The sequence below is a fragment of the Nitrosospira briensis C-128 genome, from assembly GCF_000619905.2.
Taxonomy (GTDB): domain Bacteria; phylum Pseudomonadota; class Gammaproteobacteria; order Burkholderiales; family Nitrosomonadaceae; genus Nitrosospira; species Nitrosospira briensis.
Genome location: NZ_CP012371.1, coordinates 3,053,060 through 3,110,730, shown reverse-complemented (window position 1 = coordinate 3,110,730; position 57,671 = coordinate 3,053,060). Strand labels below are relative to the sequence as shown.

Annotated in this window: 43 protein-coding genes (2 of these 43 running past the window's edge); 23 read left to right on the top strand and 20 right to left on the bottom strand. The window is 53.3% G+C overall.

All coding sequences use genetic code 11. From position 1 onward, the window contains the following. Positions 1-116, bottom strand: the 5' portion of a protein-coding gene (locus tag F822_RS14205) for a monovalent cation/H+ antiporter subunit A (RefSeq protein ID WP_025040062.1). Its footprint begins 2,833 nt before the window's first position; 116 of the gene's 2,949 nt are visible here — the first part of the coding sequence; it begins with the start codon at positions 114-116; its stop codon lies off the left edge, out of view. 493 nt (positions 117-609) lie between these two features. Here F822_RS14205 and F822_RS14200 point away from each other — a divergent pair, with 493 nt between their 5' ends. Next, the gene (locus tag F822_RS14200) at positions 610-1,041 is read left to right on the top strand and encodes a hypothetical protein (protein WP_197272837.1); all 432 of its coding nucleotides are present in this window, start codon (positions 610-612) and stop codon (positions 1,039-1,041) included. A gap of 32 nt (positions 1,042-1,073) precedes the next feature. Continuing rightward, positions 1,074-1,946 (top strand): hypothetical protein, encoded by an 873-nt coding sequence (locus tag F822_RS14195; RefSeq protein ID WP_025040064.1) that lies wholly within the window; start codon positions 1,074-1,076, stop codon positions 1,944-1,946. Positions 1,947-2,124: 178 nt separating this feature from the next. Here F822_RS14195 and F822_RS15015 read toward each other — a convergent pair whose 3' ends face one another. Then, a complete protein-coding gene (locus tag F822_RS15015) occupies positions 2,125-2,382 on the bottom strand; it encodes a helix-turn-helix domain-containing protein (RefSeq protein WP_036574749.1) in 258 nt (85 codons plus the stop codon). 261 nt (positions 2,383-2,643) lie between these two features. Between F822_RS15015 and F822_RS14190 the strand changes: the two genes are divergently transcribed. From F822_RS14190 to F822_RS14180, 3 genes are all read left to right on the top strand, one after another. Continuing rightward, on the top strand, positions 2,644-2,970 hold the full coding sequence (locus F822_RS14190) for a hypothetical protein (RefSeq protein WP_025040065.1): 327 nt from the start codon (positions 2,644-2,646) through the stop codon (positions 2,968-2,970). An 84-nt stretch (positions 2,971-3,054) separates the two neighbouring features. Continuing rightward, positions 3,055-6,594 (top strand): hypothetical protein, encoded by a 3,540-nt coding sequence (locus F822_RS14185; RefSeq protein WP_025040066.1) that lies wholly within the window; start codon positions 3,055-3,057, stop codon positions 6,592-6,594. 24 nt (positions 6,595-6,618) lie between these two features. After that, the gene (locus F822_RS14180) at positions 6,619-7,941 is read left to right on the top strand and encodes a PLL family lectin (RefSeq protein WP_025040067.1); all 1,323 of its coding nucleotides are present in this window, start codon (positions 6,619-6,621) and stop codon (positions 7,939-7,941) included. A gap of 55 nt (positions 7,942-7,996) precedes the next feature. On the opposite strand, the gene F822_RS14175 is transcribed toward F822_RS14180, so the two are convergent. Further along, positions 7,997-9,535: a tetratricopeptide repeat protein gene (locus F822_RS14175; protein ID WP_156304438.1), complete on the bottom strand. Its 1,539-nt coding sequence runs from the start codon at positions 9,533-9,535 to the stop codon at positions 7,997-7,999. A 410-nt stretch (positions 9,536-9,945) separates the two neighbouring features. On the opposite strand from F822_RS14175, the gene F822_RS14170 reads away from it, so the two are divergent. Continuing rightward, positions 9,946-10,971 (top strand): hypothetical protein, encoded by a 1,026-nt coding sequence (locus F822_RS14170; RefSeq protein WP_156304437.1) that lies wholly within the window; start codon positions 9,946-9,948, stop codon positions 10,969-10,971. Between the two features lie 208 nt (positions 10,972-11,179). Here F822_RS14170 and murI read toward each other — a convergent pair whose 3' ends face one another. The 3 genes from murI to F822_RS15500 all read right to left on the bottom strand — a co-directional run bounded on the left by murI (position 11,180) and on the right by F822_RS15500 (position 13,163). Continuing rightward, a complete protein-coding gene (gene murI, locus F822_RS14165; RefSeq protein WP_051536579.1) occupies positions 11,180-11,983 on the bottom strand; it encodes a glutamate racemase in 804 nt (267 codons plus the stop codon). Between the two features lie 209 nt (positions 11,984-12,192). Further along, on the bottom strand, positions 12,193-12,816 hold the full coding sequence (locus F822_RS14160) for a hypothetical protein (RefSeq protein ID WP_025040071.1): 624 nt from the start codon (positions 12,814-12,816) through the stop codon (positions 12,193-12,195). Between the two features lie 149 nt (positions 12,817-12,965). Further along, positions 12,966-13,163, bottom strand: a complete 198-nt coding sequence (locus F822_RS15500; protein WP_156304436.1) for a hypothetical protein — start codon at positions 13,161-13,163, stop codon at positions 12,966-12,968. Between the two features lie 228 nt (positions 13,164-13,391). On the opposite strand from F822_RS15500, the gene F822_RS14150 reads away from it, so the two are divergent. Beyond that, entirely contained in the window at positions 13,392-13,715 is a 324-nt protein-coding gene (locus F822_RS14150) for a hypothetical protein (protein WP_025040073.1), read from the top strand. Between the two features lie 121 nt (positions 13,716-13,836). On the opposite strand, the gene F822_RS14145 is transcribed toward F822_RS14150, so the two are convergent. Both F822_RS14145 and F822_RS14140 read right to left on the bottom strand, forming a co-directional pair. Continuing rightward, positions 13,837-15,522: a phospholipase D-like domain-containing protein gene (locus F822_RS14145; RefSeq protein WP_025040074.1), complete on the bottom strand. Its 1,686-nt coding sequence runs from the start codon at positions 15,520-15,522 to the stop codon at positions 13,837-13,839. A gap of 175 nt (positions 15,523-15,697) precedes the next feature. After that, positions 15,698-16,750, bottom strand: coding sequence for a DUF2278 family protein (locus F822_RS14140; RefSeq protein WP_025040075.1), 1,053 nt, complete (start codon positions 16,748-16,750; stop codon positions 15,698-15,700). A 395-nt stretch (positions 16,751-17,145) separates the two neighbouring features. Here F822_RS14140 and F822_RS14135 point away from each other — a divergent pair, with 395 nt between their 5' ends. Both F822_RS14135 and F822_RS14130 read left to right on the top strand, forming a co-directional pair. Next, a complete protein-coding gene (locus tag F822_RS14135; protein WP_025040076.1) occupies positions 17,146-19,497 on the top strand; it encodes a S8 family peptidase in 2,352 nt (783 codons plus the stop codon). Between the two features lie 194 nt (positions 19,498-19,691). Then, positions 19,692-20,156, top strand: a complete 465-nt coding sequence (locus F822_RS14130; RefSeq protein WP_025040077.1) for a ferritin-like domain-containing protein — start codon at positions 19,692-19,694, stop codon at positions 20,154-20,156. Positions 20,157-20,158: 2 nt separating this feature from the next. Here the strand turns inward: F822_RS14130 and F822_RS14125 are convergent, their stop codons facing one another. From F822_RS14125 to F822_RS14115, 3 genes are all read right to left on the bottom strand, one after another. Beyond that, positions 20,159-20,719 carry a lipocalin family protein gene (locus tag F822_RS14125; protein ID WP_025040078.1) on the bottom strand — a complete coding sequence of 187 codons (561 nt, stop codon included), beginning with the start codon at positions 20,717-20,719 and terminating at the stop codon, positions 20,159-20,161. A 16-nt stretch (positions 20,720-20,735) separates the two neighbouring features. Next, positions 20,736-22,139: a hypothetical protein gene (locus F822_RS14120; protein ID WP_025040079.1), complete on the bottom strand. Its 1,404-nt coding sequence runs from the start codon at positions 22,137-22,139 to the stop codon at positions 20,736-20,738. 387 nt (positions 22,140-22,526) lie between these two features. Continuing rightward, positions 22,527-22,775, bottom strand: coding sequence for a hypothetical protein (locus F822_RS14115; RefSeq protein ID WP_025040080.1), 249 nt, complete (start codon positions 22,773-22,775; stop codon positions 22,527-22,529). 259 nt (positions 22,776-23,034) lie between these two features. Here F822_RS14115 and F822_RS14105 point away from each other — a divergent pair, with 259 nt between their 5' ends. Both F822_RS14105 and F822_RS14100 read left to right on the top strand, forming a co-directional pair. After that, the gene (locus F822_RS14105; protein WP_156304435.1) at positions 23,035-23,541 is read left to right on the top strand and encodes a hypothetical protein; all 507 of its coding nucleotides are present in this window, start codon (positions 23,035-23,037) and stop codon (positions 23,539-23,541) included. A 281-nt stretch (positions 23,542-23,822) separates the two neighbouring features. Continuing rightward, entirely contained in the window at positions 23,823-24,839 is a 1,017-nt protein-coding gene (locus F822_RS14100; RefSeq protein WP_025040083.1) for a tetratricopeptide repeat protein, read from the top strand. A 430-nt stretch (positions 24,840-25,269) separates the two neighbouring features. On the opposite strand, the gene F822_RS14095 is transcribed toward F822_RS14100, so the two are convergent. The 3 genes from F822_RS14095 to F822_RS14085 all read right to left on the bottom strand — a co-directional run bounded on the left by F822_RS14095 (position 25,270) and on the right by F822_RS14085 (position 26,443). Continuing rightward, a complete protein-coding gene (locus F822_RS14095; RefSeq protein ID WP_025040084.1) occupies positions 25,270-25,668 on the bottom strand; it encodes a YybH family protein in 399 nt (132 codons plus the stop codon). A 12-nt stretch (positions 25,669-25,680) separates the two neighbouring features. After that, positions 25,681-25,959 (bottom strand): hypothetical protein, encoded by a 279-nt coding sequence (locus F822_RS14090; protein ID WP_197272836.1) that lies wholly within the window; start codon positions 25,957-25,959, stop codon positions 25,681-25,683. A gap of 184 nt (positions 25,960-26,143) precedes the next feature. After that, positions 26,144-26,443 carry a hypothetical protein gene (locus tag F822_RS14085; RefSeq protein WP_025040086.1) on the bottom strand — a complete coding sequence of 100 codons (300 nt, stop codon included), beginning with the start codon at positions 26,441-26,443 and terminating at the stop codon, positions 26,144-26,146. A gap of 499 nt (positions 26,444-26,942) precedes the next feature. On the opposite strand from F822_RS14085, the gene F822_RS14080 reads away from it, so the two are divergent. After that, positions 26,943-28,598, top strand: a complete 1,656-nt coding sequence (locus tag F822_RS14080) for an FAD-binding oxidoreductase (RefSeq protein ID WP_025040087.1) — start codon at positions 26,943-26,945, stop codon at positions 28,596-28,598. Between the two features lie 327 nt (positions 28,599-28,925). Further along, positions 28,926-29,708, top strand: coding sequence for an MlaA family lipoprotein (locus tag F822_RS14075; RefSeq protein ID WP_025040088.1), 783 nt, complete (start codon positions 28,926-28,928; stop codon positions 29,706-29,708). 73 nt (positions 29,709-29,781) lie between these two features. Here F822_RS14075 and F822_RS14070 read toward each other — a convergent pair whose 3' ends face one another. Then, the gene (locus F822_RS14070) at positions 29,782-33,294 is read right to left on the bottom strand and encodes a YhaN family protein (protein ID WP_025040089.1); all 3,513 of its coding nucleotides are present in this window, start codon (positions 33,292-33,294) and stop codon (positions 29,782-29,784) included. Beyond that, positions 33,291-34,589 (bottom strand): metallophosphoesterase family protein, encoded by a 1,299-nt coding sequence (locus F822_RS14065; protein ID WP_025040090.1) that lies wholly within the window; start codon positions 34,587-34,589, stop codon positions 33,291-33,293. Before F822_RS14065 ends, F822_RS14070 begins: the two co-directional genes overlap by 4 nt. A 463-nt stretch (positions 34,590-35,052) precedes the next feature. Between F822_RS14065 and F822_RS14060 the strand changes: the two genes are divergently transcribed. After that, complete coding sequence (locus tag F822_RS14060) at positions 35,053-35,412, top strand: hypothetical protein (protein WP_025040091.1); 360 nt, start codon at positions 35,053-35,055, stop codon at positions 35,410-35,412. Between the two features lie 2 nt (positions 35,413-35,414). Next, positions 35,415-35,825, top strand: coding sequence for a hypothetical protein (locus F822_RS14055; RefSeq protein WP_025040092.1), 411 nt, complete (start codon positions 35,415-35,417; stop codon positions 35,823-35,825). A gap of 204 nt (positions 35,826-36,029) precedes the next feature. On the opposite strand, the gene F822_RS14050 is transcribed toward F822_RS14055, so the two are convergent. Beyond that, on the bottom strand, positions 36,030-37,994 hold the full coding sequence (locus F822_RS14050; protein WP_025040093.1) for an ATP-dependent nuclease: 1,965 nt from the start codon (positions 37,992-37,994) through the stop codon (positions 36,030-36,032). Between the two features lie 291 nt (positions 37,995-38,285). Between F822_RS14050 and F822_RS14045 the strand changes: the two genes are divergently transcribed. From F822_RS14045 to F822_RS14030, 4 genes are all read left to right on the top strand, one after another. Continuing rightward, positions 38,286-39,323 carry a methyltransferase gene (locus F822_RS14045; protein ID WP_025040094.1) on the top strand — a complete coding sequence of 346 codons (1,038 nt, stop codon included), beginning with the start codon at positions 38,286-38,288 and terminating at the stop codon, positions 39,321-39,323. A gap of 139 nt (positions 39,324-39,462) precedes the next feature. Beyond that, on the top strand, positions 39,463-40,188 hold the full coding sequence (locus tag F822_RS14040; protein ID WP_025040095.1) for a DUF4198 domain-containing protein: 726 nt from the start codon (positions 39,463-39,465) through the stop codon (positions 40,186-40,188). A 303-nt stretch (positions 40,189-40,491) separates the two neighbouring features. Then, positions 40,492-41,523, top strand: a complete 1,032-nt coding sequence (locus F822_RS14035; RefSeq protein WP_025040096.1) for a hypothetical protein — start codon at positions 40,492-40,494, stop codon at positions 41,521-41,523. A gap of 394 nt (positions 41,524-41,917) precedes the next feature. Beyond that, positions 41,918-42,364, top strand: coding sequence for a cupin domain-containing protein (locus tag F822_RS14030; RefSeq protein WP_197272835.1), 447 nt, complete (start codon positions 41,918-41,920; stop codon positions 42,362-42,364). A gap of 324 nt (positions 42,365-42,688) precedes the next feature. Here the strand turns inward: F822_RS14030 and F822_RS14025 are convergent, their stop codons facing one another. The 3 genes from F822_RS14025 to F822_RS14015 are packed head-to-tail and all read right to left on the bottom strand — an operon-like array spanning position 42,689 to position 48,818. Continuing rightward, on the bottom strand, positions 42,689-44,191 hold the full coding sequence (locus F822_RS14025; protein ID WP_025040098.1) for an efflux transporter outer membrane subunit: 1,503 nt from the start codon (positions 44,189-44,191) through the stop codon (positions 42,689-42,691). 1 nt (position 44,192) lies between these two features. Continuing rightward, positions 44,193-47,414 carry an efflux RND transporter permease subunit gene (locus F822_RS14020; protein WP_025040099.1) on the bottom strand — a complete coding sequence of 1,074 codons (3,222 nt, stop codon included), beginning with the start codon at positions 47,412-47,414 and terminating at the stop codon, positions 44,193-44,195. Positions 47,415-47,426: 12 nt separating this feature from the next. Further along, a complete protein-coding gene (locus tag F822_RS14015; protein WP_082204658.1) occupies positions 47,427-48,818 on the bottom strand; it encodes an efflux RND transporter periplasmic adaptor subunit in 1,392 nt (463 codons plus the stop codon). Between the two features lie 1,156 nt (positions 48,819-49,974). On the opposite strand from F822_RS14015, the gene F822_RS15820 reads away from it, so the two are divergent. The 4 genes from F822_RS15820 to F822_RS13980 all read left to right on the top strand — a co-directional run. After that, a complete protein-coding gene (locus F822_RS15820; RefSeq protein ID WP_231623526.1) occupies positions 49,975-52,599 on the top strand; it encodes an alpha/beta fold hydrolase in 2,625 nt (874 codons plus the stop codon). 136 nt (positions 52,600-52,735) lie between these two features. Next, positions 52,736-53,182 (top strand): VOC family protein, encoded by a 447-nt coding sequence (locus F822_RS13990; protein ID WP_025040103.1) that lies wholly within the window; start codon positions 52,736-52,738, stop codon positions 53,180-53,182. 363 nt (positions 53,183-53,545) lie between these two features. After that, positions 53,546-54,745, top strand: coding sequence for a cupin-like domain-containing protein (locus tag F822_RS13985; protein ID WP_025040104.1), 1,200 nt, complete (start codon positions 53,546-53,548; stop codon positions 54,743-54,745). A 316-nt stretch (positions 54,746-55,061) separates the two neighbouring features. Continuing rightward, positions 55,062-57,671: the 5' portion of an MMPL family transporter gene (locus F822_RS13980; protein ID WP_025040105.1), read on the top strand. The gene runs 78 nt beyond the window's last position; only the first 2,610 of its 2,688 coding nucleotides appear in the window; it begins with the start codon at positions 55,062-55,064; its stop codon lies off the right edge, out of view.

Sequence of the window (57,671 nt, the reverse complement as noted above, 5' to 3'; positions counted from 1 at the left end):
CAAGCCAGCGCAACCGCACCTGCGAGCCAAACCGCCGCATTACGTGCGTGAGATGGCAGGACCGCCGCACAGAGGCTGCCCGCAAATGGCAGGATGACAATCCAGATGGGTGACATGAGTATTGTTATTGTTCCCAGGAATAATGGTGCAAACCCGAGGACAGGCGGTCAGCTGTGTTGGACGTTGCCCGCGCAGCACCTGAACCATCCACCTCGAAAAAGAGCCGAAGTTTCCCGCGCCTGCGATTTTAAATGTGATGGCTCTCTGGATTGGCAGCTAAATAGAGATTATCGCTGTTAGTGAATCAGCGGCGCCGCATTCCAGGCAACGAATAGGGTGTTTTCCCCGGATTTTACCGCAGACTGACCGTTAACTTACTATTGATCGTAGGGGTTTAGGTGGTTACGGCGCCACCCATGGCGGCCCAGCTATCTTCCCTTGCGCGAAGTTCCCACGAATATACGTGAAGGAAAAGAAATTATTTTTTTATCTTTATGGACCGTTAAGTCTTTTTGACCTTCCGCTTTAGCTTCTGATCAATCGGAAGATGTCGATATCAGTATTGATCATAAAAGACTTACCTCGTCACATCTTCACCTTGAAGCCACCATGTATCCAAGAGGAAAATTTATGAAACACTCGCATAAAATCGCTGCTGCTGCCGTCGCTCTGATTACTTCTCCTGCGCCTGTCTACGCAAACTATTATTTGAATAATGTCATTAACAACACAGGCAATGCGATAACGGTATCGTCAATTGTCGATGCCGGCAAATCGATCACGCGTGCCGGTCTCGGTCGCAATGGCTTCAAAATGGCTATCGGAGTACCAAAAAGCGGCGTAGTCGTCATTTATGAGGACGGCACATCTTGCCCTGGATTTCCGTGGGCCGCAAAAATAGAGTATGCCGGGCTGAAATGGGGCTTTGGTTATAATGGCGATGGAATAATCAATCTAACCCTCAATGCCGACAATTCCCTCACCGTTGGTGGAACCGGAACTCCGGGCGGCAATGGGCGTGTATTCCCAGGCGGATGCTGACCAAAAATTGAAACTGACATGGATTTCACAACATGAAAAATAAAATTCTTGGATTCACATACAGTCTCGCTATGCTGGCAGTTGCTTGTGTTATGTGGATGCAGGGTGCAGAACCGCTCACACTCGCATCCGCCTTCGCCACCGAGATGGGAAAGGCACAATGCGGCCAGTCGGGCCAGCGCATTTGTGGAAAACAAGACTGCACAATCAAAGCCGGTTGGGCCATCGTTGTTTATCCATATGAATCCTGCCCTGATACCTGCATAGAAGGGTTGATGCCTAGCGGCGGCATTTGCAGCGTGCCTGCCGGGAGCTGCGATATCAATTGCAAAATGACCAAGGTCATGGCTAAGCTGGGCGCTCCCTCAGGGCTTCAACAAGGGAAGACCATGTATTGCTTCGATATCCCCTACGATCCTTACGGAGGACGCAAGGTATCGCGCGTGGTCCTTGGCTTACCCATCGCCGACAAGTCGGTGACCATCGATATCGGCGGCGAAGGACGTTATATCGACGAAGACGGGCGGGAATGGGGCAACGACCAGGCAATCAATCTGAATTGCAGCTTGAATCGCACTACGTATGGCGACACAAAGAAACCGATACCCAATCTGGTCTTCGGTTTTGTTCAGACCATGCCTTTCGTGGATAAGTTTGCTGACACCATCCTGATCAATAACGCGCCAATCGTGATAAGCGAAATTGAACGGGTCATCCGCCCAGGCGGTCAAATCAAGATTATTTATACCAGCGAAAGCACGAGTAAAGTTGAAACCATAATCTCCCACATGTGCCTGTCGCCGGCAGTGTCAACAGTAGGATATTACAACAACATTCAATTAGACGTGCCTTCAGACTTCGACTACACCAGGCCGAAGAACTGTCCGCGACGCGACGAGTTGTGAGCACAGGAAAAAGATAATGAATCTCTGGTTTTGCATGCGAAACGCATGCAAAACTTCTTTTTCTTCCAAGAAAATAGCCACATATCGCCCGTGCTCTAACGTCTAGCAGGTCAGCCCTGTATCTCGACTGAAATTATTTTTGATAAAAGATACGGAATATTAGTTAATAATGGTCTAGTTATTTCAGGATTAGGCCGTACTGAAAAATTAGCGCAAAGCTATGCTTGTCTATATGGGAGTAATGGAAAAGACCGCCTGCACGTAATTCGCTCACAGACCGGCCAATTCTACGGCGAAGGAGAGTGCGCAAGGTTACCCTATTTGCATAACCGACCTGATTGGCAACCAGATCAATGCTGTCACTGCTTGTTCGCAGTAAGTGCACCGCGCGTTCAACGCGCAGATACTGAAAATAGGAGAGTGGCGTCTTGCCCAATAGGAATCCTTACAGGAATCCTTACGGTACCCAAGATTGATGCGAACAGGGAAAAGCGTAACCACTTCAATGCAGGAATTCATGCATCAGATGTCAGTGCGCTTCATTTCAAAAATAGTTTTGCAAGAAGCTCATCAATGTTGTATTTATCCACAAACAGATTACCTTATAATCGGTTGCCCTACCCCACCCTGTGTGTGCAAGGAATTTTTCCCGCCCGCACACTCCCACAAGCCAGTCAACCCAGAATGGAGTTATCAAATGCCCATTAGTGCTACCGTCAACGCCGTATTCACTATCGATAGTAAAGCCTACACGGCGTCCATTAATATCCCCGATTCCACCCCCACCGCGATCGCGCCTTTCCATTTCAGCGTTACCTCGCAGGCGCCCGCCTCCGGTGGCACCACACCGCCACCGCAGACGCTGCTGCAGGTAGCCGTCGGCGCCGCCAATCAGGTGTATGTTGCGGTCTCGCCGCCTATGGATGTCATTTCGGGTGCCGTCGGCAGCGATATCGTCCAGGACCTGAATATGGTTGTCTCGGAAGGAAAGTACGACGTCGCCACCGGCCAATTTAAGGGCTAATCAACATTTAAATCTGTGGGCGAGGAGGCTGTTACCACTTCGTCCACGTCGGAGAGCACGTATCGCGGAGAGGGTCTTACATCCATGGACATCCGCATCTCGGCTCTTTTTGCCTGGTCGGAAATCTTTGGCGGCAAATTCAAGAACCAGAGCAAGTGTGAATTGGATTTGTCGCAGCAGTACAGCTTGATTTATGCCGATCTGGCTGCGGACAGCAATGGGGGGCTTGATGTTTTTTTGCTGTTGAACGAGGCGTTCAAGACTCAACTGCCGCCCGGAAAAATCCTGGTGCAGAATGCCGGCTTTTTCACGTTCAGCCAGTCGGGTCAGGGCGCGCCACCTGGCACCACGCTGGCCAGCATTTTCCCCCAATCACCGATTCCTCCAACCGTAGCTGCAGCAACCAGGATCATGAATGGCAGCTGTGGCTTCTGGTTCACGGTGCAGATCAAAAACATCGACCTGTTTAACAGCCTGATCCAGATCGGTTACGACACATCGGGGGGGGCCGGCGACGAGCTGTCGCTGTCAGCGGTATTGGACAAAGGCATCCAGGCCGGCACCGCCGTGAGCACGGCGGCATACACGGCTTTACTGCCCAGTTTCAAGCTGTTCAATACCTTCGGCTTTGAAAAAATCTCCATCAACTACCAGTTCATTACTGCCACGCACCTCAGCATCAACGGCAATCTGACGGCGGACTTATTCGGCAAGCAATACGTCTTCTCTGGCGCACTGGTATCGAATGGCGACGACAAAACCGTAACAGCTTGCCTGCAAGCAGCACAGCTGGACGCGAACATCCCCTCGCTGTTCGGTGGGGCCATGACGGGCATTTCCTTTTCAAACCTCGTGTTCGGCATCTACGCCAAACTTGGTCCGTCGGGACAAAACAACTTTCAGGTGCAGGGTTCGGTAAAGGTGGGCTCGGCCCAGCTTACTGGGCAGATTTATCTGCAAGGCAGCGTGCCCGAGGTCGCTAGCATCAAGGTTGACCAGGTCCTGTCGATTGGCGACGTGTTCAACCAGTGCATCGGCGGCTCCGTCTGGCCCACTTCCCTGATCAACATCACCTTTAAGGCGGGCAGCGAGCTCTACTACTGCAAGACAACGGGCACGGGGCCGCTCAGCCTCGACACCTTCGCCTGCCCCGGCTCCCGAAGCACCGCGTCTCCCGGCGCAGGGACTAGTGCCGCGCCGACGAGCAGCATCCAGTATTCACCCGGGTTTAACATCCAGGCCGTCTTTGACCTGACGCTGATCGCAACCATCGAAGTCAACGGCAACATCCAGATCGAAGATAAAGGCGTCAACGCCTCGATCACACTGGCCGATCCCATCGACATCTATATTCTGACCATCGCAGCGCAGAGTGCGATCACTGCTACCGGCGGGCCGACACTGACAATATCGACAGTCGGCCCCCATCCCTCAATGGCTTTTGCCGGCAGTCTGTGGTTTATGCAGGAGTCTTTCGGCAATCTGATCGTGTCGGCAACCAAGGATACGGCCGGCAACCTGCAAATTGACGTATCGCTGACCTCCCCGTCCGGCTACTCGCCCTTCCTGCCAAAAAACTTCCCGCTGGAGGTGCGCTACAGCAAGGACGGTGGGTTTCAAGTCCGCAACTGGCCGCAGTTTGATTACCTCAGCGAAGCCATTGATTTCATCAAGACCGTGCAGCAATTGTCGAGCGAACGCAGGGCGGGCTGCGGCAAGTTGGTGGATTTCACCTTCAGCAAGCTACTGACATCAAGCTTCAATATCGGCTTGTCGTTCGCCACGGAGAGCAGCGGGCTGAGCCTGCACATTAACGGCAGCTATACCTTGTCGTTCGCCGGCGCACCGCTCACCGGGGCATCGATCGCTTTTCCCAGCATGGTATCGATCCCCTTGCCCAGTTCCACCAAACTGTCGGACCTGGGCAAATATATCGATCGGGCTCTTGCGGGAGCGGCAGCGTCGTTCGTCCAGGGGCTCCTCAATAACGGCGCGGCGATTGCCACACTGATCGCCCTCACGGCCGGCAAGGATGCCGCCTCCTATGCAGCCACACTGGCCTGCCAAAACCTGGTTGACAGCGCGGTGGCCGATGCGGTGGCCGAAAGCGCAGCCACAGCGGCCGAGGCTGCCGAAGCTGCTGCTGCCGCCGGCAATGCTGCCGCCGCAGCGGCGGCAGCAGCAGCAGGCATAGCCGCCGTTCTCGCTGCCTTCGGTGGCACGGGCACCGGTACTGGAACCGGCACGGGCACCGGCACCGGTACTGGTACTGGAACCGGCACGGGCACCGGCAGCACGCAGAACCCGCCCACCAACCCCACCGTGAGCTGCGCCAACAATGTGGTGACCTTGAAGTGGGGCACCGGCGAAGGTAACACCGGCTATAACGCCCAGTTGCTCGATAGCGCCGCGAAAGTACTGCTCAATCAGCCAGGCGATTTCGCGGCACGCTCGGCCGCCTTCACCTTTGACTCCAGCTGGCAGTCCGGCAGCTACACCGCCCAAGTCCAGGGGATCCAGGGATCAATGGGCACCGCCTGGGTCGACGCGCCGTTCCAGCGCCTGCCGGCACCGACAGACTTGACCGCCCAACCCGACAGCAGCATCACCCCGCCTGATGCCGGGGTGACATTGAGCTGGTCAGGCGTAGAAGGTGCTCTTTGCTACGTGCTCTCGAATACGCATACGGGCAACGCCTGGAAACCGGAACAGCCAATCCAGATGACCGTGACGGGACAGCCACCACCAACACAGTGCAGCATACCGTTCAGCAAGGATGCGCCCGTCGGCGATTTCAGCCTCACCCTGATCGCCCAAGGCGGTGCCACTACTCTGCCCAGTCCGACCAGTGTGCCGCTGACCCTGACCCGCTTTGGCGCCCCCCAAAACCTCCAAGCGACAGCCACGGGAAGCATGGTGACCCTCAGCTGGCAGCCGGTGACAGGCGCCCCCAACTACCAGGGGCTCGTCACCGGTCCGGACAGCCGGCTCCAGGTGAGCCCGCTGACCCCGAGCCCAGACGGCAGCAACCTTCTTGCGTCACTTCAACTCGGGAACGTCCCGGGCACGACGCTCATCTACCATCTGGCCGTACAGGCCTTGCCTGCTTCGGGCCAGTCGAATGTCATTGCCGGGCCTCCGTCCATCTCGGTGAGTGTGACCATACTAGCGTATGCAACTGCCGGTGAGATGGCGAAATCCCTCCACAACGAACAGGTCGATGGCGCCAGTTGCGGCCAACAATTGCTGCAGGCCTTCCCGACCAGCACGCTCGACACCATGGCCGCTGCCATGGCGCAAGCCGGGTATGCGTCCGCCGAGACCGCCAAAGGCCTGCTCGCGGCCTGGCCACAAACCCCGCCAGCAGCACTTTCTGCGGCCTTGGTCCAGGCCTATCCGAGCTTGGCAGAGACCGCCCTGAGCCTGCATGACCAGGGCGTAGCGGCGGCCGCGTGCGGCCCGATCTTGCTCAAGGCCTTCCCGAGTCTCAGCGTCAACGACTTGGCCACTGCCATGGCACAAGCCGGGTATATGGCTAATGACACCGCCAATGGCTTGCAGGCCGCCTTCCCTGCACTTTCCCCACTACAGATGTCCATCGCGCTGAAGCGCGCCTATCCCTGATGCATACTTGAAAGGAATGAAACCATGACACTTAATGTACAACGGTTAGTCAATCTCTTGCTGCCCCTGCAGCAACAGGGCATGTCGCCGCAGCAGTCGGCACAGTCGGTGATGTCAACAGCGGCGCCAAGCATCACCGCGATGGTCGACTCCCATGAAATGCGCCTTCAACAAAGCGCATTCATGGCACAAGCCCTGGTCATTGTGTTTGAGTCACTAACCCCCGCCGATCTCGCCACCATTCTTCATTGCAACTACCCTGACCTCTCCGCGGTCGACGTCGGTAAAATTATTCTCGAGCCCAATGTGTTTCCAAACACCATCCAGGCGGTGATGCAAAGCGCGTTGATCACTGCGGGATTTGACCCAGACACGGTGGTAAATGCTATCAAGATCCTCTACCCCGCCCCGCCTGCGCTCGTTCGCTTCGCCGCCATCGCGACATCGATGCAGGCCGGCAATCGGGGTATCGAGTTCTGGTCGTCGGGTACCAGCGGCCAGGTCTGGACGTTGTACCAGTGCACGCCAGGTGCGGACTGGAGCAACTGGGAGGGACCCGGCTTCAAGGGGCAGCCAAGGGCACTGCGTCAGCTTGCTGCCGCGCTGCAGAACAATGGTAATGCGATGTTAGCTGCGCTGGACGACGACGGCGGCGTCTGGACATGCGGCCAAGGTAGCCCCGGCGGTGACTGGAACGGCTGGAATGGACCCAATGTGGGCGGCCAGCCTAGATCCTTTCAGAACCTTGTGGCATCGCAACAGGGCGGCAGTCGGGGCGTCGAACTATGGGCGTCGGGTGACGACGGTCAGGTCTGGACGTTGTATCAGCTAACGGCCGGGAGATCCTGGAGCCATTGGGAGGGGCCAGGCTTCAAGGGGCAGCCGACACCGATGTTCAAGCTGGCCGCCGCCCAGCAAAACAACGGCAACGTGATGTTCTGGGGCCTCGACGGCACAGGTCTGCTGTGGGGCATCAGCCAGAATTCTCCCGGCGGCGACTGGGGCGCGTGGCAAGGTCCCGGCGTTGGCGGCCAGCCTGAACCCTTTATTGATATCGCTGCATCGGAGCAAAAGGGGGTACGCGGGCTGGAGGTCTGGGGAGTCAGCGCAAGCGGCCAGATATGGACGCTGTATCAGCTCACCGCAGGCGGCCCGTGGAGCCGTTGGGAAGGCCCGGGCTTCAAAGACCAGCCTGTTCCCATGAGCAAGGTTGCGGCGGCCTTGCAGAATACGGGCAATGTGCTGCTATGGGGTGTCGACAACGCTGATCAGCTCTGGCGGATCGAGCAAGGCTCGCCCGGAGGCGATTGGGGCGGCTGGGTCCAATCCAGCATGCCGCCGAGCTGAGCGCTGCAAGAAGTGGGAATGATGGCCACCGATGCCGGTACGCCTTGTGACCCACTCACTCTTTTTTTGCGGCCTCCCTTTCGCCATAAAGCATGGTTATATTAACTCTTTTATTAATGTATCCAGGGCGAAATTCGAGAGGCGCCGTTGCATGAAAAAGATCTGAATTAAATATGATCGCCCTGTTGCAGCGATAGGGTATGACTATACACTTGGCATCAGATGATTTCAGAAAAGTGGATATTTTATCTCCTTGCCGGTTGTAAGCATCAAAATCCCAATCTATTGGCGCCTCTATATCATAAATAATGAGTCCACCAGACTCACTATTCTGATTGGCTCCATCCGGAGTAATCCAAAAATTCACATTCACGGCAGCAAAATCAGCATGAGGATGTGTTGAGGGTTGGTTATGCCGGTATTTATAGGCCCACATTTGCAGCAAAGGATGCTTCTTTCCAATCACATTCGGAAAAACAAACTGCATTTCTTCAGCAATCTGGAGCAGCAGCGGACAGTTGAATCCCTCCCTGAAGAAGGCGCCCAAACGGTCGTGCGAGTAGCTGTTGCTATGCCAAACTGTGGATTCTAGGCAAAATTTCTGTAGTTCTGAAAGCGCTTCATCAGACAGGAAATCATCAATAATAACGATGCCTAATTTACTTTTCAGATATTTCTGCTCTGCATGCATGCTCGATTCAGAAACGGCTACTGCATTTCCAGGAAATTTGCTCGCCGGATAATGATGAATAATGCGGCCATAGGTATTTTTTATTTCTGGCGCGTTATATATGCTTTCCTGCAATGCGGTGTTATTTTCATCAAGGCGATTAATCGCCACTGAATAGTAATTTATAATGTCATCGAATTCCTGGTCGAGCAGACCTTTATCGCGCAAATACTGATATTGCTCAAGATCATGCTGCAACTTGCCCCTTGACAGCTTTGGTGTTGGCAATGCCACGTCTGGCGGGACCGCAGTGGCATGTGCAAGCATTGGATGGTAAACGCTGGCTTTTGTTACCGCTGCATAGCAGGTAGCCCATTGCCCGGCATCAGAGAAATCATTAACTCTGAGTGCCGTACTGATCAGGTTATCCAAGACCTGGTGATCTTCCGGATATATATTGGCCAGAAACAACCACATTGACCTCGCTTCTGCAAATTTCCCAATAAAAAAATAGAGGTTAGCAAGAAGATAGGCGAGATTCGCTTGCGCCAACTCTTGCGTGGCATCAATCTGCAGAGCCCTGTTGTAGCAGACCAAAGCCTCCTCATTTCTGCCTTGTGCCTGCAAAACCCAACCAAGATTGTTGTGCGGCATCGGCCACTCGGGCGCTAACGCAATGGCAGCCCTGAAGCATGCCTCAGCATCAATATGCTGACGAGACAGGCACATTTGGTGCCCCTGCTCAATCTGTCCAAGAGCGCCACTGGGCGTATGGTGCGCACTTAAATCACATCCAGCACCCGCATCTGTTCCATATCGGGCCTGACCAGTTTTTTGGACTTTAACAATGCGCCCAACATCATGATTTCCTGCAGGCGCTTTTCCCGTTTCAGAATGACCTCTCATAGACACTTCAGTGACCAAAATCTCAAACTCCTTAATGAGGGCCAGAAAACTTTCTAACCCTCCATCTTAACTGAGTTCTTGACTTTGTATGCAGGCCTATGATGGGTGAACTTAAACAAATGACAGAAATGTCCCATAGGATTTTGAGCGGCGGTTCGGCCTGAACTTCTGCCGAGTTGCCCCTTCATGCCCTCTGCCGCCCAACCGTAATCATGCCGCCGTATAGGCTTTGGCGGTCTTCATCCCGATTCGCGTTTTAAGGCACGTTAAGCCGCTGATGGTCACCCCGAATTGGCGTCCGCTATATACTCCAATTCTTACTTTAACGCCTCTGGAGCTTCTTGATGGTTTTCAGATATGGAATCCTTCTGGCAACCGCAGCAATCATTTTGCTATATGGGCTCCTGAGACCCCAGCATAACTGGGACATGATTGCATACGTCGCCGCATCGTATTCCAAAGATGGCTATCGCGGCGCAGACTTAACCAGGGAAACTTACGAAGAAATCAGGAAAGAGGTTCGCAGTAAAACATTCTCACAACTCACGACAGGAAAATACAGGGAAACGGTATTTGCAGACCCATCTTCGCTGGAACAGCAAATACCTTTCTTTTCCATAAGGGTTGGGTACATCGAACTGATTAGATTACTCAAAAATATCGGGTTAAGTTACGCGAAGGCAACGTATGTAATTAGCGCAATTTTCGCGTCATTGTCCGTATTCGTGCTGGGGCTGATTATCCTGAAGACGGCTGTGCCGATAGGCATTCTGCCAGTAGTCGTCGCGGTGGCGGGATATACGGAATTGGCAGCCCTCTCCACACCCGACGCCATGGCGTGTTTTTTTTCCCTTATTGGAATATACAGCCTAATGACAGGAGGAAGACTGGTTTTCCTGATTGCGGCGTTTCTTCCTTTAATAAGAACTGATTTTATGGTTTTATCAGGTCTCCTGATGGGTTATACCTATCTGCATGGCAACAGGTTTATTTCACTATTTTCCATTCTGTCTTCTGTTTCTTTTTATATTTTAATTAATAAGTTACATGATAATTATGGGTACCTGGCTCTTTTTAATTTCACATTCGTCGGCTCGCTTACACCCTATCCCGCAGATATCGTGATTTCTCACAAAGCCGGTGACTACCTGATACCTTATGCGTTATTGCTGGAGAATCTTATTTTTCATTCACATTCAGTGATATATGTATTATCGGCTTACTTGCTATGGCTGAAGCGGGATCAGATTAAAGTCGACGTTAATTTTTATTGCCTACTTGGGATACCTTTTGTTTTTAATATAACGCATATGCTTTTATTTCCCACGACCCATTATCGTTTCCTTGTTTTTTCCATTTCTTTAATTCTCGTTTGGAGCTTGAGTCTTTTAGGGAAACCGGATAGACACGAGAAAATAGGCAGGCTCATGGCGAATTCCAGTTTAGGGCAATAACGTTTCTGAAAAAGCGTCGCTATGGAAAGAAGTAGCTCGACCGATTTCAAACTCGAGCAGCTACAGGTAGCCGCTTTCCTTCTGGTGCCGAAACGCCAGAATATAGACCTTATCTTTAGCCGAGTCATGATGGTACAGCGCCACATAACCGGAATTTCCGAATTCCATGGTCAACTCGCGCCGCCCCACATATCCGGGACCGGTCTGCCTAAAATGCCACGGTCACATCGACCAGTTCTATATCGGCAGCCACCAATCTTTTATCGAAGAATTTGGAAGCATTGACAGCAAAGCGCACAGGATCGTCAGTTGCCAGTATTTTAATTTGACCCCCTGTTCCCGTAATTCCCGAAAGTTGCCTGGCAGCCGCTTTACCGCTGTTGATGAGAGTGACAGATGGCCCAAGAATGTCCCGGAAGAGAGCTTCAAAAACAGGAAAATGAGTGCACCCCATAATCAACGTATCCGGAGCCTCGGCTGTGTCGAATATGGGATCAAGATACTGGCGGATTGTAGCTGTGGCAATCGGACCTGAAGACCAGCCCTCCTCCGCAAGAGCAACCAGCATCTGACAGGCTTGGGACGATACTTTTATATGAGGATTGATTTTCTTCAGTTTCTTTTCGTATATTCCGCTCAGGATCGTGCCGAAGGTAGCGATAACGCCGACATGCTGATTCCTTGTTGCCTGAACCGCCGCTGCCGCAGCTGGCTCAATCATGCCGATCACCGGCAGCGGAGCCGCCAGCGCGCGTACTACATCCAACGCATGAGTCGAAGCGGTATTACAGGCGATCACGATGGCTTTTGGATTATAGTTCAGCAGAATTCTGCACAAGCTTTGGCTATAACGCTGCACGGTTTCAGGACTTTTGGTTCCATAAGGAAGGCGAGCCGTATCCCCCAGATAGACATAAGATTCTTGCGGGTAACGCTTTTTCAGCGCCTGAAGAACGCTTAATCCTCCGATACCGGAATCGAATACAGCTACGGGGGAAAATATTTCTGACACTATGGAAATCAGCTCCTCACTTCTGCCAATCCTCGATAGCAACCTGCCATGGCTGCGGCGCGAGGGGTACCCCTAGAGGCAAGGTTAAGAAAATACTCACATTCGTTGAGTTTGTCGTCTGTGTCTGGAATGGCAGACATATCAACTTGCGAGCAAGCCGCCGAGATCAGTCATTCCCGCATATAAGATGTGCCGGTCGCGCATGCGCGTTAATATTTAGCTGCATTACCTTGATGACCATAAGGATTCTTTCGTAAATGATGCAATAATTCAGTGGCCATTGATTCTAACTCTACATGTGACTCCTTGAGTCCCAGGGCATACCTAATCAAAGCTTGATGACGAGCATTTGCATTTAATTTGTGTGCAGGACTATGCGTTTCTTGGAATAAGAAGCAGTCATGTTCCCACTGTTGCAAAAGATCATTATTCAAACGTATTGAATCAATCATACTTCGTGCTTTTGTATATGTCGCTATTACTTGCTTTCTTAACACGTGATTTTTGATTTTCCCAATGGATAACGCGTGGGTATTGTAAATAGTGAAATACTCTTGGGTCAGCGGCCAGTGTATAAGCATCGGTTCATCATTAGGTAAGGCTACGATACTGGCACCCGCTCCTGCTTGATAAACCCCCCAAAGAGTTTCGATTTCATCATGGAAGGCTTGAAGTAGCCCGAGAACATGCTCGGCGTCTCGCTGAGCTGCATCCTTTTTCTGAAACCAGCGTGCCAAGCACGCCCCCGCCAGCGTAAGTGCACCTCCTATAAGCGTTGAAATTACGTTTCCTGTTAGCGTTAAATTTAGCGCACTCCCATCAATATTAATCACAAAGCCTCCAAATAATAGAGTCTACGGACATCTATGGAACTGCCTTGAGCGAATCTTTCGCCCGTTTTTTCATAGCGCCGTCACGGAACCATGCGACTGCTTTTGCACGGACCGGGGCTTCAAAGTGATTCTGCATCAATACCGGCGTCTCAAACGTTGGCAGGCTCATCACTTCTTGCGACAGTACCCAGGGATATCCCTTCTTTCGCTTCACTCATGTTGCGCGTGATGTTTCTTTCGCCAGACGAATACGTCAGTTTTTCCGAGCCCGGTTGCCAATCAAAAAACCAAAGCCTGCCTGATTCCGGGCTATTTTGCACAGGGCCAACTAAGGTTTCCGGGTTCAATTTGGATCCACCCAAGATTGACCGTCTTGTGCTGCAATACCGGACCAATTCTATTTGTTGCTAACAGCAAGCGTGCACGCACATCCCGCGCACATCCTTTAACCTTTTATAAAACAGGGTTAAGAGCGGTACCGCACAGATCGCTTTCTGATTCGCGCCCATCATTCCAATCTATTTTTGTAAATAGAATGTTCTGGTGAGTATGTTTCTTTGAAATAGGAGGTCACAATGGAAAAGAAATTATTCATGTCAGTTGTTCTGCCCGCTGCAATGGTATTCGCAACCTCGGCTTTTGCCGGAGAAGAGGAGAGAATTCATTGGACGGATGTACCGCCTGCAGTTCAGAAAACGATAACCGATCACGCAGGCGGCGGAAAAATCGAGGAAATTGAGAAGGAAACGCAAACACAGCACGCTCGAGTCCTTCATTTCGACAGCGACAAAATTGTTACCGTTTATGAAGCCGAGGTAGAAAAACCAGACGGCAAGGAGATAGAGATCAGGGTCAGCGAAGATGGCAAGCTCATCAAGATAAAACAACTGTGTATATAAGGAAGAGCGAAAGACTATAAAAAACGATGGAATACCGAATATGGGAAACGGACTGCTCCAGGTAGTGATGTCATACGTATAAATCGGGATCGGGATGGCAAGAGTTTTCGGGTTGTCGCGGTTAGGAGGTTGTCCAGTATCGAATCTCCTGAGCTTTGGATTGCAACTCATCTTTTAGCCATTGGTCATCGTCGTGGAGAGAACTCCAGGGTACCTTCCCCTGCGCGAGCATCTCACGGATATACGATCGGAAGCGGTAATGCTGATATACCGACATGACATGAGTCGCATAGGCTATAGCGAGTTTCTTATGGCCACGCACGATTACCAGATTTTCATCGTTTTTCTTGCTTGCCGGCTCAGAGAAATTATGGCTTCCCGTCACAACCACGGGATGCTCGGATAGCGGGTCGATCACGAGTATTTTGGAGTGCACGATCGCGTGGCCGATTTGCTGGAAAGTTTTGCGAGTGACTTCTGCGATCCAGGGACCCAATGCCACGCCTATTCCTTGCGGTTGAAGCACCGTATACCGGTCAGGTTTGAATTTTCTATCACTACTGACAAGGCTGATATCCAGCACGTTCTTGTCGCCATCATCCTTGCCCAGCGTGCTGACTACCCCACGCACATACATTTTTTTTTCGTTGGCCCGCTGACCGGCCAACATATGCAGTCCGGCTTTTCCGGGCGTGAACATGAGAAAGAGGATCGAATCGTTCGCCGAGTTGATGATCTCCCGGAGCGCGTCCATGTCGCGGCCATTCGATGTACGCGTGAACCAGACTGTGACTTTCGCTGCTCCGATAGAAAAAGAGTGAGGCTTGTCGTTGGCTTCGATCAGCGTCGCGGGAAACCCGGCCGGGACGGTATCGGGAGGCGAGGCATTCTTCAGACGATCCCACTGCTGGCGATACAATCGCGCAATAGCCTCATCTTCGATAAGCAATCCATTGTTGACCTGGGTACAGAGCCCGGTCGTGCCCCAGTTGGTGCTTCCGGTCCAGACCGCCCTGGGTCCCGCCGCATCCGATAAAACCAGGAATTTGTTGTGACCGAGCCCTTTCGACTTGAGCAGCCGATCGATAATCGAAACGCCGTTATCGTGCAAGTGCAAACGTGCAGCCTTGTTTCCATCGCCGGACGCATCCGACCCATTGGCGAGAATGACATGCAGCCGCGATGCGAGTGCGATCATCGCATTCTCGAGCTTGCTGTCTCCCAGCTCATATAGCGCTGCGTGAAGCTCGGCATCGCCTTGCGTATCTTCTAGAAGCTCCATGAGCCTGGTGCCGAGATCACCTTCAAGGAAAGCACGAAATTCCGGATCGACACTTTCTTGAAGTTGCTTCTTGAACTTTGCCGGCGTGAGGTGATTTTTTTCCAGATACCGTGCGACGAATTGGGAAAGCACAAGACCTCGATTAAAGAAACACGAGAATCCATCACCAGCATCGGTAGTAAGTTTCGCCCACCTCGACCAGTCGCTCGCCTCGCCTTTTTTTAAAGGAGGTCCACTGCCATCTTCGATCATTGCCGTCACCCGGTAACGAACTTCGGCCCCTACGTCAATGGCATGGTCTGTCCAGTTGAACCGCTGAAACGGCCATTTGCTGGATGGCTCGTGGTCACCGGATTTGGGTTTGTCCTTTTTGAACCCAATGCGGTTCTCGACAATTTCGACCTTTTCTTTTCCCAGCGTCTTACGCGCTCGCTCCAGCATGAAACCACGACACCCCGGTATAAACCCAGCCGGCGCCCAGGCTACGAACGCATCATCGCTATTTGTATAAACTGCAACCTTCATGTCTGCCCTCTATCTTGATCTCATCGGCTATCTTGCTGATTCCTCACAAGTCGTTCTCCGCAGTTCTCTCCATTGCGACAAGTCATGATCACATCGTGAACTGGTTACCCGGTTTAATCGAAACCGCAACCGCGCTTGGGCTAAGCGTGCAATCCTGGTCCATATGCCGGCCCGTTCAGAACTTCACCGTCCAACCCGGATTTCGTGCCTGCTCCCTGGTGTAGGCCACCCCATCCACGCGCAAACCATCGCCGTTCAATATCGTGATGATTCCACCCTTGTTGGGCAGAACAACAGGCGGTTCAAGTTGCACACGCAATGTCTCCCCAGCCGTAATGGACCCTTTTAGCGCCATCCTGTTTTTGTCGCGATCCGCAATGTTCCAGCCATCAAGCGAGATTGTCTGATTGGTGGTGTTCAGGAGCGTTACAAATTCGATCTCAGGCGACCGGCTGCTATTGACGAGCGCTGCGACAATTCGGATCGCCCCGTCCGGCATCTCCGGGGTGGGTTGTCCCCCTGGAACGAACGGGCGAGACACTACGTTCTCGTCTGATGGGGGACCACTGGTTTCGGTATGAATCTGATGCCCAGTCTTGTCATCGGTATGCCAGGTCTGGGACTGGAACTTCAAAAACACACCGACCCATTGACTGGTCCGGGGAAAATGAAATAACAAGGCACCATCCTGGTATACCCCGTCATCGCCCTTGAAACGCCCTGCGTTACCCTGATTCATATGGATATCATGAACGCCATTGCCGGGAATAAAGCCAAATATCTTATCGGTTTTGTTATTTTCAGGTCCCCACCGCTGACCAAAAGCATAAACAAGCGCGTCCTCGTCCGCCATTGCACGCTGTACGAACTGATCGATTTTCTCATTCAAATCGTTATCCGGACCGGGTGCGCTGAGAGGGAGCACACGCATATCGCGCGGATCAAACAGGTTGCCGCGTATAAAGTCGAGTGCGGCCCCACCCGGCCTGGATTGAAGAGGAAGCCAGCCGAGAGGCTTGTCGATCAACTCTGCCAGGAGCGGATGGTCGAACCTTGAATCCACAAGAAATTCCAGCTCGGACGGGGCGAGTTGCGAGGTAACATTCACCGCGATGCGATAATGGGTCGTATCGTCCACGATATGGATCTGGTAATGCGGATTGGCGCCCGAGGCGAGTTGGCGGTTCACCGGCCGGCCCTTCAGTACTCCATATGCGTTTAGTGGCATGCTTTCCCCCTCTTTAAAAATTCGCATCGCTACGCAAAGAATTGCTGTGCTCCACTATCAACATAGATCATGTTGCCTCGATGTCAATCCTGATGGTGGAAACGAATCGCCTCAAAAACTAACTGAAGCGGTATCTCGGGAAGATGCTGGACGAGTTCTGCTCGGTATGGGGTTGTCGGCATAAGTAGGCCATCCCGGCATCCGGCTATCGGGTCGCAAGCCCGCATTCAAAACAGATGATCGGGGCCCGCCCTATCCGGGCAAACCAGCTGTTTTCATCCTTGAGAGTATTTATCTGCTTACTGCCGCTTCTGTGAAAGGGCCACTGCTCAGCTTGAATATTTCGTATTCCATGCTATTCGTTAGATGTAACGACTGATCCGGGGAAGAACATCATGGCTACCAATGAGAACGAAAGCGCCACAACGCCCGGCATGGAACGAGCGCAGCCCGGGCCCGGCTATCACCGCCGCGTAATTGTCAAATTCAAGGATCACGTCCAGCTTCCCCGCGAAGATACCGCGCGAATGGTGGAATCGCTCGGTGTCGGCCCGTGGAATGCGCTGGCGGCACAGTTTGAAGGCATCACACTTGAACCTCTCCTGTCGTTTGAACCCGATCGGTTCGCCGCGTTGGGGGAACGCGCCAGGGCGTTGAATTCAGCCTTTCGTGCGCCTAATCTGAACGCCTATTTCGCGGTCAACCTGCCGCCTGTCACGAATGCCGAAGAACTGGTGAAGCATCTCTCCCAGTGGGAATCCGTGGCCATGGCTTACGTCGAGCCGCCGCCTGTCGAGCCGCCATTCGTCAATGCCGCGGATGACCCGCGCAGCGCTAATCAAGGCTATCTCGACCCTGCGCCCGACGGCATCGATGCGGAGTATGCCTGGAACTTTCCTGGCGGCGATGGTGCTGGTCAGGCACTGGTCGATATGGAGTGGGGTTGGACTTTTGATCATGAAGATCTCGCCGCGCACGGTATCACGCTGATCTCGGGCCTGAATCACTCCTATTATTTTCACGGCAGCGGCGTGCTCGGGGAAATCGCCGCGGTAGACAATGCCGTGGGTTGCGTAGGCATCACGCCCGCGCTGGCATCTGTCCGCTGCGTGGGCCAGCATCTGCCGGGAGGCGGTTATAGTACGGCCCAACCGATACTCGATGCGATTGGCGTCATGCGCTTTGGCGACGTGTTGCTGCTTGAAGCACAGACGAATCTGTTCGGTTACAGCCTGGTACCCGTCGAGATCGAACCGGCCGTTTTCGACGTGATCCTCCTCGCGACCTCGCTTGGCATCGTGGTGGTCGAGGCAGCCGGCAACGGCGGCGTCGACCTGGATACGGTGGTGAATCCCGGTGGCCAGCAGATATTCAACCGCGCCAGCCCGGATTTTCTGGATTCAGGCGCCATCATGGTGGGCGCGGCAAGTTCCACCGCCCCACACGTGCGCCTCGGCTTTTCATGCCATGGCAGCCGTATCGACTGCTATGGATGGGGCGAGAACGTGGACACCCTTTCTTCCGATTCCACCAATACGGCGACAAACCTCTATACGACCGGCTTCAATGGCACATCCAGCGCTACCCCCATCGTCACGGGTGCAGCACTCGCGGTGCAGGGCCTGGTGGAAGCGGCCTCGGGCGACCGCCTTGCCCCGTGGCAACTGCGCATGATTCTGTCCGATGCCACATATGGAACCTTGTCTGCGAATCCGGCTGTGGACCGCATCGGGGTGATGCCCAATCTACGCGCGATCATTGATGGGACAGTACTCAACCTCGCTCCCGACATCTATCTGAGGGATTTCATCGGCGACAACGGCGACCCCCACCTGGGCGCGATCTCGTCCAGTCCGGATATCATTCTGCGGCAGACGGCTATCGCCGATCCCCAAGCTGCTTTCGGCGCCGGTAGCGGAACCGAGAACGACATGACCCTGGGTTATGAAGCGGAAGCGGGGCAGGATAATTTCGTTTATGTACGTGTGCGCAACCGGGGCGGCTCGGCTGCGGCCGATGTGGCGGCTACTGTCTATTGGGCACCCCCCTCCACGCTTCTCGCGCCGGACCTCTGGACGCTGCTGGGATCGACCACCCTGGCAAACGTACCGACCGGCGACCTGCTGACGGTTTCGAATGGCATTACCTGGCCATCCGAAGCGATACCGGCAACCGGGCATTATTGCTTCGTCGGCATTCTCGACGCACCACGCGACCCTGGCCCCATACCCGCCGATTTTCTGGACTGGGACAATTTCACCACCTTCATCCGCAACAATAATAATGTGACCTGGCGCAACTTCAACGTGGTCAATAATGTGCCACCCCCTCGGTCGGAACCGCGGGACTATGTCGCCCTGCCCTTTATCGCGGCAGGTGCACCGGATAAAGCACGGCGCATGCATCTTGAAATCGTACCGCGGCTTCCCGCCGGGGCCGAGATCGTACTCGAACTATCGCCGGAATTCGCCGAAAGGCTGCGCGTGCGCCCGCATTCCATGCCATTCGCGCCGCTCGACTCAAAAAATCACCCGCGCGTAGTCCACGTCCCTCTCAACCATTGCAGCCGCCTGAGGCTTCCTGAGGTTGTCTTCCGCGCAAAGGCGCGAATTCCTTTGCGACTACTGGTAAAAATACCGGAAGCAATGCGCAAGCATGAGTTCGAGCTTTTTGCGCAACAGATTCATGAAGGAGAAGAAGTTGGGCGAGTGACCTGGCGGCTGGTACCGCAAAGGCAGCCGCAATAGCGACCAACCGGAGTGTCGGGATAGCGGCTCAACGGAATGGTTTCTTTTTTCATTTAAGCTGAGCGAAAGACCAATGAAAGCCGGTATCGGCCTCAACCTTTATAGCAGAATGTGTGCCAACGTACAGACCCTGACCCCCAGTCCTTCTATCGTTTGGCGTTTAGGACTGCGAACTATTTCCCGGAGAACATGAAATGGACAACGATAAAATTGTAAGCGTGCTGAACGACTTGATTGAAATCTCGCGCGACGGCGCAAATGGCTTCAGGACCTGCGCGGAGGATACGCATGACGCCGCGCTGCAGTCATATTTTGAAAACCGGGCGCAGAGTTGCGCGCAGGCCGTCAACAAGTTGAGTACCGAGGTCAGGCGGTATGGCGGTGACCCCGATACCGGCGGGACGGTAACAGGCACATTGCATCGCGCCTGGGTTGACCTCAAGACGTCTTTGACCAGCAATGATAATCTGGCGGTGCTTGAAGAATGCGAACGCGGTGAAGCGGCTGCCGTGGTGGCCTATGAGAATGCGCTAAGGGAAGAATTACCGGGCAATCTGCGTGCCCTCCTTGACCAGCAATACGAGGGCGCAAAACGTAACCATGACAGAGTGCGCCAACTGCGCGACACCGCCAGGCATGGCAACGCCAGCCCGATCTGAAATCATTGCGGCATTGAAGAGATTGATCGGCTTTGGTCTACATAGATAAGCTTGTCGATATCGTACCCAAGCTTATCCGCTTCGCTTATGAATCGGGTCAACACTTCATCCGAAGCGCGTGGAGTACGCGAAAGCAACCATAGATAGTTCTTGTCCGGCCCTGTGACAAAGGAATACTGGTAGTCGGTATCCAGATCGAAAACTACGTACGAACCGTAGAATGGTCCAAAAAAAGATACTTTCAAATAGCCCGTGTCGGGGCTTCCCACAGGATAAGCCTTCCCTTCGGCAGTGCGCCATTTGTCTTTCAAGGCGTCGTATCCTCGGTTCACCACCTTGATACCACCATCATCACGCAAGCTGTAAGTCGCGGTAATATCGCTCAACCCTTTTTCGGAAGAATGCTCCAGGCGTGCAATCTCATACCATTTACCCAGATACTTCTGCGTATCGAAGCTGGTGACCGGTGCAACATCCTGTGGGAGCCTCACTTGAGGGACTCCGGCACACCCGGTCAATGCGACCATGGTCATCAGGGAGAATGAAAACAGTAATGTACGCATTCCGAACCCCTCCAAGCTACTTAGAAATCCGATGCAACGTCAATGCGGGACCACCCTTTGTTTCAAGCGTTGCGGTATTGCCGTCGGCATTCAGTTTGAACGATGTCGTCTCGGCGCCGGAAAAACCCGCGCAACCGTTGTTATCATAGGTGAATCCTTTAATCGCCAAGCCCTTGCTGCCGGCATCATAAGTATATGAGGCAAATTCGATACCCGGCTCACCACAACTTTCATGGCCGGCGCGTTCCGGATCCCCGATAGGATCAACCATCATGAATTTTCCATTGGAAAAGAAAAAGTAGGTTTGTATCTTGATGGCAGCCGGGTCAGGTACCCAAGCCCCGATAATGCCTTTTGGATCATTCTCCATTTTGGAATACCTGATCTCCTTGACCTCGGTCTTGATGGGTTCCTTCGAAGAGCTTACCTCGAGCGTGCCAGCAATATGGAAAAGCTCGCCGAAGAGACTGGCTTGTTTCCTCGGTCTTTGCACTGTCATGATATCCGAGGCGATCAGTTCGGAACCATCGGTACGCACGCGCCAGGCTGGCCTTGGGTTGGATAAACCGGCATGAAGGTTGGTATCGATTGTGGGCTTGCCAACAAACTTGAATCCTCTTGTATCAAACTCGGATACCCTCGCTGCTCCGTATTCCACTCCGGCTTTGCTCAGCAGTTTGCCGCCGCACACACGGTTGGTATCGCATGAATCATCCGGCGTAGCTTCTCCGTTCAGATATTCGCCGCCGTTACCAGCCGAAATACGGATGACAGAAGCTGTCGCGTCATCATGTCTGACCCAGATATTGGTGCTGAGCAGAGGTATCCCCTGCGAAAGGAAGTGGGCGTTGGCCTGTTCCGCCGTCTTCACTACACCCGTAACGCCGCCCGCCTCCCTTGCTTTCTGCAATTCGGCCGATGCGGTAAACGCAGCAGGTTCGCTATCCAGATTAATCGAGGCAGTGACAGCCGCCGCGGCCGCAGCCGGAATGGTAATGCCATTTACGGCATTACCATCAGCGTCCAGCGACTGCAACAGGATAAGCAGGTTTTGCAACCTTTTATCACTGTCACCGGCCAGTTCCATAGGGGTAACGATAGCCGCGCCTTTCGGTTTCCCGAGAATCAGGCTGCCCAGCTTGAATTCAACCGTATCCCCGTGACTGTATTTGTAGATCCCGCTTTCATCTGTATTGCCGGCGGCGCCGGAAGACGCCAGGTACGCTACGCCGCTCACGGCGGCATCCAGCAATCTGCCCGTAGCCGGACCTTTTTCGGCGGTTGCAGCGCTGTTGCCGCCGCTACCATTGCTTGCGGTGGGTCCGCTGCCATCACCACCACACGCGACAAGTCCCAGGGCAATTGTTAGTGGCAGCAAGCGGCCCCATGAAATTATTCTTTTCTTGTGATTAGGTTTCATCCAGATGATCCGTTCCGCGTTTTAATCGACGCGTTATGATATCAAACTATAGCGCGACAATAACGAAAAACATGATCGCCATGCCGCTCATGGAATAAAGAACCACGCCGACGCAACGGATATTTGCGCTCAGAATAACGGAAGCTGATAATCCGCATACCGCTTCTGACAGGCTTTAACTTGATTTCGCACATGCCTGCCAATCATCCGCCCACCCCTATGGTCACTAATCGTACTTGCGAAATAGCCATCAGCCCAAGGCTCTCCATCCCCGCGTCGCGCGATTGAAAATGGTTGGAAGTGGTCCCGATTGTCTGAACAGCAACCTGCATTTTTTTTGTGGGATCTTTGCTGATTCTCACGCCGCCAGTTCAACCGTCGACAGCATCACGGCATAGGCCTCATCAGGTATTTTCTTGCCCAGGCTCGAATGCGGCCGGATCGGTTGTACCAGTCCATGTCTTGCATGATCGATTGCCTAGGTATTCGCGATCTCCGGCTTGCCATGGCGATGGACGCCTCTTGCAGCACATCGACGGCATGACAGGCTTTCAGCGCGATTGCTACCTTTGCGGCTAACACACGGCGTGAGGCCCAATCCACGACGGCGGTAAGGCAGATGAATCCTTTGGTCATTCACATACTGCCAGCGGGCCGGGCTCGAGGCGTTTAGCACACCGGGCCTTTGGTCGCGGCCATCCGGCTACGATCCTTTTTGTAATAGCTGAGCGGCGGCCTCGTCAATCAAACCAAGCCGATCCGGAGCATGTTTTCGCATATGCGAAAATAGAAAAAATGCGAACGGACGATAAAGAGAGTTCGATATCAGCCCATACGCCAGCTCAGCAATATCCTGATAAAATTCCGCTCCACTTATTTTCCTCAAGAGGGTTGCATGAATCTTGTCTTTAATCGGCATGTGTCGGGTTTTCTCATTGCGCTGTTTCTCTCGGGATGCGCCATATACACACCAAAGAAGATGTATGAAAGTGAAATAAAAAGTAAAAAGGATGTTGCAACAATTATTGGACTGAATTACAGCGAGACCTGGAACCACCATATACGGGTAGCAGTGCAGAAGGTTGACGGAAATACTGTATTTTCCAGCTGGCTGCCGGAATTGATCCCGTTTGTAATCGAGGTTGATCCTGGGGCACATTGGCTAGGGATATTCGCAGCTTACGGGAATGGCATGCACTATGTCTTCCATCCGAAACAGCCAACAATCAAAGTTGACGTCGAAGCAGGACAGGTATACCAGATCGATGCCCAGAATATGGGTGCTTCCGCGGCATACGTGTTGCGGCATATAGGGAGTCATGAGGAGTACGAGGACTACCTTTCCAAACATCCGGAATATAAGCAAGGTGCATTTCTTTCCAAAATGGAATACAACAATTAATTTTTACCACGCCCCATTCTGAACTAGCTGCCACCCCAACCAATTCACAATAATGCATGCGCGGAAAATTCCTTCCCGCGCTCCCTCATGAATCTGTTTTAGCACGTGCGAAAATATGACTACAGGTGCAAGGGCAAGCTACCAGCAGTAGATGCTCCAACCGCCCGAAACCCATACCACCACTCAACATGTACGGCCTATGAGAAAACCATTAACCCAACCTATCACCCTGAATCACCTTGGCCTTTTACTCTCTCGCAACCTTTCCGTGAGTCCATCACATGACACCCATTAAAAATCTTGTAATTCTTTTTCTTCTGCTTATTGGATGCAACGCTGTTGCAGGCGCACAGTCGAACGAATGGGAAGCACTTGAGGGCGAAGCAGGGTTGCTATACCAGAAAGGCGAGTATGACAAAGCGACAGCAGTTACCAGGAAAGCACTTGCGGTGGCGGAGAAAACATTCGGTCCCAATCATCCCAATGTGGCAACCAGCCTGAATAATCTCGGGTTTTTGTATGGCGCCCAAGGGCAAAACGCGCAGGTCGAACCACTCTTTAAGCGAGCGCTGGCGATCAGGGAGAAAGCACTCGGACCCGACCATTTACATGTAGCAGTCAGCCTGAACAATCTCGCGGAACTGTATCGAAACCGGGGGCAATATGCACAGGCTGAGCCGCTCCAAAAGCAATCGCTGGCAATCAGGGAAAAAGCACTCGGACCCGACCATCCCGATGTGGCAGTCAGCCTCCACAACCTCGCGTTGCTCTATAGCAACCAACGCCTCGATACGCTAGCTGAGCCGTTACATCAGCGTGCATTGGCAATCCAAGAAAAATCCCTCGGCACGGACCATCCTAGTGTAGCGAGCACCCTGAACGACCTTGCGGTTATCTACTACAATCAAAGTCGCTATGAGCAAGCCGAGCCGCTTTTTCAACGCTCTCTGGCGATCAAAGAAAAATCTCTCGGTCCAGACCATCCTGAAGTGGCTATTAGCCTGGGTAATTTCGGGGCTTTCTATTACATGCAGGGTCGTCATGAGCAGGCCGAGCAATTTTTTAAACAAGCACTGGCAATACAGGAAAAGACCTTTGGCCTGGACCATCCCGCTGTGGCAGCCAGCCTGAATAACCTCGGGATATTCTATCGAGCAACAAACCGAATTAGCGAAGCTGAAGTGCTGGAGCAGCGGCTGGCAAGTATTCAGGCAGCCTTTCCGATGGCCGCAAACGCCCAGTTACATGGCTCTGACCAAACCGATCAGCAAAAAGGCAACGATACGCCAAGGGAGTAGACACGCAAAGCGGAACGCAATCACCAGGAGGAGAAGATGCAGGCGATCGTCCGCCAGATAGTAAGGGATCATATGCACCAGAAGCCGCGACCAAGCAACATACTACAGGGAACCACTCCGAGTTTTAAAACGCCTCTCTACTAGCGGCCCGGCGCCCGCTGAATGCTATCAGCTCAGCAGGCGCCGGCCTCTAATTGCTGCGCACGCTGGGCCTTTAGTCTCGGCCATCCGGTTACGACCCATTCCTGGCAATCCTCTGCGAGTGGGTGCTTGCTGGAAGATAAACATTCATGCCGGATCATCGATCCTGCATCTCTCTGTTTTTTAACCCTACCCATCCCAACCTTTACCCGTGAAGGCAAGAACTGCCTCCCCTCATCACCTGAGCTGAGTCTGAAATAAGTGGCATTCTTTGACCTTGGCATCCGCGTCATTTGCCCGACACGGGGGCCAGCATGTTGGCATCGCGTGCCAGCACCCATTTTCCGCCCTGCTTCTTGAGGATGGATAACGTATGGCCTGCACGGGTCATGGATTGCGCGCTGCCGGGTGGCGTAACGATGACGGTGAGCTTCGTCCACATAAAGGCCCATTCCCCGAGAACCCTGATCTCCTGAATCTCGCTTCTGCCGTCGAATTGCGGAGCCCCCTGGCCTGATTGAGCGCGCGCCGCCATCGCGAAATCGGCCTTGCGCATGACGGGCTGGCCTGGCACAAGAAAGACAACGTCATCCGCCATCAGTGACAGGACTGTCTCCACATCACCCTCCTTGCTCGCGGCCATCCAGGTGGAAACCAACTGCCGGATTTCCTCTTCGTCGCTTTGCATAGCGTTCTTTAGTTAGATCTCAATGGAAGAAACAGCGCGATCAATATGCTTGGCATCGGGCGGCGCAGGCGGGACCTGAAGTTTTTCGGTAACGCGCAAGCGCCGAACGACAAGCTCGTCGATCTCCAGTCGGTGGATTCGTGCGCGGCCAATTGCCAGTCTACCAATGGCTAAGGCGCCGACGGCCAATGCACCGATGGCGACCGCGCCCACCGCCAAAGCGCCAATCGCTTGAGATATGGCCCGGATTGCCGGGGCCTCGCGAATGCCTGGAGTGCCTGAAGCGTTCATTTCATTTCTGTTGAACGAAAGCATCTGTTACCGCCTGAATAACCGGGAGCGGTAATCCGTATGCCTTCTACTTCTTGATTTCCATCAAATATGAAGCCACGCGCTTAGCTTCGTATTGTCGGTCCTGCGAGTGATGCCGCATCCTATGCAAATTATTTGAATTCCAGCTATCGGAATCGTACGTTCATTCGTCCTCGAGTTCGATAAGCTCGCCGCTTTCATCGACTTCAATCTCAAATTTCTTTCCGCCTGGATCGGGTTTTCTCGCGTGCACTTCATAAATCGTGACCGATTTACCGCTTATTGCCCTCGTCTTCTTTTTGATTTCTTCAATTTTTCCCTCGCCCATATTTTGGGAGATCGTTTTTTGTGCTGCGGCCGGCACCTGAGACCATTTGATTTCGGTCGCTTCTCCAGCAAAACTTGAGGTCGCGCAAGCCATGACGAGCGTCAAAATAACGGGGGCAAGTGTTTTAGTCTTCATGACGATTCTCCTGTTTACTTTAACAAATATTATCAGCGGGAGAAAAGAATAGACTTTGAATAAAAGAATAATCTGTACGATAACGCACGTATTCCTCCGCTACGGCGAATAGATACCTGCACTTCGGAGGGAGCTAACGGACCATTCCTCGCAGATCAGGGAGCATTGAAATAAAACGTGGCGTTGTCGGAGGTATTTGGTGGAAATACCTGTAAGAACTATCAGGTTGTTGAGCTTGAGCAAGAGCCTATAATCGTTTCGGTCCAACGTGTCGTGCGAGAGCGCTTGGTCTTGGAGTTGGAGCATGTTGTCCATCTAACACGGTTGAGCATTCTTTAGCTGCAAATGCCTGACCACCAGACACAGCCGATTTCCTTCAAGTCCGACAGGCTGCCAGTCCTTTTCGCGATCATGCTCTCCAGTACAACAACAGCATAACCGTTTCGCGACCAGGTTAAATAAAACCGTACCCGCTCAACTCATGATTACTAATTAATATATGAATACTATCGTTGAAAAACTCCGGGAGGCTTACTGCTTGGATGGAGTAGCCCAGCCCACAATACTTTGTAATTGCTCAGAAAATCAGGAAGAGTACGATCAACAGCGCCAGATCTTCAACCGCAGGTTTCAGTTTATGCCGGCAGCAATTGTGCTGTGTGTTACTACCGAACAGGTAAGTGTGGTGGTCAGGTTTACCCGTAGACATGCCCTGACTTTACGCGTGCGCTCGGGCGGGCACGACCATGAAGGGGAATGCTCCGGTACCGATACCATTCTGCTCGATCTCTCGAAAATGAATGAGGTGAAAATTGATCCTGCGCGCGGAATTACCCATATACAGCCGGGAACATCATTTCAGAATCTCACCACGAAACTGGCTGACGACGATGTCATGATTCCACATGGAACCTGCGGCACGGTGTGTATAGCGGGCTATACCATGGGCGGAGGTTGGGGTCCCTGGACCCGTAAGCACGGTATGTGCTGCGAAAGTGTGATCGGCGCTACCCTGGTGCTTGGTGATGGCACCATACGTAAATTGAGCATGGACGGAGATCTTGACGAAAGGGAACTGCTTTGGGCCATTAAGGGTGGTGGTGGCTTCAGCTATGGGATTGTTACCGAACTTGTGATCAAAACCTTCGAGTTACCTTTCGAGATGATCAAGTTTCAGATCGAGTGGAACAAACGCTGCTATATACCCGAAAACAAGGTATTTGCTATACGCGATTCAACCCCCATTCCCACCCTTACCATATTGCAAGCTTGGGAAGTGGTGGTTGCTTCTACCGATCCGGCAGCCAACCAGTTGGTGGGGACCAATCTGAAGATAGCTGCTAAACATCATGTCCCCGAAGATGCTCCCTTTAATCCTCATACCGTAGGTCACAACTGTGTGATGTATGGTTACTGGGAGGGAGATGAAAACAGCCTGCGGGAGTTTATACGTCAGCGTTTCGAATCCGCCGGTGGATATACCTTTGCCCCCATTTGTGATCATGATAAGGCCGGAAGTAAATACAAGCACTTACAACGCTATGGCGAGCACTTGATGAGCTCTTGGGATCGGTATTCGGCCCACAACATGAATCAGCTGAAGCAAGGACTGGAAGGAACGCCTTTTCCTCCTGATGAAGATCAGCCTGGGCCCCATAAAATCACCTCACGTCTGGCGGATGCCCAGGGCCTTGGCGAGGAAGGACATTACAAGCTGCTGGAGAGTCTCACCTCCCCGCTCGTACTACCCGGCAACGAAGGTTTGGATCTGTTTACTTATATTACTCTGGGTGCCATCACTGGCAACTATTATCAGCACGTGATTACCCCGGAGCAGAAAACAAAAAGCGCCTTTCCTTACAAGGATAAGCTATTCACGATACAGTATCAAACCTGGTGGAACGAAACTGAAGAACAAAAGAAGGAAGGCCAGAACAATCACGTATACACGCGCATAAACCGCGCGCTTGACTGGATGGATGTTTGCCGTGATTACGATATCCCCAATACCTCAGGTGCCTTCATCAGTTTCAAAGACAGCTCGGTGCCCACCAGAACCTACTTCGATAAAAGTTACGAAGACTTGGTAAAGATAAAGCAAGCCCACGTGAAAGATCCTGATAATCAATTTCGTTCTCGCAAAACAATTATATGATGGGCTTGATTGAAGTGATGTGCTGCTCCTCGTAAACCATGCCGGTTGGGATCCATGACCTGTTGACACAATCCAGGTGCTTCGACGATCAAGGCGAAATGGATGAAAACAGTGAACTGATCAAGTTGCTCGAAGCGCGAGAAGATACGGTCCAAAACAGTGCATTTCAGCGAAACGTTTGATGTTCTCCGGCTTTAGCGTATAGTTTTGGATGAGCTTGTTGGAACTGCCAACTGAGCGTTCCATAGCATTGCGGGGTGCCGAGCGACAGTGGGCTTCGGTATATATAAATCTCGATAAACTGCCGTCTATTCGTTATATCTGACCATGAAGCATAGCTATTCAGCCAAAGTCCTGTTGTTAATATGCACGATTCTGTTTGCCGGTTGCGCGGCCGTGCGTCCGCACGACCAGAGCTTTGACGCAATGGACCCCCATGAGAACATTAATCGCAAGTCTTATGATTTCACCGATATGGTCGACCGGAACGTTCTGAAGCCGGTCGCGGACGCCTATGTCGACCATGTGCCCAAGCCTGTGCGGCGCTCCGTTGGAAATTTTTATGACAATCTCGGATATCCGGAAACAATCCTGAACGATTTTTTACAGGGCAAGGTACGGCAGGGGTTCCGGGACACCTTGCGTCTGGGTATCAATTCGACCATTGGAATAGCCGGACTCTTTGATGTGGCCTCGCCTATGGGTTTGCCGCTACATAGCGAAGACTTTGGACAAACACTGGCTGTGTGGGGTGTCGACTCAAATACTTATCTTTTTATTCCTTTATTCGGACCCAGCAGTTACCGTGACGCCACGAGCATTCCCGTGAGCGTATTGACCAATATGCTCTTTTATGTGGGTACCTTCCTGGGCCCTTATGCAATTGGCAACGCCATCGCGGTACCGCTCTCCATTCTCGGCATCATCGACCTCCGGGCGAGACTATCCGGCCCCATGGCACTTCGCGACCAGGCTGCGCTGGATCCTTATTTGTTTGTGCGCGATGCCTACTTGCAGCAGCGCAAGCATTTGATATATGACGGTAACCCACCGACCGGGAGTTACGATGATCAGTCGGAAGAAGAACCTGCGAACAAGCCGTCGAACTAAAGCATGAACAGGGGTTCGGGTCACAATGTGATGACTCGCTTTCCGTCGCGGTACTGAATTCATTCCATTCAGATCATAGTGAGTGAATCGCCAAAACATCGGTCGGCAATAGCCCGCTGGCTATATCGATGAGATGACGGTGATGCGTGAACAGCATCACCTGCCCGCCCTCGGCAAAACGTGCCAGCGCGCTGAAAATATTCGCAGCGCGCTCATCATCGGAAGTAATCAGCACATCATCAAGAATCAACGGCATTTGCCGCTGTTCGTTGCGTTGCAATTCCAATGCAGCCAAGCGCAGGGCGAGATAAAGCTGATCCGCGGTACCCTCGCTCATGGCCGATACGCCAATATGCCTGCCATCGTCGCGCTCGGCCTGCAACGCAGGCTGCTCAGCCGAGTCATCCACGATCAGGCGGCGATAGCGGCCATTTGTAACCAGCCGAAAATACTCGGAGGCCAAGGTCACCATGGGGGCTTGCGCCTTGTCGCGAAAGCGCCTTAATGCCTCACGCAGGAGTGATTCGGCCAGCTTCAACTGCGCCCATGGTTTTACTCCAGCGCAATAACGCGCAATAGCCGACTCCATCTGCTCTCTGGCTTCGGCAGCACGATCGGAGGTATCGATCTCATCCAGTGAGCGTCGTGCTATTTGCTCGGCATCTGCCGCCGCATTCACCTTCTCTTCAAGTTGTTTGATGGATACCCGGCATTGTTCCCGCTCGATGTCTGTCGCCGCGATATCCAGCCCCGACAAGGCTTCACGTAATTCGGGAAGTGCCGAGGTCGACGCTTCACGCAACTGCCCAATCAGCGATTCAGCCTTTTCCTGTAATAGCCGTTTTTTGGCCGACTGTTCCTCGACATGGCTCAGACTATTCACGTCCGCTTCACCTGCGACATGGCACAGCGCAAGAAGCGCCGCTTCACTCGCGGACTGCTCCGTTTCAGCATCGCGTTTCTTGCGTTGAGCAGCCTCGACGTGGCGGTCGAGTCCATCATTTTTTATTTTTGCTGAACGGGATTTCGTTAGCCTGTCTTGCAAACGATCAACGAAATCATCTATATGTGGGGGCTCAGGCTCGCCCAGTAATGTCGCAAGTCGCTTTGCCTGGTCGAACAAGGCATCCAGGGTCGCAACGAAATCATGGATGCGCGACAATCGGCCATCCTGCGTAACCCTCGCCTTTTGCAAGGCATCGAGCTCATCCAGCCTGGCCTTGATGGCCTCAGGCGAACTGTCTCCAGCAAGGAACAACCGTGTATGCCAGCCAGCCAGTTTGTCCATATACACGGATAGCGCATCGCCGCACTCCTTGATATCCTGATTTGCCGCATTCAGGTCGTTTTCAAGGCTCTTTATCGTATTCCGGCGAGCCGCCTCGTCCGCAGCCACCTTGGTCATGGTTTGAATCCAATCCGAAGCTCGCGCAATCATTGAGCCAAGGTTATGTACATCAGCCTGGACAGCTTCACCCACGGCGGACAGCGCCATGCCAAGGGTCGATGCAGCCTGTTCCGCTTCAGCAAGAAGGCGGGACTGCTCATCCGATACCTTGGCTTGCTGCCGGATCAACTCCAGAATGGTGCCGCGCAGATTCAGCCATTCTCGCAGCGCTGCCGGCTGATGGGCAGGCAAGCTCGCGGCGGAGAGCCTGGCGAGCCAAGCCGACTGAGCCTGGTTTTGCGCCAGTGCATTGGCTTGCTTCAAGAAGATAATTTCTTTTAATCGTGCTTCCATTTCGGCGATACGTGCCTCGCACTCAGCCACTCTGGTAGCTCGCTCGACACCTTCGCGCAACAGATCCGCCTGGCGGTCCGCCTCGTTCTGTGAATTCTCGAATGCTTCAGGCAAGGGACGGTCCGGATCGAATTGAGCGGCAAGCGATTCAGGATTTTCACTACGCTGAATAAATGCCTTGCGTATCAAATCCCAACCTTGGTCGCGATGCACCCGGGCTGCGCGCAAAGTTTGCGCAGTAACCACTTCACCTGCCGCCGCAAGTTCATGTTGACGCCGCTGTTGAGTTTTCAGGTCGCGCTTGAGCGCCGTTTCCTCCTTGTGGAGACTGTTGATTTCAGTTTCCAGCCTATTGAATTCCTTTTCCGCCGAAGTTATTTCCGCCGCCAATAATAGCTGGCTGCCTTGCAGTTGTTCTACAGTAGAGAGCCCAAGGTCAGTCAAGCCCTGCCGCACCCGCCGCGCGTGATCCTCTATTTCGCCCTGCAGCTTTTCGTGGCGCTTTGTGAAATCACCCATTGCCCGTGCCGTATGCACTGCTTCTTCAATTGCTCGTTTCAAAACCGCATCCATCATTGGCCGGTTGCCTTCCGGCTGCTGTTGCAGTTTTTTCTTAATGTCCGTAACCCGCTCGTGGCGCGAACTCAAACGTACTTCCATGTCATTGCATCGAGCAACATGCTCATTCAACATCACCCGGTCGGCCAGAGAGGGAATGGCTGCCAACACATCATCAATGGCGCGATCTCCTGCAATTTTGACTGTCATCGCGGCCAGCGCGAGTTGGCCGCTATCGGCCTCAGCCTGGGTTTTCCGTAATTCAACATGTGTATAACTCGCCGCATCCCGGTCTTTGATCAGGCGCTCAATCGCGTCGGCATGCTTCAACAATGCTGGCTCGATCATGAGTTGCGCCTTCTCCTCGGCATATTCCACCAGTTCGACATCCACCTGGGAAATAGTCTTTCGTGCTGTTTGCAGCGACTGTTCGGCGGAGAGGCGATTTTCTCTTGCAGAGACAGGTAATAATGGAATCTCCGTCAAGCCGTTCAACGCCGCCAGAGCGTCATCATATTGCTTCAGCAGGGGTTGAACTGCCCTCAGTTCAGTCAGCTCATTTTCCCTGCACCGCAGTTTAAACAATTGGTCCCTCAGTTCAGCAAGCTTTGTCTTGGCATCCGCATGGGCGCGCTGGCGGTCTTTCCATTCAGCCGGTCTGGTCAACGCCTGACGAAAGGCGCGCTTGTATTCATCGATCTGGAGACTGGCTTCGTTGAGGGTGGCCTGCTTGGAACGTGGGATAAAATAGCGGCGGCTATCCTCCTGTAGCGAAGCCAATAGCGCCGTTACACCTCGCGTTCCGGCGCTCGCTTCGAATAATGCCGAACCCAGCTCGCCATCCGCGCTCAACAGCAGCTTGCCGCCTTCGCGCAGACGTTCATGATCGATCCCGAACATAACCTCAAACTGCTTCCGATCCAGGCCTCCGGTCAGCGCATGCTCAACGTCAGCAGCGACGGCGGTACTGCCGATCGGCTTACCGTTTCCTGGATCGGCATAGAGCAGCGTTTGCTTGTTTCCTTTGCGGCGCGCCAAGGCAACGCGTTCACCAGCGATATTCGCGAATACGCCTCCGAGCAGTATGCGGCTGTATTCATGAATAAAATCATCCGTGCTACGCGGGTGGATGCCAAAGCGCAGGTCGCCCATCGCCCGTAACGCCGACGACTTGCCAGCCTCATTCGGGCCATAGATCAGGTGAAAATTGGCGGGTGTCGCTGCAAAATCCAGTTCACGATCCGTAAACGGGCCAAAGGCAGACAAAAATAGCTTCTCTATTCTCATCGGACGCCACGTCCATCGGCACGCTCCACGTTCAGGCGCGCCAGCAACGTTGCCTCGGCATCCGCCAGCAGGCTTCGCAGCGAGGCCGGATCATCAAGCCGGGGAAGACCGTCACTTGCCGCATCGGCCTGTACTTCTGCCTGTACTTCTGCCGGTAACCTGACGAGGACGTCTCCCAGCACCTGCTTCGACCAGTCCGCCAGCATTGCGTCGTCCGCGGCCAGCTCATCCACCAGGCGGATCAGCTCTGCAATCGCGTCCTGCCCTTCCGTGGCCTGGGTACGATCAATCGGCGAGCGGATGGCGAGGCGCACTTGCTCGATCCAGACTTCGCAATCGCTGATATCCTGTGCCGCAGCTTGTACTGCAGCGGCCAACGTCCCCGGCTGCTTCGCTTCCAGCTCGTATAGATGGGTTTGTCCGATCAGATTGACCCTGACGGCATGCAGGAGAGTGGTTGCACCCGCTATGGCGGCCGCCAGTACTTTTCGCGCCTGCTCGGCCACTTGCGCCACATCGTCCACCCCATCGAGTGGCACGGTTACCTGATGCCAGCGCACGACATCAAGTTCAATAAAGCTTGCTTCTACCCTGCCGGCATTTACGGTGACCAGCTCGCAGCCCTTGGGGCCGGTTTCGTTGGCATGGCGCCCTTGCAGATTTCCGGGAAACACGATGCGAGGGGTGTTCTCGGACACAACCTGCCGGGCATGGACGTGACCCAATGCCCAGTAGTCGTAACCCTTGGCCATGAGCACGCCAGGACTGGTCGGGGCATAAGTATCGTGGCCGGCAGCGCCGGTCAGGCTCGTATGCAACACACCGATATTGAATAGACCATGCACAGGCTCCGGGTAAAGCGGCACCAGATCATCAGGTACTTCGCGATCCGGAAAGCTGCGCCCATGGATGGCCACCGCCAGTTCATCGAGCTGCACAGTTTCGGATTTCTTGCTGGAAAACATCGTTACATTTTCCGGCAGCGGCAACTGGCGGCTGATGACACCCTGTGCGTCATGATTACCTTGCACAATAAACACACGAATATTGGCGCGCCCCAGCCGCACCATCTGTTCGCGGAAAAATAGGCCCGTATGAAAATCCGACCAATCGCTATCGTAGAGATCCCCCGCCAGCAGCACAAAATTTACCTGCTCATCCAGCGCCAGATCCACCAACTGCACCAGCGCCCGGCGAGTGGCGTTGCGCAGGCGATCAACAGGCGCGCCTTCATAACGGCTTAAGCCGCGTAACGGGCTATCGATATGCAAATCAGCGGCATGGATAAAACGCATCTGTAAATTCCCCCTATTCTGATCGTTACGACCCGGCAGTGCTTGCTCACGTTCCCTGCCGGTAATCACAAGTTATTCGGTCGACTCGACAGCCATATTCAAGCACATCCATAGGCAAGCTTTTGCAGGATATCTTTTTTTTTCGGCAAACGAGCTGTCAATTCCAATATATGGATATACCCACCATGGGGTCGATTCCTACCTACCACACAATAATTTCATCCACCATTCAAAATCTTCTTCAGCTGTAGCTCTGCAAAACCGGCATTGTGAGCTAGACTATGCAAGCCATTCAGCCGATCAGCCGGTTTTTCCATTCACGGAAAAGGGCTTCGAGGGTAGAATTCAGAATGTAAAGTCCACCTGGAATCTGCAAGTTTCCGGTTTATGTGACTTTGCGCTGAATAAATTATTTCCACCGCCTTTTTTGGCCATTCAATTTAATATTTCAAGGAGAATAACGATGCGCATATCTTACGTCCTGGCAGCTTCACTGGTTCTTGGCTGCTATGTCCCGGTTTCATTTGCTGCCGACGCCTCCGGCGCTTCCGTCGAGATTTCATCACCTCCCGATGGTGCCAAAATCAGTCCGAAGGGGGATGTCAATATTGACTATGCGGTGTCGCTGGGGAAAAAAGGTGATCATACGCATCTTTACCTGGACAGCGACGAAGCTGTGACGTTACGCGGATTAAAAGGCACTCACGCACTGGGAACGCTTTCTCCGGGCAAGCACGAGATATGCATCAAGGTGGTCAACAAGGCGCACACCCCGATCGGTGCGCAGAAATGCATCAATGTCAGCATTGAGCCGACCACCTGATTGTGTTTGAAAACCTGGACTACGCCATTGTGCAACTCGTGCACAATTTTGGCGCCGCTGCCGTGGTAGGCGTTGCGATTTTTGCGCTGTACCCGGCAGCGCAGCCCGTCCCGATCCAGCGCAAGTTTGCCTGGCTGGTCGGAATAGGCTGGGCAGCCCAGGCATTAAGCGGCATGGGGTTCAGCGCAGTCAGCTATTACTTCTATGAAAAGCTGCCCGACTTGCACGGAGTAGCCTTCGCTGCGCTGCTGATCAAAATCATGTGCGCGGCGGGCGGCTTCGGCATTGCCGTGATGTATCTGCGCCGAGCCGCCGACTGGACTGTGGAACAACGCCGCACCGCCTGGAAACTGCTCATTGCGCTAGGCGTAACGGCACTGACCGCAGCTGCTTTTTTACGCTGGTTTGCCTGATTTACGACCCTTCCATTACTTTCTTTGAACTCAACCGCATTGCTCGGCACATATCAAATTCCTGATCATCCCGAATAAGCATCTCTGCTGAACAGAAGTACTGAAATCCGAATGGGGAGGCGCTATATTGAGGTCTCCGCTATCAGACCTGGGAAAGCCATTGGGTCGACCTTTTATGGAACGGCACCGCCGATCGGCCTGCGCCTATTCCGGTAACAGCGCATTCAACTCGGTGAATAATTTCTCAAACCGGGCAAGTGTGACTTTTAGATCCGCGCCAAACAATTTCTTGATGATTTCGGATTGGTGCTCGGTGAAATAGACGGCGGGTGCGTAACGGTCGAACTTTGGAATGACGCCCGGGACCACGTCTTGTTGCGTATGGAAATGTTCTTCCGCGTACACAACAATGCGCGCACCCGCACCAGCAAGAGGGGCAGGCAGGGCCTGCCTCCCCTTGAGGCCGTAACACGCATTCACGATCTCCACGTAAAGCCCGGCACCAAGCATGTCTTCCACATCCGCCTCCTGCTGGCCCGCCGAGGCGCCCATCGTAAAAATATGCGTATCGCGCAAAGTATTCCACCGGCGCAGGTCTTCGACCCTCTCATGATCCGACGCAAAATCTGTCAGCACCGCAACGTGCAACCGATTACCGCCAAAAAAACTCATGAAAGCGCTAACTTTCTCGATACCACCGGCCGGACAGATAGTCCAGCGCGGGTCGAGCGGTATGCGCTTGTGAGAACGCAACACCTCCGACATTGCCCGCAGAAAGAGAAGATCGGACGGTCTCGTCACCAGCAATGTATGTTCACCGACGAACAGCGATTGGGTCATCTCGTAACCCAGTGCGCTCTGCAACGGGAACAGCGTATCCGGGTCGGTGCTGAGCACATCGCTGCCGACTTTGGTACCTTGAACTTCCGGCTGCCCATCCTCATGATAAACGACCATATCTTCAACAGTTCGCACCGAGAGCAGGTTGTCGGACGGCACCATGAATGGTGAATGCGTCGTGTAGATGACTTGATGGTCGGGCGCAAGACGCTCCCGGAAGTAACGCAGAAGGTCGGCTTGCGCCTTGCCATGCAAGCTCAGTCCCGGCTCGTCCAGCAACAATATGATCTTTTCCTGGCGTTGCTTCATCTGTGAGAACAGCACAAGGAAGGAGAAAAACCAGACAAAACCCGTGCTGCGATCATCGAATGGAACCGTCACGTCATGAAGCTCATTCAGAATACGGGTCCGGAAGATGCGGCCGCTATTGAAGGGAGGCGGGTCGCCCGGCAGGGCGTGGTCCAGCCGGAAAATCACCTTGAGGAATTTATTCTGGCTCCAGTAACGGAACATTTCAGCGGAAATCTTGTTGGAGGCGCTTTCGAAGCGTGAAACCATGCTTTCGAAATCCTGGATGGAGGCAACTTGTGCAACCGTTGTGGAGGCCATTTTGCAGAGCGCAATGAACACCTGGTCAGCCGCTTCAAGCGTGTTGCCTGATTCCCTCTGCTGAATCTGCTCAAGGCTGACCTGACCTTGCATCCGTTGATACTGGGAGAACAGCATGAATCCCGGCAGGTCCAGCAGCTTTACAATAGCCTGGGAAACCGAGGTGTCGGGAAAATCAAGATCAATTTTCTGAATGCATTGCCATCTACCCGGTGACGATTCATGAAGCAATTCTGTTTTTGCCTTCAGTTCCGCCATTGTTTGAACTGAACCGATATGCGCTTTTTCGTCATCATGGAGACTGCCGGTATCAATAAAATGTTGAACGATGGCCGCCTCGTCGAACCTGACTGTCCAGTGGATTACGTTGCCATAGTCCTTTTTTACCACGACTTCGTCGCTCTGCAGTGCTCCAGCACCGAATGCATTTGCGATAGTCTGTTTTTCGGCAGGCTCGATCGTCCACCATGTCGTGATTACATCCGCATCTTTGCCGCCGTGACGTTCTTCATAGTCCGACAAGTGGCGTCGCGGGTAGTCTATTTGCCACTGGAAACCCGCATCCCTGAAGATAGGATTGAGTCGATAGAGTGCCGTCAACAGCGTTGTCTTGCCCGATTCATTCTTCCCGACCAGGCAGGTTATATGCTCATCGAGGCTGAACTCTCCGGAATCCTCGATACTTCGAAAATTCTGAATTCGCGCACGCATCAATTTCATGTAAGCTCCTCTACTCTAGCGATAATTGTAGACACATACGCGCGGTTAGTCAGCAATGGATTTACGGTGCCATATTCGCACATGGACTCGGCAACCGAGCGATCAAAGTCATTTACGTGAATCCTGATGAGCGGATTTGGCTGTTATCAAGACGCATGCGACTCTTCTTGATGTCGTTGATAGCGATGAGTACGGTTGTTTTTTTGGCTGATATCGGATAACCGTACAGCCATCACCCGCTGGCGCCCTTATTCAAAAGGCCTGCCCCCCTTATTCGAAAGGAAAACCACAATGTCACAAGACACAGTTCAGAGCGCTGTTCCGGATGCCCCTCAGTCAGCTCAATTGGTGCAAATGATCTTTGGTTTCATGACTTCACAAGCGATTTCGGTTGCGGCAAAGCTCGGCATTGCAGATTTGCTCAAGGATGAAGCAAGAAACGCGGACGAATTGGCGCAGGCAACCGGAACGCAGGTACGGCCGCTCTATCGCATCATGCGTGCGCTGGCGAGCGTCGGTATTTTTGCGGAAGACGATACCGGACGTTTTCGAATGACGCCGCTGGCTGAACCTTTGCGTGGCGATGCACCCGACAGTCTGCGTGATTTTGCGATTTTTCTGGGAGCGGACTGGCACTGGCGCGCATGGGGTGATCTTTCCGGCGGCGCCCAGGGTGGGCAACCGGCGTTCGAGAGGATACACGGCCAGGCCTACTTTGATTATCTGGGCGCCCATCCAGGGCCTGCCCAGATTTTCAATGATGCGATGACGAGTCTCAGTACGGCGGCAAGCGCGGCGGTCGTCAATGCTTATGACTTCACCGGAATCACCCGGCTGGTCGATGTCGGGGGCGGGCATGGTTTGCTGCTTGCCTCGATCCTGCAGCAATATCCGTCGATGTGCGGGGTACTTTTCGATGCACCTTCCGTCGTCGAGGGGGCGAAGAATGTTATCGACGGGCATGGAGTGAACGAACGCTGCGATGCGGTCGGGGGTGACTTCTTTACATCGGTACCGGCTGGCGATGCCTACATCATAAAGCACATTATCCACAATTGGGATGATGACCGTTCGGCGGCAATCCTCAAGAATTGCCATCGATCGATGACTGGAAACGGTAAACTGCTGGTGGTCGAAATGATAATTCCGGAAGGCAATGCGCCATCGCTTGGCAAGCTCCTCGATCTCGAAATGCTGGTGCTCTTCCTGCATGCCCATGAACGGACAGAAGCCGAGTACCGCACCTTGTTTGAACGGGCAGGCTTCAGACTGACCAGAATCCTGCCCACGAAATCGGCATACAGCGTAATAGAAGGTGTACGCATCTAACATAACGCGGCGCTGCGTTAGATGCAAAGCAGAATGAATAGGTCCACTAGGATGCCATCGTTTACCATCACTTCAATCGTCATTTTTAAATAGTGTCTGTTTGGATTACCTTATCTATTATTTTCAAGGGAATTACATCATGCTAAAGAAACTGCTTGTTCATGCCGCCCTCGCTCTAACCGGGCTGGCCCTGGCATTCCCTGCAGCCGCGCATTACATCTGGATCGAACAGGACAAGTCGCATCACGCACGGCTTTATTTCGGTGAATACCAGGAACAGGAAAGAGAGATGAGCCCCGGCAGGCTTGATGAAATAAAGGGGCCACGGGCTTGGGTGCTCGACGCGAGCGGGAAGCGGAACGAAATTAAAGTGGCACGAAAAGAGACCCACTTCGATCTTGGCGTGATTTCGGATCGTAACTCGCCGATCATCGCCGAGGAACTTGCCTATGAAGTCAAGGACTGGACCAAGCACGGTATCGGTATCGTGAAACCGATGTTTTACACACGCCTCAGCCCGCTGCTGGGGCGCTCGGCCGCCAAACCGGAACTCGTGCTGGATATACTGCCGGAGAATGGATCACCTAAAGCATTCACTGTCTACTTCCGGAATACACCGCTGGCAAAAGCCAAAGTCATGGTCTACGCGCCCAATTTCTGGATGCAGGAACACCCGACTGACGAAAACGGCAAGGTCAACATCACAACACCCTGGCCCGGCCAGTATGTCCTGGAAGTCATCTACGTGGAAAAGCAGCCAGGAGAATTTCAAGGGAATAAATTTGAAGCATTTCGTCATCGTGCGACGCTGACATTCGATATCCCGATAGGGCCTTATGAAAATAAGGCAAGCAACGATAAATAAAGATCACTAGCAGCTGCGAATACTGCCGCAACAGCACCCACCCAGGGTCATATTTCCTGGATACGATGGGTATATCCTTCTTTATTGGGAGATGAACGGGGTAAATAAATTCAGAGATATGATGAGATCAACTTTAGAAAAAACCTTTAATAATTGGAGTACAGATTCGTGGAGAAAGCGATACCAGATTATTTACTGGAATCGTCCAGATGTCAGAAAAAGATATCGGATTGTTTTCCAGATGCAATAACGCGGTAGTAAAATATGCTCCTTGATCAGAAACCAAATCAATAGCAGGAATGCGTGATAAAAAATAAGAATATTTTTATCGGTTTGAGTACGGGATTAGTTGCCTTTTATTTTCTGGTTTCCATGGCAGCTGTCGAAGCGACTTCGTTGCCCATACTGATAAATAGCCCCGAAGCCAAAAGCTTATTGGCTCCGTATGAGAAGCTTGTCAGAGAAAATCCAACGGAAGCTGAGAGGATAAAAAGTCTTGCCATTCAACAAAAGCTTACTAGGGATTTCAGAAAGACAGATATCCAGCAATACGCCGCACAGATTTATAGGCCAGAGATGGCTCAGTTGGCTCTAATAGAATATTACAGGGAAGAACAAAGGCAAAAGAAACTAGAAGCAGCTAAACCCAAACCGAAGCAGCTAGAAGACCTGGAACCAGAGCAGCAGCTAGCTCTTAATTGGGCGGCAAAAATAGATTATGATTCGCATAGTTTCGCTCTAACTTACGCGACATCAAAATTTCCTCATTTTGGTGATTTTGATAGTTTCCCAGAAGCAGCACTAAAGGAGATCGAAGATTCAGAATGGTATACCGATGGAAAAGAATTTAACGACTGGCACGGTGGCAAAAACGTTCTTGCGGAAGCTAAAAAAAGAGGAATGAAGGCCCGTTTGATCACTCGTTATGGCGCAACTGTAGATGTAGATGTTGGGAATAGCATGTTCCAAGCGGTCGAAGCCGGTGAGTTCAACGGGAACAAAGCAAGAATGAGCTATCTCGCTAGCTTACCGACCCCTGTTAATAATCCTTCCTTTCAAAAATGGAAACGCACTCGAATGCCACCACTTCGGAGCAGTGATCCAAAAGCGCTCGAACCATTAGTGAGGGAATATAGAACCATACTTATTAACCCGACGCCTTATTTCCTTACTAGAGGATTTGCTACTGCTTGGATAGGTCATCAGGCTTCTGGTTGCGGCTGGGTAAAAGGAGATTATGCTCCTTTCGCAACCCCACATTGCGATGTGAACGGTAATAAGCTCCCTTTTCCCGGAAAAAAATATGATGAAGATCATCGCCCTCCGAATCTTTGACCTCATTCACATATGTGAATAAAACATACCTGCTTAAGCTTAGCAGGAAAAAATGAGGGGTGATTACGCTTGCCTCGCGTATATATTGGCGCGAACGTGTCCGAAACAAAATCGTTTTGCTTTAAATGCCAGTATCCAGCCAGATGAGTAGCTGTATGTTGACGCTGATAGCCCCCGCGTGCCGGGCTTGGCGAGCAGAAGGAAGCGGGTTTGCGAAAGATATGGACGCCTCTGATAACGCATTTCTACAGGTGTGTTCGCCCTCGGGATTCTGACATCTTTGCGAATAGTTGTTATATTGCGGTCTTTAGCGCAACGTCAAACAGGCGAATTTTCGCTGCCCAGTCTAAAGCACGATTCGCATTCATGAGGAACGTTATCGATGGGAACGACAATGAAGTTCGATTCAATCATGGGCCTGGGGCGCGTCATTAAAATATTTCTTGCCGCAACGTTCCTGAGCGTTGGCTATTTGGCCGGTGCTTCAGACGCGCAGGCTGGGGAAACATACGATGGGGTGACTCTCACGCCTGTCACGGCGGAAGTGCTTCCGAATGATCCTGGGCAGACGTTGACAGCAGTCATCGTCAACTTGGCGCCTGACGCCAGAAGCGCCAGCCATCGCCATGCAGGTATCGTTTTTGTCTATGTGCTTGAAGGGATCGTTCGTTCACAGCTCGACAGTGGCGAGTTGATAGAGTATCGCGCCGGCCAAAGCTGGAGTGAACCACCCGGAACCGTGCATTCATTCATGGAGAATCCCAGCAGGACGCTACCCGCGCGCCTACTCGCCACGATCATCGCGCCGACGGGCGCACAACTGACCACCTACGATAAATAGCCGAGTCGGGCCAGCCTAGATTTGCTTGTGCCGGGACTATCCGGCATTTTTCGACGTGTCACGCCAATTCTCCACACCAAACCCTGCCGCGAGATCACTGAGGAGTAATCGGTATGCAAGGTTCATGTATTCGACCGCGTCGGTATTTACCGACTCCCATGATACTGGGAACGGCAAGTTTGAAGTTATGGCGGACACCGTCCCCGAATCCGAATAGATAAGGCAGGGCCCCGCCCAGTGCAATTTGCAAGAGTGGAAGCGGTATCTTTAGTAGCAATAATGGGGCGATGAAGCCGCTGACGGCAACCTCACCTGCTTCTTTCGTTAATGTTCGGCTTCTGGCCTGGAATCCGATTGCCCGCCCATGCTTTCCCGGTCTTTGCCTGGTATCCGTGGCGCTTGGTAAATTGTCATGTCTTCGGCCTCGATCACCCAACCTCCGCCAAGTGCCTTGTAGAGATTGACCAGCGAAGTGAATACGCTACCCTGCGTTTGGGCCTGGATGGTTTCAATACTGAACAGGCTGCGTTCAGAATCGAGCACCTCGATAAAGCTGATGTAGCCTTCGTTATAGCGCAGCCGTGCCATATCCAGATAAGTGCGCGTTGCTTCCACCTGGCGATTCTGGGCCAGGAGTTGTTCGCGCGCTTTCTGCAGCGCGATAAGAGCGTCTTCAACCTCCTTGAAAGCGATGAGGATAGCCTGCTGATAACTCACCAGCGCTTGTTGCTGCCGCGCTTCTGCCTGTTTTACCTGGCCTGCAATACCCCCCGCGGTAAAAATCGGCACGGAGGTCAGCACCCCAAACGCCGCCATGTGTGCGGGACCGATGAACATGTTCGATAGCTGCGTGCTGGCTACGCCCAATAATCCGGTCAGAGAAATTTTCGGTAAGTACAGGGCGCGTGCGGCCCCGATCTGCGCATTGGCTGCTATCAGGTTTTCCTCGGCCTCGCGGAGATCGGGACGCCGTGCGAGCAATTCAGAGGGTAGTCCGGGTGACACCGCCGGAAGCGCTAGCTGCGCGAGTGGCCGCCCCCGCAGAATGGGGCCCGGATTGCGGCCAAGGAGCACCGAGAGCGCATTTTCTGTCTGACCGATACTGGACTCGAGCGGCGGGATCGCGGCGACAGCCGTTTCATATTGAGATTGAATCTGCGCCAGATCAAGCAGCGAAATGACACCACCTTCATAACGCAGCTCGAATACTCTAACTGTTTCGGCCCGGCTCGCTGCCGTTACCCTCGCAATTTCGAGCTGGCGGTCAAGGATAAGCAGGTTGATATAGGACGATGCAACGGAGGAAACCAGGGTCAATATCGTTCCCCGGCGGAACGCTTCGGAAGCGAAAAGCTGAGCGCGGGCAGCCTCCGTCAGTCGCCTGATGCGACCCCAGATATCGAGTTCCCAGTTCGCGTTAATCGATATCTGGAAGCTGTTATGGTACGGATCAAACCCAGCCGGCAAGCGATTGGGCCATAAAAGTGCTGTCGAGCGGAGCCTTTCTCCTTCGGCATTCGCACCAATCTGGGGAAACAACTCCGAACGCGTAGCGCCGTAACGGCCCAGAAATTCCTCAAGACGCGCAGCAGCGACACGTATGTCCTTGTTCTCCGCCAGTGCAATACCGATCAGATCGTTCATGACGGGGTCCCGGAATTGCTCCCACCACAGAGTATCGGCGATATCCCTCGTGGTGCTGTCGTCGAACCGGTATGTCTTCATCACATCCACTTCGGGGCGCCGGTAGTCGGGCCCAAACATGCATCCGCCGAGCGCAAGGGCCAAGAGCAGAAAGAGTGCATACGAAGTGACAGGATTCGGCATTTCAATCCGCCTTCGGTTTGTCCTGCGGCGTGCTCTCCAATTCCGGCGCAAAGTTATCGCCTTGAGCGACTTTTACGCCTCTCTCGGGGGAAATCCTGTCCTTGCTGCTCCTTTTTGAAGTAAAGGTTTCGATCGCCCAGTAAAACATCGGGATGAAAAATATGGCAATTACAGTGGCTCCCAGCATCCCGCCCACGGTACCGGTGCCGAGCGAGATCTTGCTGTTGGCAGAGACGCCAGTTGCGATCGCGAGCGGCACGCAGCCCAGCGTGAAGGCTAGCGAGGTCATTATGATAGGCCGCAATCTGTCCCGTGCTGCGTTGACGGCGGCGTCATGGATCGACTGACCTGCCGCGCGGTTCATCACCGCGTACTCAATGATCAGGATTGCGTTCTTGGCGGCGAGCGCAATCAGCATAGTCAGCCCGATTTGGAAATAGATATCATTGCTGAGCCCACGTGCGAAGATTGCCGCCAGCGCGCCGAACAGCGCGAACGGAACCGCTGCCAGTACACCCAGGGGTAGCGACCATTTTTCGTACTGCGCGGCAAGGATGAGGTAAACCATGATCAGACCGAATACGAACACCAGCGATGACGACCCGCCTGCTTTTTTCTCTTCGAAGGTCTGCCCACTCCAGGCGGTGCCGTAGTCGCCAGGCAAGATATTCGCCGCGGTTTCTTCCATTGCCGCGATGGCTTCGCCCGAGCTGAAGCCTGGCGCGGCCTCGGCAGTCACTTTCACTGCGGTAAAATTATTGAACCGGGTCACCACATCCGGCCCCCTGTCAAAATGGGTGGTTGCCACCGCGCTAAGCGGAATCATAATGCCATTCCTGCTACGCACATAAACATAATCGATATCCTTTGGCGTCAGCCGAGATGCCGGTTCCCCTTGGATGATCACCTGAAACAAGCGGCTGAATTTAGCGAATTGCGACACGAACACCGAGCCGAACATTGTCTGCATGGTGGTATATACATCCTCCACCGCGATTCCCAAAGTCTCGGCCTTTGCCCGGTCGACGTCCAATCGCAGCACTTGCGCGGCCGCATTGTAAGTCGATGTGATATTGGCCAGTTCCGGCCGCGTCCTGGCCTGTGCAAGGTATTCATCAATAGTTGCCGCGATCTGCTGGCTGTCATTGTCGCCCTTGCTCTGAATATACAGCTCCATGCCTCCCGTCGTGCCCAAACCCGGAATCGAAGGCGGATTGAGGGGCAGAATAATACCTTCGGTAATCCGGGAAAAGCTTTTCGCGGCGCTTGCCATCAGAGCGGGTACGCTCTGAGTGCGGGCATTGTCGTCAGCATAACGCTCTTTGAAATCCTTGAGGCCGACGAAAAATGTCGCGGCATTGCTTTTCATCTGCCCATCGAGCAGGCTGAAGCCATCCATGACCACGATCGATTTTGCCGCCGGGTGATTCATGAAATAGTCGGTCGCATGCTGGCTGACGCCGCCAGTACGGTCAAGGCCCGAGGCATCCGGCATGAGCACCGCCCCCAGCACCACTCCCTGATCCTCCGGGGGCAGGAAGGAGCCGGGGATCTGCTTCAGCAGGCCGAAAGAGAGGACGATCATGCCCGCAAACAGCAACAGCGCGACGATGAAGTGCTTGATGATAAGCTGCACGCTGCGGATATATCCTTCCGTCATGCGAGCGAACCAGATATCGAACCATTTGAAAAAGCCTCGCTTCTCGCCGTGGACAGGTTTGAGCAGCAGCGCGGCGAGTGCGGGTGATAGCGTGAGTGCCACGATACCGGACAGCACCACCGAAATTGCGATCGTGATTGCGAATTGCTTGTAGAGCTGGCCCGTGATCCCGGGGATAAACGCAACCGGAACAAATACGGCACAGAGCACCAGCACAATCGCGATCAGCGCGCCGCCCACCTCATCCATGGCCTTCTTCGCCGCATCGCGCGCGGACAGGCCAAACTTGGTCATGTTGTGCTCTACCGCCTCGACGACTACGATCGCATCATCCACCACGATGCCGATCGTGAGTATCATGCCGAACATAGTGAGCATATTGAGTGAAAAATCCAGTGCAGCCATTCCCATCGCGGCCCCGATCACGGAAATTGGCACCGCAATAATCGGTATTAACGTGGAGCGCAGGTTTTGGAGAAACACGAATACGACCACCACCACCAGTGCCAGCGCTTCAAAGAAAGTGAGGATTACAGATTCAATCGAAGCGCGCGTGAACGCGGTGGTGTCCATGGTGATTTCATACTCGATACCCGGAGGGAACGACTTTTTCATCTCCTCCAAGGTGGCGCGCACGCCTTTGGCTACCTCCAGCGCATTGGCGCCCGGCTGCTGGTAGACAACCAGTACCGTCGCGGGCTTGCCTTGGCGGGTGGTGCGAAGAGAGTAGCTCTTCTGGCCAAGCTCCGAATACCCTACATCCTTTAGCCGAACGATCGCCGCCCCTTCGCTGGCGGCGCGGATAATTATGTTGTCGAACTCCTCTGGAGTCGTCAGGCGGCTTTTGGTGGTAATCGCAAAGGATTGTTCGACAGGGCGATCTGTCGGAGACTGACCGATACTGCCTACGGCATATTGTTCATTCTGCGCTGCAACCGCCTGCTGCACGTCGGCAGCGGTGATGCCAAGCGCCGCCATGCGATCCGGTTTGAGCCAAACACGCATGGCATAGTCGGGTGTGCCCATGACGGTTGCCTGCCCGGCGCCAGGAATACGTTTGATGGCATCCAGCATGAAAATACTGGCGTAGTTTGAAACATAGACGGGCTGGTATCGCTCATCCGGCGAATAAACGGAGATGACCATCATCATCGAGGCCGATTGCTTCTTCACCGAGACGCCCTGTGCCTGCACCGAGGCGGGTAGCAGCGGCAGCGCCAGATTGACGCGATTCTGTACTTCCACCTGTGCGAGCGACGGGTTCGCATCGATATCGAAATAGACCGATAGCGTCATGACGCCGGATGAAGAGCTCGCGGACGACATGTACAACAATTTATCGGCGCCATTCACCTGCTGTTCGATCGGAGCGGCGACATTTTGCGCGGCCACTTCAGCCGACGCGCCCGGATAAATCGCTGTAACCGAGATCTCCACCGGGGTGATTTCGGGATACTGTGCGATCGGCAGGTTATACATTGCGACTGCGCCTGCCAGCGTGATGACAATCGAGACCACCGATGCAAAAACCGGCCTGTCGATGCAGAAGTGCGAAATGTTCATAAAGAGCGCACGTTATTCAGGCAATTTTTCTCCGGGCTGCAGATTCTCTTCCGCAGACAGTTTTTTGCCGGGATGTTGCCCGGGCTGACGATTTGCCTGTTCCGTGAACGATGCATCAGGCATTCGGATGGGCGAACCGGGCGCGCGTGGTATCTCGGCGGGCGTATTTTCCACCCTAACGCCCGGTGCTGTGCCGGATGCGGCATCGACAGAAACCGACGTATCGACGACCTTGAGGGCAGCGCCGGGCGAGAGCCGGATCGCACCATCGACCACGACGCTTTCACCGACGAGCAGACCATGGTTGATAAACCAGCCATCCCCCTGCCAATCGCCGATTTCAACTTCACGCCTTGCGGCCTTGCCATCCTTGTCTATGACCCAGACGTAGTAGCTCTTTGCACCCTGCAGCACGGCACGCTGCGGCACAAGGATGCTGTGGGGACGTATGGCGCCCTTCAGATGAACGCGCACGAACTGGCCCGGACGCAAGTCACCTTTAGGGTTGGCGAACTCCGTTCGCACCAGGAAGGTACCGGTTTCCTGGGAAAAGGTGGGTTCGCTGAAATCGATGTGCCCGAGATACGGATAGACATATCCATCGGCGAGAGTCACCTCGACATCGAAAAGATTGCGAGGTGGGAACTTGAGCCGCCCCCGTTCAATTTCGCTACGATACTTGAGCATCTGGTTTTCGGAGATGCTGAAATTGACCCAAATCGGGTCGAGCTGTGCGACATAGGTCAGCAGCCCGCCTGTGCCGGGACTGAGATAGCTGCCTTCATGTTTCTTGCTGAAGCTCGATAGTCCGGTAAGCGGGGAGTAAAGCGTGGTGTAACTCAGATTCAGCTTTGCGGTTTGAACCACGCCCTGCGCCGCGAACACCGCCGCTTGCGCCTGCCGCACGGCCCCTATGGCATCATCAAGGTTTTTTTTACTCAGCGCGTTTTTCTCAGCCAGAGGCTGTACTCGATCGAGAGTGGCCTGGTTCATCGCCAGTTGCGCCTCCTGCTCCGCCAGCTGTCCTCGTGCTGACTGCAACGCGGCCTCGAATGGCTTGGGGTCCATCTGGTACATTTTCTGTCCGGCCTGTACCAGTTCGCCTTCCGTGTAGAGGCGTTTTTCGAGGAACCCTTCCACCCGGGCGCGGATCTCGACTTGCCGCGAACTCTGGGTTTGGGCAACGAATTCCAGCTCAACCGGGATGTCCCGAGGCATGATAGTGATTTCTGTCACCTCCACCGGCGGGTGAACCGCTTCAGCCGGTGGCTTGCTGCAACCGGAAAATATTGTCAGAATCATTCCGGTGAGGAGCAGAGGAAATTTCTTCCGGCAGGCGTAGATTGCGGTAGACCGCCGAACCGAGAAAGAATACAGGGTGGTACCCCATGGAGTTATTTGCATGGAATAGCGGTTGGGGTAAGCTATATTCGTTCCTGATTCAGTCGAGCGGCATAGAGGGAAAACCGCGGGAAAGCATTGCGAAAGAGGTTGCGAAGGAAAGCGCAATCTTCTTCCAATTGTTTCGCCCGCCACGTGTTTTCCCTGATCTTCCATTGATAACGTGCGTATCGAAAGGATGGTGGCATAGTACATGCTGGACAGTTGCCCATCGGTCGGTGGTGAATGCGGAACCCGGCATTGCCCATGAAAAATGAAGCGTGATACGACACTTCGTCCGCCAATCCCCTAGCAGAAGCGTTCTACCACCGTATGTCCGATTTCCCCGGCGCGAAAATCCCTTTCCAGTCCAGTACCTTCTTGAGTATTTTATGGACCTCTCGCAGGAAGCATCACCGGAAGAAGAACGAGAACCCCGCAAAATCAGCCAAGCGCTGGCGTTCCGCACCAATTCCATGAAAACCGCACTGTCGTCGTCCATCACGACGAACCAGCGCGTATCGCGGGATTTTTCCCATAATTTATCTGCTTTTTCACAAGCATCGAGTGGCCCCACCTTCCAGCTTCACCCACCTGTGGTGTGCTTCAAACCCTTCCCCCAGTTCCCGAATAGGGTCGCGGCAAGCTCGGCAACCGGATTAATCTGCTCAAAGCATAATACACAATATAGTTCATTTTTCAGGAAATGGAGTCGATATGTAACGAATGTCTGCTCACCGTTCCTTGCACGCTTCCACACAACCGCGACGTGCCCTCGCGCATTCCCGACATTATGGGCACCGCCGTTCAGTTGAAGGATATCAGTTTCCATGCGCCATGAGCCATGTACCCACTTCAGGTATGTGTCGCTCTACTTTGCTAGCAGCCTGTCGGCCTCGCCGGGAGCGACCGATCGAACACTGAGATTGAAGCCGAATTCGCACGCAAAGCGTGCCAGTGCCGCAAACTAGGCATGAGGGTTATCTGGACGCCGGAAGCGGAGCAGGATCGCGACGACATACATCGCAGCCGACAACTTGGATGCCGCCACCTTGATGGATGAGTTATTCAGCGATGCAGCCGCTAGGCTCGTCACCTATCCCATGCTGGGCCGTCCTGACAAAAACCTGCTCCTATGTAGCCACGCTCTCTTGCCTCATCGAACAGGCGCGAGCCGACAGTGACCGAATACGTTGACCCCGCTGGAGCAGCGGAAAGCCGTCGTGCAATGGCTAGCGCCACAGGATCGCCAATAAAACCGACGCGCCTCGCTCTCATCAGTCGCGCTGCCACCATGGCGTTGCTCCTTTTGTGCACCGGTTGCGCTCATACCGTTCCATTTCGGGATGCGAAGGATCGCATCATTCCCGGCAGCATTGCGACAATGGAAACCACAACCATCGGCGGCATATCTCAAAGCATCTGGTTTCGTAGCATATCCCGATCCAATCCGGCGCTGATTCTCCTGCATGGAGGACCGGGCGCCAGCGAATCGGCACTCTTTCGCCACTATAATTCAGCCCTTGAGCAGCATTTCTTGGTCGTCTATTGGGAACAGCGTGGAACAGGGCGCTCGTTCCATCCCGACATTCCGCCGGCATCCATGACCATCGCTCAATTCGTACGCGACCTCGACGAGGTGGTGGAAATGGTCAGGCAACGTTTTGAAAAGGATAAGGTCGTGTTGCTCGGCCATTCGTGGGGCACGGTACCCGGAACGATCTACGCTTCTCTGCACGCGGAAAAAATCTCCGCATATGTCGGTATCGCGCAGATTGCCGATGTGCCGGGCCGCTGCCTATCCTACGCGTTCGCAGTTGCCGAGGCCAGGAAGCGGAGAAACTCCAAAGCAATCTCCGAATTAAGAATCGTCGACCCGCCCCCATATGCTTCAGTGAATGAAATGTTGACAACCGGCAAGTGGGTCGAGCAGCTCGGCGGCGTGTTCCACGCTGATCTTTCAACAGGAAAACTCATCTGGTCTGCCTTGCGCACCGATGAGGCCAGTCTGATTGACCTAGTCAGGTTTGGTCAAGGCAACCGCTTTTCCCTGATACAGCTTGAGGACGAAATTTCCCGGCTCAATCTGAGCGAGCGGTATCTATCCTTTGATATGCCGGTATTCTTTCTGCTGGGGCGTTATGATCGGCATGTTCCCGCCACCCTGGCCGAACAATATTTCGCCAGGATCAAAGCACCCTTCAAGTGTCTCGTGTGGTTCGAACACTCAGCGCATAACCCACCTTTCGAAGAGCCGGCAAAGTTCAGCCAGGTATTGATCGAACGGGTATTGCCTTATCGGAACCGACTTGCCATCGGTAGTTTTGATGGGTTGCGCTGCGCCCACCCTACCCAAGTTACATACGCGTCAAACCGGGAATGGTGCATAGGCATATATTGCAATAATGATCCATTAGGCTACATTACATTATTGCGCTTTCAAACCAGCGCCGGTGTAGATTCAATATACGTGTCAATACAGGCAACCGGCCGAATCCAGTTAGTTGCACGGGTCAACAGGTACTTTTTCGATAAAGGAAAAATCATGCCCTATCATGATCAGAGCAAACGCGACAAATTCGGAGATGCCCCGTCCGTAAGCGAAGCCGAAAGTCATATAACTACTCCTGTTTTGCGCCAGAGCGCCGCTCCGTCCGCTCGCAGCAGTGCTGGCCAAGGCGCCATCCAGACCCAATGCCAGAGCGAGCACGACCGCGAAGTCCCCGAAGTGGACCTGCTATCCCCGTTGACCATTCGCAACGTTACCTTCCGTAACCGGATCGCAATGTCACCCATGTGCATGTATTCGGCGCAGGATGGTTTTGCCAATGATTTCCATCTGGTTCATCTTGGCAGCCGGGCGATAGGTGGCATGGGGCTTGTGATGGTGGAGGCTACGGCAGTTACCGCCGAAGGGCGCATTTCGCCGAGTGATATGGGAATCTGGAAAGATGATCATATCGAACCTTTGGCCCGGATCGCAAGGTTCGTTGAGGCACAAGGCGCGGTTTCCGGTATACAGCTCGCTCATGCCGGGCGCAAGGCCAGTTGCGATGCCCCATGGACCGGCGGAAACAGCCTGAAAACGGCTACCGAGGGTGGCTGGCCGGTTATCGGCCCCAGTTCGCTACCCTTCGATGCAGGAGACCCAATTCCGGCAGCCATGTCTGATGCGGATATCGAGCATTGCATCGACGCCTGGGAATCGGCGGCGCGACGTGCGCTCGAGGCGGGCTTCAAAGTGATCGAGCTGCACGCCGCTCACGGTTACCTGATGCATGAATTTCTGTCGCCTATCAGCAACCACCGCACGGATGAATATGGCGGCAGTCTGGAAAACCGCATGCGGCTGTTGCTGCGGGTTGCAGGACGGCTGCGCGAAGTTATCCCTCAGGATCTGCCTTTTTTCGTACGCATCTCGGCAACCGACTGGGCTGATGGAGGCTGGGATATCGAGCAATCCGTCGTTCTTTGCAGAGAGCTCAAGGCGCTGGGGGCGGATCTGATTGATGTCTCATCCGGTGGAACGACGCCCGACGCGAAGATTCCAGTCGCGAGAGGTTACCAGGTTCCGTTTGCCGGCCGCATCCGCGACGAGGCGGAAATCCGGACCGGCGGCGTGGGCTTGATTACCGACTCGCAATATGCGGATGAAATCATTACCAGCGGCCAGGCAGATCTCGTCTTTATCGGACGGGAATTACTGCGGGAACCGTACTGGGCCATCAAGGCGCAACACACCATGGGGGTGGAACCTGCCTGGCCGATCCCCTACGGCTATGCTGTCAAGCGGCGAGCGAAATAAGCAGAGCGGATACAAATCAGGAGCCATCAATAAAGTTGGGTTCAATTGGAAGGGATGACCCCAGCCATTCTGACCAACAAGGCAGGCAAAAAGGATTCCCGGCAATAAAACCCGTTAATCATCCGGAGGAAACAGCATGGACGAAAATACAAAACCGCACCTGGTCGGCATCAACCATATCGCGCTCGAAGTCGGAAATATCGATGAGGCGCTGGCCTTCTATGGCCGTATCTTCAACTTCGAATTGCGCGGCCGCGGCCAGAGGTCGGCTTTCATCGACATGGGTGATCAGTTCATCGCATTAAGCGAAGGCCGAACGCAAGGTGCGGACGATGAAAGGCATTTCGGTCTCGTGGTCGATGATCGATCCCGAGTACGTGAGCTGGCAAAAGCGGCGGGTGCAAAAATTCTGGAAGGCGGCTTTCTGGATTTTCTCGACCCGTGGGGCAATCGCATCCAGGTGGTCGAATACCGCGATCTGCAATTCACGAAGACACCGGCGGTACTGAAGTTCATGGGGCTGAACCTGGATAAAAGCGAAGAGGCAAAAGCGGAACTGCGCAAAAAAGGAATCGAATCGTAAATCGTAAGCGCCGCGCAGTCTGCCTTACTGGCGCATTGCGCCGGCCAGTCCAGGCGAGTGGATAATCTTCATCACGAAAAAGCAGACTTGACGATTGCTGCCACGTTGGCTAATGTGAAAGGCATGTCAGGCAGCATAAAACGGACATCGTCGTATCGCATGGCTCCAGTATTGAAATTAGAATCGACTCCCGGCAACCTCTAACTCGGGAACCAATTCACCGGCGGCAACCTTGATTTGTACCTTTCCGCCATTTCATCGACATACCGGAATCAGATTTGGCTGAACAAGTAACGAAGTTTTGCATGAATCAATTCTTGAGGTGAAATTAAACGTAGAGAAGCGAACCAAAGGAGGCATCCGATGGCAGGTACAGGCAAGACAAAAAAAGAAACGGCGCTGGCATATACGAGAAACCTGTTGGCCACACCGCTGGCCGGAATGGCCACACTTCTATATGTCATGTGGCAATTGGTGGTGGAGCAGCAACTTTTCTTACACACATTTCTTATCGAGCGAATAGGCAAGCGCGGGGTGGCGAAACTGCCCCTGGGATACGGCAATGTGCTGGCGCTGAAGAGCATCATGTTGTGTCAGCACCTTTCCGCTAATCCTGATATGTTGCGAGACGTCCGTCGGCGTACGGAGCAGCGGATACTACGGCGATTGCAAAACCACGGGGTAGCGCGCGGGCAAGTCCTGGCGATTTCCGAGTATGGACCTGGGGAGATTGACCCGCACCGATTTTACCGTGAGCACGTCAAGCGATCCATTCCCTGCGTGCTGCGCGGATTTGTGGAAAATGCCTCTGCAGACTGGACACTCGCAAGGCTTGCGGAACGATTTCCAAACACCGTAGTGCAGGCTTTGGACAAGGGTACCAAGAAGATGGTCAATACGTCCCTGCGCCAGATCGCCGAGGATCGCCGCCGCAATTTCATCCCGCAACAACTGCTGCTCGACCAGAACCCGACTTTTTACGAATATTTTGGCATCCCACGGTCACATGGATATTTTCCTGTCATGGGCCGGCCATCGAAACCCGTTCTGAGTTTTCTGATTCTCGGCCTGGGAGCGGGGTTGAATGCCAACTACCATTGTGAGGAAGGTCCGAATTGGTATATGGCCGTATCAGGGTCCAAACATTGGACATTGATCGAGTCCGAATACTCTTGGCTGTTGTACCCGGCAGCGCGTGGGAACGGCATGCGACGGTTTGCGGAATTCAGCGCCGATGAGCATGGCGAACCGAGTGATCGCGATACCTATGCGCTGACAGAATATGCACCGCGCTATGAGCTCGACCTGCATCCGGGCGATGTTTTATTTTTTCCACCATGGATGTGGCACAAGACAATCAATCTGGATGAAGAGGGCCTGGGCATTACCTGCCGGTATACCGCGCCGACGGAGATCTCCAACCGGTATTTCCGCGGCCTGCAACTGCTTTCGGGAGGGTTCTGGAAAAGCTGCATTGAAGTCATCAGCTGCAGCATACGCGGCAATATCGCCGATCTGGCCGCCGACACGGCCCATAACGAGCAGGAATCCACGTTATACTGAAAAACCCACCTCCAGATATGAATAGGGCGGCTTCGGTTACAGCTCCTGGTGAATCGAAATTATTTCCGAGTCGTCCTGTCGCGAAGAACATTTCCGCAAACTGAAGGTACTCGGACAGGTTGCCGCATCGGGTAACGAGCGCGCGCGCGACGGTCTTACAGAATTCGGACATTACCGATGGAAGCGAACTTTTGGGATTTGCGTTTGCGCTTGTGCGTCCGTTCACGTATCGAATCGGGTGGCCCGTCTTCCACAAGGCTATCGTCAGATTAATCGAATCTCTACAACAAATTAATCAGGCCCGATCCGATCGATTATGCTGACAATCCGCAGTTATGCGTCGTGGGGAAACTGGACGCTGAGGCACCCTTTTACGGTACTGTCAATAGTGGTTGTGCTCGGTATTCTGGCCGGCTACTACACCGTCGACAATATACGCATTGATACTGATACCAGCAAGCTGATCGCGCCCGACGCACCTTTTCAGCAATACCGCCGCCTTCATGAGCAGGCTTTTTCCCAGGACTTGAGCACGCTGTTGCTGGTGGTCGAGTCGGATACGCCTGAACTGACCAAATCCGCTAGTAGAAAACTGCTGGGCCTGCTCCGCAACAATACGGATCGCTTCAATTCAGCTTACATTCCCGATGACAGCGAATTTTTCCGCCAGAATGGCCTGCTTTATCTGGACACTGACGAGTTGCAGGCGCTGTCCAACAACCTGTCGATCGCCCAACCGTTTATCGGCAGAATTGCCCAGAAACCCGATCTGAGTGGTTTTTTTTCTATTTTTGAGGATGCACTGAAGGCCACAGATAGGGAGGCAATAGACAAGACCCAGGTCGTACCTATCGATTTAGCTTCGCTGGCCGACAAGATTGCATCTGTTTTGCATAAAACGATCAATGGGGGAAAAGCTTTGCTCTCCTGGGAATCATTGATCGCCGAGAAGAGAAGACATTCCAACAAGACGTTCATTATTGTCTCGCCCAAGCTTGATCACTCGCATATCCGTCCCGCTGAAAGTGCGATTGAGGCTATCCGCAAAGCCGCTGCGGATATTCAGGATCCCGGTCTGCCGGCTGTCAAGGTTTTGGTGACGGGCGAAATCGGCCTTGAAGATGATGAGCTTGCAGGCATCAGCACCGGCACCTTTACCGCCAGCGTTTTCTCCGTTGTCGTGGTGTTATTTATTTTACTGGTTGCTTACCGATCTATCTTGCTTACGATAGCCACGTTGCTGACGCTGGCCTTGGGCATGGTTTTCTGCGGCGCATTCGCAACCATCGCCGTCACAGAATTAAACCTGATTTCAATCGCTTTTGCAGTATCCAATATCGGCTTGGGTGTGGAATATGCGATTCATTTCTGCTTACGCTATCGGGATAATTTGAACGATCATGCTGATAAAGAGCGGGCGCTACACGATACCATCATGACTGTGGGGCCGTCGCTGCTGCTGGCCGCCGGCACGACATCCATCGGGCTATATGCTTTTATGCCGACTGATTACAAAGGCGTCGCCGAGCTTGGCCTGTTGGCAGGAACCAGTCTGTTTATTTGCCTGCTGATCACGTTGGTTACCTTACCTGCGCTGTTAAAAATCCTGCCGACACCGAGGAAGTTCAGGTCGAAGGAAAATCGGCCTCAGATCTCGCATCTGTCAAAGAACCTGGCGGCCATACCGATCCGTTATGCCAAATCGATCTCCGTTGCCACCTTCATTGTGGCCCTGATTTCCATCGTGTTGGCGCTTAATGTGAAAACTGATTTTAATCCGATCGATCTTCGCGACCCCAGTACCGAATCGGTTATCGCGTTCAAACAACTAATGGAAGACGAGGAAACCACGCCACTGACCTTGGATGTCCTAGTCAAAGATGGAAATAGCACCAAAATCCTGCAACAAAGGCTGTCGGCATTGGCTTCGGTTGGTAAAACCATTAGTCTTTTTGACCTTCAGCCCACGGATCAGGATGAAAAACTGGTCTTGATTGAAGACCTGGGACTGATACTTGGCCCGCAAGTGCAGCACTTCCCACCGCTAAAAACCGATGTCGACCCAGCGCCCGGCATCATCCATCTGATAGACACGATTGACAAAGTACTGCCTCAAAAAACCAATGTCCAGGATCGCGCGTCGCTGGCACGCCTTAAAAAGGAATTGCAGGAAATTTTGATCCAGCTTGATGAACGGCAACAATCCAGCCGGACGGCTTTCATTGAAAAAATCCAGACTGCGCTGCTCGGCACCCTACCGCAGGTCATGAAAGAACTATCAGCCAGCCTGGAACCCGGAAAAATCAGCCTGAACGATCTGCCTCCCGACATCCGGGACCGATGGCTCAGCAGGGACGGTTTATACCGTATTCAGATTTTTCCAAAAAAAGACCTGAATGATCTGGCCAACCTGAAAGAATTTATTACCGAAGTGCAATCGGTCGCACCGGAAACAACCGGCTTGCCCATAATATATTGGGAATCCATGAAGGTAGTGGTCGACGCCTTCCAGGAGGCTATCGTGATTGCCCTGATTGCCATCACGCTGATTTTACTCGCTATCCGGCGCAGTGTCATCGATACAATCCTGATCATGGCAACGCTCATACTGGCCGGCCTCTTTACCCTGGCAAGCGCGGTTCTCACCAACACGCCCATCAACTTTGCCAACATCATCGCCCTGCCGCTGTTATTGGGGCTGGGAGTTGATAACGGCATTCACATGCTCGTCAGGCTACGTCATTCGCTTTTTGATTCCGAAGAGCAGAATATCTATCAGTCCAGCACCGCCCGAGCCATATTCTATGGAGCTCTGACTACTTCCTCCAGCTTTGGAGGATTGGCTTTCTCGCCACATGCCGGTATCTCCAGCATGGGCTTGATCATTACCATAGGCATATTCTGGATCATGGTCTGCACTTTTATT

What these genes read in the sequence shown, in the direction of transcription:
- F822_RS14200 (WP_197272837.1), top strand. Translation starts at nt 610, where the DNA reads ATGTATCCAAGAGGAAAATTTATGAAACACTCGCATAAAATCGCTGCT.
- F822_RS14195 (WP_025040064.1), top strand. Translation starts at nt 1,074, where the DNA reads ATGAAAAATAAAATTCTTGGATTCACATACAGTCTCGCTATGCTGGCA.
- F822_RS14190 (WP_025040065.1), top strand. Translation starts at nt 2,644, where the DNA reads ATGCCCATTAGTGCTACCGTCAACGCCGTATTCACTATCGATAGTAAA.
- F822_RS14185 (WP_025040066.1), top strand. Translation starts at nt 3,055, where the DNA reads ATGGACATCCGCATCTCGGCTCTTTTTGCCTGGTCGGAAATCTTTGGC.
- F822_RS14180 (WP_025040067.1), top strand. Translation starts at nt 6,619, where the DNA reads ATGACACTTAATGTACAACGGTTAGTCAATCTCTTGCTGCCCCTGCAG.
- F822_RS14170 (WP_156304437.1), top strand. Translation starts at nt 9,946, where the DNA reads ATGATTGCATACGTCGCCGCATCGTATTCCAAAGATGGCTATCGCGGC.
- F822_RS14150 (WP_025040073.1), top strand. Translation starts at nt 13,392, where the DNA reads ATGGAAAAGAAATTATTCATGTCAGTTGTTCTGCCCGCTGCAATGGTA.
- F822_RS14145 (WP_025040074.1), bottom strand. Translation starts at nt 15,522, where the DNA reads ATGAAGGTTGCAGTTTATACAAATAGCGATGATGCGTTCGTAGCCTGG.
- F822_RS14140 (WP_025040075.1), bottom strand. Translation starts at nt 16,750, where the DNA reads ATGCCACTAAACGCATATGGAGTACTGAAGGGCCGGCCGGTGAACCGC.
- F822_RS14135 (WP_025040076.1), top strand. Translation starts at nt 17,146, where the DNA reads ATGGCTACCAATGAGAACGAAAGCGCCACAACGCCCGGCATGGAACGA.
- F822_RS14130 (WP_025040077.1), top strand. Translation starts at nt 19,692, where the DNA reads ATGGACAACGATAAAATTGTAAGCGTGCTGAACGACTTGATTGAAATC.
- F822_RS14125 (WP_025040078.1), bottom strand. Translation starts at nt 20,719, where the DNA reads ATGCGTACATTACTGTTTTCATTCTCCCTGATGACCATGGTCGCATTG.
- F822_RS14120 (WP_025040079.1), bottom strand. Translation starts at nt 22,139, where the DNA reads ATGAAACCTAATCACAAGAAAAGAATAATTTCATGGGGCCGCTTGCTG.
- F822_RS14115 (WP_025040080.1), bottom strand. Translation starts at nt 22,775, where the DNA reads ATGACCAAAGGATTCATCTGCCTTACCGCCGTCGTGGATTGGGCCTCA.
- F822_RS14105 (WP_156304435.1), top strand. Translation starts at nt 23,035, where the DNA reads ATGAATCTTGTCTTTAATCGGCATGTGTCGGGTTTTCTCATTGCGCTG.
- F822_RS14100 (WP_025040083.1), top strand. Translation starts at nt 23,823, where the DNA reads ATGACACCCATTAAAAATCTTGTAATTCTTTTTCTTCTGCTTATTGGA.
- F822_RS14095 (WP_025040084.1), bottom strand. Translation starts at nt 25,668, where the DNA reads ATGCAAAGCGACGAAGAGGAAATCCGGCAGTTGGTTTCCACCTGGATG.
- F822_RS14090 (WP_197272836.1), bottom strand. Translation starts at nt 25,959, where the DNA reads ATGAACGCTTCAGGCACTCCAGGCATTCGCGAGGCCCCGGCAATCCGG.
- F822_RS14085 (WP_025040086.1), bottom strand. Translation starts at nt 26,443, where the DNA reads ATGAAGACTAAAACACTTGCCCCCGTTATTTTGACGCTCGTCATGGCT.
- F822_RS14080 (WP_025040087.1), top strand. Translation starts at nt 26,943, where the DNA reads ATGAATACTATCGTTGAAAAACTCCGGGAGGCTTACTGCTTGGATGGA.
- F822_RS14075 (WP_025040088.1), top strand. Translation starts at nt 28,926, where the DNA reads ATGAAGCATAGCTATTCAGCCAAAGTCCTGTTGTTAATATGCACGATT.
- F822_RS14070 (WP_025040089.1), bottom strand. Translation starts at nt 33,294, where the DNA reads ATGAGAATAGAGAAGCTATTTTTGTCTGCCTTTGGCCCGTTTACGGAT.
- F822_RS14065 (WP_025040090.1), bottom strand. Translation starts at nt 34,589, where the DNA reads ATGCGTTTTATCCATGCCGCTGATTTGCATATCGATAGCCCGTTACGC.
- F822_RS14060 (WP_025040091.1), top strand. Translation starts at nt 35,053, where the DNA reads ATGCGCATATCTTACGTCCTGGCAGCTTCACTGGTTCTTGGCTGCTAT.
- F822_RS14050 (WP_025040093.1), bottom strand. Translation starts at nt 37,994, where the DNA reads ATGAAATTGATGCGTGCGCGAATTCAGAATTTTCGAAGTATCGAGGAT.
- F822_RS14045 (WP_025040094.1), top strand. Translation starts at nt 38,286, where the DNA reads ATGTCACAAGACACAGTTCAGAGCGCTGTTCCGGATGCCCCTCAGTCA.
- F822_RS14040 (WP_025040095.1), top strand. Translation starts at nt 39,463, where the DNA reads ATGCTAAAGAAACTGCTTGTTCATGCCGCCCTCGCTCTAACCGGGCTG.
- F822_RS14030 (WP_197272835.1), top strand. Translation starts at nt 41,918, where the DNA reads ATGAAGTTCGATTCAATCATGGGCCTGGGGCGCGTCATTAAAATATTT.
- F822_RS14025 (WP_025040098.1), bottom strand. Translation starts at nt 44,191, where the DNA reads ATGCCGAATCCTGTCACTTCGTATGCACTCTTTCTGCTCTTGGCCCTT.
- F822_RS14020 (WP_025040099.1), bottom strand. Translation starts at nt 47,414, where the DNA reads ATGAACATTTCGCACTTCTGCATCGACAGGCCGGTTTTTGCATCGGTG.
- F822_RS14015 (WP_082204658.1), bottom strand. Translation starts at nt 48,818, where the DNA reads ATGCAAATAACTCCATGGGGTACCACCCTGTATTCTTTCTCGGTTCGG.
- F822_RS13990 (WP_025040103.1), top strand. Translation starts at nt 52,736, where the DNA reads ATGGACGAAAATACAAAACCGCACCTGGTCGGCATCAACCATATCGCG.
- F822_RS13985 (WP_025040104.1), top strand. Translation starts at nt 53,546, where the DNA reads ATGGCAGGTACAGGCAAGACAAAAAAAGAAACGGCGCTGGCATATACG.